The sequence below is a fragment of the Nakamurella sp. GG22 genome (assembly GCF_052976845.2).
Genome location: NZ_JBRIIO020000038.1, coordinates 1 through 46889 on the forward strand (window position 1 = coordinate 1; position 46889 = coordinate 46889).

Sequence of the window (46889 nt, forward strand, 5' to 3'; positions counted from 1 at the left end):
ATGTGTACGACGTCTGCGTGGTCGCTCTGGTCACTTTTCCGGGTGTCCCGTCCGTGGTGACGGGAAGCCAGAACACTGTGACAGGTGTTTTCACGCTGCACGTCGGCGATTTCCGCGAGGGCCAACGATGACGCCACAGCTGGAGAGTCGTCAGCGTCTCGACTTGCCGCTTGGCACGGACGGCGAACAAGGATCCGTCACTCCGCTGGTCATCGGCATGATGGTCTGCCTTCTCCTGCTCACCGGGGGTGTGACAGCGGCAGGGTCGGCATTCTTGGCCGGGCAGCGGCTACAGCGACTCTGTGACGGGGCCGTTGCCGCGGCGGTCGGCAGCGTCGATCCACGCCGGGCATCGGCCGAGTCGGTGTCCCTGTCCGGTCCGGTGGCGGCTGCGAACGAGTACCTCGGCCTGAGAGCTCCAGACGTCGGTGCAGTCGTCACCGTGGGCGCGGACACCGTGTCGGCTCGCTGCAGCAACGAGGCACCGATCACCTTCGGCGCGTTGTTCGGATCGCCGACGTTGAGCCGCACCGTGACGTCCACGAGCCGGCCGGTGTTGAGACAGAACGCGTCAGCTCAGTCGGTGATTCAACAGGAGAGGGACATCCAAATATGACGCTGCGTACCTATGTTCGGCTCTTCGGCTGTGGGATGGCCCTTCTTTTAGCCGTGGGTGGCTGCACGTCGACAGACGCGGCCACCAGCATTCCAACAAGTACTGAGGCCACGCCCAGCGCATCGGTGCAGGAACTATCGACTGCCGCCCTGGGAAGCGCTTCTGGAACGGAAGCGATGCGAAGCAGCGAAGGTGGCCAACCGACGGCTGACGTAACAATACCGTCGACGTCATTCGCTCAATCCACGACACATTCCGGCGGCGACACGTCGGCAAGTGTTGCGGTCGCGCCTACCGCGCCGTCTGATTTGCGAAGTCCGTCGAATCAAGAGGAACTCGATCGCGCCGCGATTGAAGCTCAGTGGGGCAGTTTCTGGAGAATCTACAATGGGATCGTTCGGATTCCCGAAGAGAATCGACTGCAAGCCCTAGACCAGGTGAGCGTGGACCCCATTAAGTCCCGAATCCTCAATGCAGCAAAACAGTTCGATCGTGACGGGCTCGACTACTATGGAGTAGTCGTGCAGCACCCATATTGGGTCACATCAGTCAACGGCGACGACTTCGCAGTAATGCGCGACTGTCAGGACCAGAGTCAATACGGTTCGGTGTACGTTAAAACCCAGGTCAAGCGGAGCGTCGGGGTGGCGGAAAATAACCTGCAGGCCGGATTTGTCCGAGGCATAGACGGGCGGTGGAGGGTTCAGAAATTTGACCACCTCGGTGATGTTCCATGCTGACACGGCTTTTTTCTTTCGCGCTCGCCGCGAATCTTTTGCTCAGCGTATTAGCGCCGCCACAGAAGCCGAGCGTCCCACCTTCAGGCGTTAAGGTGGACGAAGCGAACGGCGCAAGTGATGGAGTTAGTGACACCGTCATCCTTACTGTTAACGCGCCCGGTGACTTCGACGCACCGCGATCTGACTCACCACCCGTCAGCCCGAAGGACCACGAAGGATCTTCTGAGGGTGACCCCCTTTCGGGGCTCGGCCAGAAACAGCATGATGAATGGTGTGGCTGGTCGCCCCTCCCAACCGCCGTAAGTGCTAAGGACCCCTTGTGGGGTGGATATGACCCGACCACCGGAGAACTATTGTTTCAGAGCTGTAGCGTTCTCTTTCCGGGTGCGCCGGACGCTCCTGGAAATCTGTCAGGACGACAAGTCAACATCCAGTTCTTCCCAAACGCGGCCATCGTCGCCCCACCACCCCCGCCAGACCCCGCCGTGCTTGCCCAGCAGGCTGTAGGGGAGTTGACCATCCCCGAGCCAAAGATCGGCGCAGGACCGGACCGCACCAAACTTGCGGTGAACCTTTGGACCTGGCTGTGGACGGACCATCCCAACGACGTCGCCTCAACCGTCACAGCGGGCGGAGTGTCGGTGACCGCCACCGCCGCCCTAGCCAGCACAACCTGGACGCTCGGCGAGCCCGCCGCCGGTGGTGAGGGCTTCAACCCTGGCGCGCCCGCCACCATCACGTGCACTGGGTCCGGCACTGCGCCGCCAGCCGACTTTGATTGGAAGGCGGAACCTCCCTGCGGATATCAGTTTCACTGGCGTTCAACGAAGGAGCGCACCGGCGGCACCGGCACCTGGCCCATCACCGCGACGTCCACCTGGGACGTCACATGGCAGTCGAACACCGGTGTCACCGGTGCAACGACGCTCGCCGCGACCTCCAACGACGCGTTCGACGTCGGCGAGTACCGCACTGTTCTGGTTCAGCAACCTGGCGGCTGAAGTCTCACCCGGTAGCTGAACCCGAAATCAGGGCACCAGCACGCCAACAGCCCGCGGCTCGACCGTGCAGGTCAGCGGCAGCGGCGCGATGAATTCACCGTCCGCATAACCGGAAACGTCCGGGGCCGAGACGGAAAGTGCGGAACAGCTGAAGGTCTCGACTTCAGGTCGCTCCACGTGCGTGCCGGAATACACCCGATGGAACAACCGGACCAGCTTCGCCCGGCTCAGCCGCCTGATCACCGTGACGTCGAACAACCCGTCATCCATCCTCGCCGCCGGGCAGATCCTCATGCCGCCGCCGTAGGTGGAACCATTGCCGACCGCGACCAGCATCGCCTCGACCTCCCGCCGCACACCGTCGACCTCCAGCACGAACGGCAGCGGCTTGAACGCGGCAAACTCCGCGACGATCGCTGCGTGATAGCGGGTGCGCCCGCGCGGCCACTGCATCGAAGTCATCCGGTCGCTGACCCGAGAGTCGAACCCGGACGCCAGCACCGTCCCGAACCAGCGGTCCGCCGCCCTCCCCAGGTCGGTCGGCAGCACCCGACCACCAGTCACGGCAGCCACCGCGGACGGCACATCGCCGAGCGGAATACCGACCGCTCGGCAGAAGTCGTTGCCCGAGCCTGCCGGAATCATCCCGAGCGGCGTCGTCGTCCCCGCGACCGCTTGCAGCGCCGTGTGCACGATGCCGTCCCCACCGCACGCGATCAGCGCATTGCATCCATCAGCCATCGCCGTGCGGGCGAGATCCGCCGACTGCTCAGCGGACGTACCCGACAACCGACGAACCGTCACCCCGGCCTCGCGCAGCAGTCCGGCAGCCAGTTCCCCGGCGCGGCGTCCCCGGCCTCGACCGGCCACCGGGTTGATCAGCAGCGCCACATCGGCGATCCGGGACCGCGACGACTCCTGAAACGCAGGCGACGCCGGTTCGGCCACCGCGCCACCTCCCGGATCCGGACGGAAGTCCGGCAGCGGCGGCCGGACCCGTGCCGGGAGTGTAGGTCGCCCGGTAGCACTCGGCCGGACAAACGGGACAAGGTGTCATCCCGATTAGGCGCAGTCGGCGGAGTCACGAGCCCTGCAACAGCAGGGAAGCAAACCCTCAGACAGCACAACGCCCGCAGGGCCTCGGGAGCGGCACCTGCGGGCGAAGTGCGCGGTTCGAAAACCTGGCGCGAACAACTTGGAGCGAACTAAGAAATCAGACGGAGACCTCGGCGCCGACCCGCGCATTGACAACCACGTTCGGGATGATCACCACGGGGCAGGCAGCGCGGCGTACGCACTCCGCCGACACCGAGTGCCGCAGGATGTCCTGCACACCGCTGCGGTGGTTACGGCCGATTACCAACAGCTCGGAATGCTGCGACTGGTCGAGCAGCACCTTCGTCGGCGAGCCCTTGACGCTGCGGCAGATGATCTCCGGCGTCACGCCTGCTGCCCGCACACCGGACGCGATCGCGGCGTCGAGCATGCAGTCGGAAGCTGTCTTCTCTTCGTTCGCCGTCATCCGACCTTTGTCGCGCGCGGGGATGTAGTCCCACGCATGGACAACGGTGAGCACGGTTCCGCGCAGTGCGGCTTCCCGGATGGCCCATTCCAGGGCGCCCTGGCTGACCGCCGTGCCTTCGATCCCGACCACAATTCCCTTGTCACCGTGACTGCTCATGACTTCTCCTCTATGCAATGGGCTCCGCCATGAGCCCTCGCGATACCCGACGGTAAGCCGGGCTCAAAGGTCGATGGCAGGGTCTAAAGACCCAGGCCACGGTGTGTTTCGGCCCTCACCGAGAGCCCGTGGGCGGTCCACTGCGAAGCAATCCGAACCGGCGTCGGCGCGATCCCGCGTAGGCTTATCCCTTGTGAATCTCGACGACGCAGCGGCAGTAAAGGCCCTTGACACGACTCTGACCAGCATCGAGAAGGTCATGGATGTCGACAAACTCCGGGCCAGCATCGCCGACCTGTCCGAGGCGGCGAGCGCGCCGGACCTCTGGAACGACCAGGACAACGCGCAAAAGGTCACCAGCAAGCTGTCCCACGCGCAGTCCGAGATCCGGCACATGGAGGAACTCCGGCAGCGGCTGGACGATCTCGCGGTGCTGTTCGAGCTCGGCGACGAGGACGCGGACACCCTGGTCGAGGCTCAGCAGGAGCTCGTCTCGCTGCAGAAGGAGATCGACGCTCAGGAGGTCCGCACCCTGCTGTCCGGCGAATACGACGAGCGCGAGGCGCTGGTGACGATTCGCTCGGAGGCCGGCGGGGTGGATGCCGCCGACTTCGCCGAGATGCTGATGCGGATGTACCTGCGCTGGTCCGAGCGTCACGGCTACCCCACCGAGGTCTACGACACGTCCTACGCCGAGGAGGCCGGCATCAAGTCGGCCACCTTCCAGGTCAAGGCCCCCTACGCCTACGGCACCCTGTCCGTTGAGCAGGGCACCCACCGGCTCGTCCGGATCTCACCGTTCGACAACCAGGGACGCCGGCAGACCTCCTTCGCCGGGGTCGAGGTGGCGCCTGTGGTGGAGACCAGCGACCACGTCGAGATCGATGAGAAGGAGCTGCGGGTCGACGTCTACCGCTCCTCAGGACCCGGCGGTCAGGGTGTCAACACGACCGACTCGGCCGTCCGGATCACGCACATCCCCACCGGCATCGTGGTGTCCTGCCAGAACGAGCGGTCGCAGATCCAGAACCGGGCGTCGGCGATGACGGTGCTGCAGGCCAAGCTCCTCGCCCGCCGCCGCGAGGAGGAGAAGGCGACCATGGACGCGCTGAAGGACGCCGGCAACTCCTGGGGCAACCAGATGCGCTCCTACGTGCTGCACCCGTACCAGATGGTCAAAGACCTCCGGACGAACTACGAGGTCGGCAACCCGTCCGCGGTGTTCGACGGTGAGATCGACGAGTTCATCGAGGCGGGCATCCGCTGGCGGCGCTCCGCCGAGGCCGCGACCGCCTGAGTCCCACAGGACCGAGAGCTCAGATCGGCCCTGACATCCGGCCCAACCCGTCGGCCAGTTCGTCCTCCTCGTAGGCCAGATGCGAGCGCAGCAGATCGCTCAGTTGCCTTGCCAGCGCCTCAATCCGGGACAACCCGTCGCCCCCAGGCCCTGCGTCGTCGGCCCGCCGGACGAGGTCGACCAGCGCCCGGTCGAAGTTGTCGAGCACCCCGGCGATGACGACATGTTCGGCCTCGAGCCGGTCAAGCACGGCCTGCAACGACGGCTCGGCCACCGCAAGCGTCGGGAACAGGTAGGCGTCCTCGACGGAGTGGTGCATGGTGACCAGCCGGCAGTAGGACGCGCAGAAAGCGCCAAGCGCCCATTGGTTCTGCCGCATCGTGGTCGTGTTGATCAGCGTCCGGGCGTCGCCGGGCGTCATCACGCCGCTGGCAACCTCCTGCACGGCAGCCTCGATCTGACCCAGCTCGGTGCGGAGGTGATCATGGATGGAAACCAGGTCGCGATGGTTGACCGCGCCGCGGAACCCACCGGACCTAGCGGCCGCGGCCGATGGATCGGTCGCCGGTGCGCTCGGCCGCTCGGCGACGGGCAGACCGCCGGCGCTCCCCCAGTTGCCGTCACGCTCCGACATGGTGGCCCCACAAAGCGGTCCCGACCGGTCCAGCTGCCATCGACACCAGCACACCGTAGGCCGCCGACACCCGGCGTCGGGACCGACCCCGTCAAGATCATCGGACCCGCTGTCAGGAACCCAGCCGTCGGGAGAAACCGCGCCGTCAGGGAACTTGGGTCAGTGCCGGCGGATTCCACCGCCCGTCCAGCGCTTCGGGCCGCGGCGCGTAGAGCCGCATGCAGAGGCTGAACGGTTTGGCCGGGGCGGGCAGCCAGTTCGCTGCCTTGCCGGCCGGCTCGTCGTGCTGTACCAGGAGTCGACGGAACCGTCCGCATTCGGCACCAGTGGGTCGCGATCACCCAGAGCGAACCGGTTGACCGGGTTGGCGACCTGGTAGCCCTCCTGGTCGTACTGCGTGACCGACCAGAACGCGTCGACGGGCGGCAGATCGTCGGCGCTGAAATGCAGGACGTACCGCCGGTCTCCGCTGGCCGGCTCGCCGTTCGCGTCCACGACCTGCAGGGGGTAAACCGCGTCTTCGGACGAGTTCGCGCCGAGGCCCACGTCATCCGGGCGGCGGCGGCGAGCACGTGCCGCGGTCGTTCCTCCAGTCGCCGTTCTCCCGAATGCTGCGCCACCGCCAGCGCCTGCCGGGCGAGATCAGTGGCCCGGGCCAGGTCGCCGGCGCGCAGCGCGACACGTGCCATGGCGTAAAGCCCCTCGACCTCGCCTGCCGAATCCCCCTTATGGCGTGCCCGCTCGATCTCTGTCACGGCCGCGCGCAGCACCTCGGCGTCATCGCCGCTGCGGAACAACGCGCGCAACCCGTCGTCCGTGCTCACGTTGTCACCGTCCTTTGCTGCAGGCCACCCGTCAGGTGGCGGTCATCCACTCTCCCAGCTTCCGCGCGCACCGAAATCGGAACCGGCCGTGCAGAATACGGTTCGACGTCTCGGAATGGAGATGTTTCGGGGACGACTTCCGTTCCGCGGTGATGGTGGACAACGGACGGGAGCTGACCGTGAGCGCGCGTAGCACGCGGCTTCAACTGTGGTGGGACAACGCCTTCTGGGTCATTCCGCTCACCGGTGTGGTGGCGGCTGTCCTCGTCGACGCCCTCGTCGACAATGCCGACGAGGCATTCGCCGATTCCATTGATGACGTCGCGCTGCTGTCGCCGTCTTCGGCCGCGACGCTGTTGGCGGCCGTCGGCGGCGGGATGATCACCTTCACGGGATTCGTGTTCTCCGTCGTATTGCTCATCATCCAGTTCGGGTCATCGACGTATTCGCCGCGGACGGTGTCGTACTTCCTGAGATCTCGCGTGACGCAATCGGTTCTGGCGGTGTTCGTGGGAACGAGCACGTACGCGTTCCTGGCGTTGATCTCCATCGGATCGGCGGGCCGGGATTCGTACGTCCCCATATTCGGGGTGTTCGCCTGCCTGCTCTTCCTGCTCGCCAGCCTCGTGGCGTTCCTCGTGCTGATCCAAAGCGTCGCGGGGCGGATCAGGGTTGATGCCCTGCTGTCCAGGATGGGCACGGTCGCTCGACGCGCCGTGACCCGACGACTGCCGGGCGACCCGGAAACGGTCACCGTCCTCGATGTGGTCCCGGAGGTGCTCAGCGGTGCGACGGTCGTCCGGCACGGGGGTGTGCCCGGCCAGGTCGTGGCCATCGATGCCGCACGCGCGGCGCGGTTGGCCGCGCAATCCGGGACCGAGGTGGTCTTCACGGTCCGCGTGGGTGATGGGATCGCAACCGGGGCATCGGTCGCCGCGGCTGACGCGACCCTCGACGAGCGGTTCGATCGGTGCGTTCTCGTCCACCGGGAACGATCACTGAAATACGACCCGCTGTACGCCCTTCGGATCCTCACCGACGTCGGCCTTCGCGCACTGTCCTCGGCCATCAACGACCCGACGACGGCCGTCCGGGCATTGGACGAAGTCGAGGGAGTATTGCGGGCCGCCGCGCCGATGCCGCTCGGCCCGATGCGGACCCGGGCCGGCGCGGGCAGTGTCGTCGTGCCATCCGCGACCTGGAGCGACATCGTCGACCTGGCGATCTGGGAGGTCCTGGAGGCGGGTCTGGATGCACCGCAGGTGACGCGCAGGCTCAGTTCGCTGATCGGCGACCTGCTCGAGGATCTGCCGGCCGACCGCCACCCACTGCTGCTGCGGTACCGCGATCGGCTGCGGACAGAGGTCGCCGCGTCCGTCGGTGCCGAGGACGCCGCATCACGGCTCAGGCCCGACCGGCAGGGTCTCGGCGGCGGGCGGTGAATCAGGGGTGAATCGGACTGTAAATCAGACAGCGAATCAGCCAGCGACTCAGGGCGTGACGACGAACCGTTCGCCCGCACCGTCTTTCGTCTGAACCCACGCCTGCTCGATGCGCGACAACGGCAGTTCGACGTGCTCGACCGCCAAGGCACCGCCGACCGCGTGCGACAGGATGGCGCCCAACGCATCCGCCCGTTGGCGCGGTGTCAGGGCGTTGTTGGTATAGCCGAGGATCTCGATGCTCTTTCCGCGGAGCACAGCCGACGAGAATTCGGCCATGTCCCCGGAGGCGCCACCAAGGTTGACCAGTCGGCCACCGGGCCCGAGGGTGCGGGACGCGGCGGTGGCGGTCTTGCCGAACACCGGGTCGATGACAATGTCGACATCTCCGCCGGCCGACCGGGCGATGTCCCGGGCGAGGCGGTCCACGTCGTGGGTGGATGCGACGACGTCGTCCGCGCCGGCTCTGCGGGCCCTGGCTTCGGAGGGTCCGGGCCGGCAGACCGCCACCACCCGAGAGGCACCGAGCAGTCGCGCGGCGCCGACGGCGACCTGCCCGACGGCGCCGCCTGCGCCGAGCACGACCACCCGCTCACCCGGACGGAACCGGCCGCGCCAGGTGAGCGACATCCAGGCAGCGACGGCCGACAGCCCCAGAGCGGCGATCGCCACGTCCGGAAGGTCGGCGGTCACCGGCACGAGATCGTCCTCCGCGACAACGCATCGCGCTGCCAGGCTGCCGTTCCCCGGCGCCATGCCGGCTGATGTCGCGAACCACACGCGAGTGCCGGGATCAAGCGTCGGGGACGTCTCGACGACGCCAACGCCCTGGACGCCCGGCACGTAGGGGACGGCGGGACGCCCGAAGTAGGACGTGCCGGTGGCACACAGCAGATCGAGCGGAACGATCGGCGCCGCCGTCACCCGAACGACGCTGTGTCCATCGGCCGCCGCAGGGTCCGGGCTCTCGCCCAGCGTCGGCGGTTCACCGAGGGTGTGCACGACGGCAGCGCGCATGGCGACCTTCCCTTGGGCTACGTGCTGATGTCCGGATACGGCCTGGTGACGTGATCCAGCGCCCGTCCGTAGGCCCGCTGATACTCGAGGGGACCGTGGTCGCGCTCGAACATGGCAATGAACAACGTCAGGGTCAGGAACGGGTGTGCACCCATCTGGAAAAGCGTTACGTGGTCGTGTGCGGCGAGGGCTTGCCGCTCCGCGTCGGTGAACGCCAGCCAGGTCGTTCTCTCGGCGTCGGTGCAGTTCAGCAACTTGCCCGCGATCTCGGCCTCCCACCATTCAACGGTGCCCGCCGGATCGGAGCGGTAACGCTCGACCAGATCGGGATCGCGGTCCACCGTGTACAGGAACTTGTCCAGCAGGTACTTGCTCACTGTGCACCTCCGTTCGGATACCAAGTAAAATAGGCCTCCATGGTGTGGAACAGGTCGACAGTTTCGATGTAGTCGGCTTTCACGCCGTCACCGGCAACACCCATCATCAGCATGAAATCCATGAAGCCGTGGGTCGCGTTTCCCGGCTCGTGCAGGCTGTCCAGGGTCACTTCGGCCAGGCAGCCTTCGATGTCGCCGCTGCCGATCCATTCGACGGCCTTGCGGTCGAAGTGCGGATCGGGGCCGTGTTCGCCGAATTGGCGGGGACCTCCCAGCTCCAGGGACAAATGCCCGGTGCCGATGATCGCCACCCGCTGGTCGCTGTCCCACGATTCGACCAGTTCGCGGATCGTCCTGCCCAGCTGGACGAACCGCCGCGGTTGGGGCAGCGGCGGCGCGAAGATGTTGGTGTAGATCGGCACGATCGGCAGGTCCGCCTCGGGGCGCAGCGCAATGATCGGGCAGGTGACGCTGTGATCGATGCGGAGCTCATTGCTGAAGGCGAGGTCGAAGTCGGCGTCCAGGCCCTTGCGCAGGATGTGCGCGGCCAGGTCCTCCTGCCCCCGCAGCGTGAAGCGTGGCAGGCCGAATTCGCGTTCCTCGTTGTACCAGTTGGCATCGAAGAAGGGCGCCTTGCCGACCAGGAACTGGGGCATGTTGTCCAGCCACAGCTGATGGAAATGGTCACTGCCGATCATCACCAGAACACCGGGATTCGCCCGGGTCAGGGTTTCCTTGAAAGCGGCCATCTTGGTGATCCACTCCTCGGCGAACGGGGGCCGCTCGTCGGGTGGCAGCTGGCTGGTCTTGTAGTAAAAGGGGTGGTGTGTGGCCGCGATGACGGCTGCGATCTCAGCCATGGGAATGCGTCGACTTGTCGGCGTAATCTGTGTAGGTATAGGGATTGTCGAGGACCTTCGACTCCGGGATGTCCGGATTCATCCCGGCCAGCCACTCCGCGTCGCCCAGTTCTCCGCGCAGGTAATCGACCGTCTCACCGACGGCTGTCCGCGCCTTTTCCAGGGATATACCGACCAACTCGCCGTCGTATTTCACCACCCGGCCATTCACCAGGACCGTGTGGACGTCACCTCGTTGCGCTTGGAAGACGACGTGACCGTACGGGTGGAGGATCGGGAACATCGCCGGAGAGCGGTCGTTCTTGATGAGCACCACGTCGGCGCGCTTGCCCGGCTCGAGGCTGCCGATGATCGAGTCGAGGCCGAGTGCGCGAGCGCCGCCCCGGGTGGCGTATTCGACGACGTCGCCGGAGCGCAGGCCTACGTGGGTGACGGTGTCGCCGGTGGCATGCGCCTCGTGGTGTTCCCTGGCCCGATCCGCCGAGAGTGTGGACCGCATGGCGGAGAACCCGTCGGCGCTCCACCAGACACTCGTGTCCACCGAGAGCGAGATGCCGATGCCGTGTCGGCGGAGCGCCCACGTCGACGGGTATCCCTGCCCGCAGCTTGCTTCCGACTCCGCGGACACCGATGCCATGCCGCCGGTCGCGGCGATCCGCTGGTAGGAGTCGTCGCTCAGCGTCGCCGCATGCACGTAGACGTTGCCGGGCGTCATGAAGCCGTGCTCGTGCATCAGCCGGATGCCGTTGTCGTTGGTCGCGCCCCACACCCCGGCATGGGTGGTCACCGGGGCGCCGAGCTCGCGGGCGACCTCAAAGGCGGCGCGCTCCTGGAACTGCGGGTCGCCGGTGACGTCGAAGGCCATCTGGAATCCCAGCATCTCCGAGCGCGGCATCCGCCGATCCACGAAGGACCGGAAATCCGGCCGGGCCGACCATTCCCATGGGGCGGCATGGATGTTGCCGTAACCGAACACGAAGCGGCCCGGCACCTCCTCGAGGGCATCGACGGCAGCTTCGGCGTGGTCGACGGTCGCCAGGCCGTGCGACCAGTCCACCGACGTGGTGACCCCTGCGTCCACTGCCTCGATGGCGCTGAGCAGGTTGCCCGCGTAGTAGTCCTGAGGCCGGAACTTGCGGCCGTGCTCGAGGTAGTTCCACACGAAGTACTGGGTGAGCGTCCAGTCCGAGCCGTAGCCACGCATCGCGGTCTGCCACATGTGCCGGTGGGTGTCGACCATCCCGGGCATCAGGATCCCGCCCGTGGCGTCCACCTCGACCGTGCCCTCGGGGACCTCGAGACCGTTGCCGACCGCGACGATGTCGGTGCCGACGACGAGGACGTCACCGCCTTCGATGATCGTTCGCTGACCGTCCATGGTCAGCACCAGACCGTTACGGAAGACGACGCCGGGAGCTGCGGCGACCTCATCCGACGTGGCCTGCATGGGGTGGTCGACGGAAGCCATCGGTGTTCCTTTCCTTGGTGGGAGGAGTGACGGTCATGCTCCGCCTGCTCCTGCCCTCAGCGACCCCATTTCGATCATCACCCGGAACGATCGCCGGGGCCAGCCGAACCCGCTGACAATCTGGAGTACCGTCCACTGGCATCCAGGCCGGCGGACCTCGTACCGCGGCACTGCACTCAAACATCTCCGGACCGAGAGGGTGGGACACATGGTGGGCGGACCGCAACCACCTACCCCGACACAGCCCATCTGCCTGACCTTCGACAACGGTCCCGAACCTGACGTCACCCCGTTCGTGCTCGAAACCCTCGCCAGGCGCGGCATTCTCACCACGTTCTTCACGATCGGCGAAAAACTGCGGGATCCAGCTCGCCGCAACCTCGCGGCACGTGCCCGCGCGGAAGGTCATGGGGTCGGCAACCACACACTCACCCACGGCGTGCCACTGGGCCGCCGCGGCGGCGCGGAAGCGGTCCATGAGATCGCCGAGTGCGATGCCCTGCTCGGCCCGCTGCGAGAACCGGAGAAGCTGTTCCGGCCGAACGGCGGGGGCGGCAGGCTCGGCCCGCATCTGCTGAACGCCTCTGCCGCGCGATATCTGCAGGACGGCGCGCACACCGTCGTGCTGTGGAATGCCGTCCCCCGCGACTACGAGGATCCCGACGGCTGGCCCGACCGGGCCATCGAGATGCACGCCGCCGCCACAGCGCCGGTCACGATGGTGTTGCACGACCTGCCGAACGGCGCGATGCGACACCTTGATCGGGTGCTGGGGATGTGGCAGGACCAGGGCGTCACCTTCCTACCCACGCCGCCCGATGCCTGCGTGCCGATGCACGCCGGCCGCCTGGCCCCGAATTTCAACGACTTCGTGTCGCCCGATCCGGGTCCGTAGGCGAGAGTCCCAGCTGTACACCGCAACTCACCCGGGTAGGTGCCGACCGGGTCGACGACAAACGGACGCCGGAGGTCGGAAATGAGGATCATCGGGTACCGCATCGAATCCAAGCCAGTGAACGTCGGGTCGCTCTCCGACGACGGCGACAGCGTGACCCCGTTGGGCACGCTCGAACAGTTCTGGACCGACCCCGCCGGCTACCTGTCCCGGCCCGCCACCGCCGATGCCATCGGCACGTTCTCGGTGCAACTGGTGCCACCGGTTCTGCCGCAGGCACGGGTGATCTGCATCGGGTTGAACTACGTCGAGCACGTCGCGGAGGGCAGTTACCGGGACCAGCAGATGCCGGAGTATCCGACCCTGTTCGCCCGATGGACCCGGTCGTTGACCGTCGACGGCGCCCAGGTGCCCGTCCCCGCAGACGAGGACGGTGTGGACTGGGAGGGCGAAGTCGTTGCCTGGGTCGGCGCCCGGCTGGTCGACGCCACCTCCGAGGAGGCCCTCGCGGCTGTTGTCGGCTACTCCACCTTTAACGACCTGACCTCCCGCCGTGCGCAGAAGCTCACGTCGCAATGGATTCTCGGGAAGAACGGTGACAACTCCGGGCCACTCGGGCCGATGGTCCCCGCCGCGGAGGTCGGCGACCTGCGCGACGGTTTACGGGTGCGGACCCGGGTGAACGGCACGACCGTTCAGGACGGCACCACCGATCAGATGGTGTACACGGTCGGCGACACGCTGGCTCTGATCTCCCGCACCTTCACCATCGAACCCGGGGACCTGTTGGCCACCGGAACTCCCTCCGGGGTCGGCTACGCCCGAACTCCCCCGTGGCTGCTGCACCCCGGTGACGTCGTCGAGGTCGAGGTCGACCGGCTGGGCGTCCTCCGGAACACCATCGTCGACAACCAGTATCGAAGGACCTCGGTCGCAGTGGTGCGGTAAAGGTTCATCCGTCCGGTTCGTCCTTCTTGGTTAGATTTTTCCGGGCGAACAGGAACGGCTTGCCGTCAGCCGTGCGGCATCGTGCCGCCGTGGTGTGATCACGCGCCCCTTAGATGGGGGTGCCAAGTGTCCACCGACACCCAGCCGTTGATCGCGATCGGGCTGTTCGTCGTCTACACGGTCCTCGTTGCTGTGCTGTGGCGGATCAACCATGTGCGCTACGACGCGCTCGTCAAATCCCGCGGCTCGATCCTGCGCGGCATCGTCGTGCCGATCGGGCTCGGAGCGGCCTTGTTGATTGCGGCGACCACAGTGCTCGGCTGGTGGCCGGCCGTGCTCTCGGAGACAGTCCGCTCCGGGCCGGGTTGGGCATTGATCGTGCCGGCGCTGTTCGCCGTCGCAGCACTGATCAGCCGGACGTCGATCGACTTCCGCTCACCGCAGGCGCGACTGCTCCCAGTGCTGGCGGTCGGCACGGTGCTCGTCGGTGTCGCCGAGGAGTTGCTGTGCCGCGGCTTGTTGATCGTCGGTCCGCGAGAGGGCGGCTGGACCGAGGTGGCCGTGTTCCTCGTCTCGACGACGCTGTTCGCACTCTTGCACGGCATCAACATGTTCTTCGGACAGCCAGCGGGCACCACGGCCGTACAGATCGCCGTCGCGTTCCTGGCCGGCACGACGCTGTACATCACCAGGATGACCACCGGCAGTCTGCTCGTGTGCATGGTTCTGCACGCACTGTGGGACTTCGCCCTCCTGGGCACCGTTGCCACCGGAGGGAAGTCCCGACCCGCGGCCGGACTGCTGGCCAACGGCACCTTCTTGCTCGGGCTGGTCACCGTGTGGTTCGTCCTCGCCGACTGATGCCGCGGCCGCTGGGTTTTGGTAGAGGGTGAGCACCCATCGAGCGGCTCGACGTCACTTGCGGCGACATTGAAAACGGCCCCCGGACTGAATCCGAGGGCCGTTTTCGTTGAGTAGCGGGGGCAGGATTCGAACCTGCGACCTCTGGGTTATGAGCCCAGCGAGCTACCGAGCTGCTCCACCCCGCGTTGTTGTGGTGACACCACTGTAACAAGCTGATGTCACCACAACCAAATCGGTTACGCCACAAGGGATGTGACGTGAACGACAGGGGATCGAGACCCGCGCCGCCCGATCTGGGCCGAACGAAATGCTACCCGCCGGCTGACGGCACCGGCGCCAGGCTGGCGCTGTTACCTGCGTTGGCCTGGTCCGCCAACGTCAGGTAAGCCTTGACTGCATCCTCCAACTGTTGGGTTGCCGCACCGATCTGGGCGAGGTCGCCGGACTTCTTGGCGTTGTCCAAATTGGTCGTAGCCGTGTCCATGGCTGCCACCGCCGCCGCGAGATCAGCCGGCGGAGCTGCCGTGGCGGTGGTGGGTGGGTTCGCGCCGGATGGAGTCGGCGTCGGCGAGGGGTTGCCCGTCGTACTGCCGTCCGCCGTGATCTGAACCGGCGCGTTGTCGGCCGCCTGGGTCAACGCCTGCTGAAGCGTGCTGCCCACACCGACCCGCCCTGCGTACCAGACAAGCACCCGGTTGAGTTGCGGGAACGACGTCGACGACGCCTGACCCTGGATGTAGAACGGCTCGACGTACAACAGCCCGTCGTTGACCGGCAGCGTCAGCAGGTTGCCGAAGATCACCCGCGCACCGCCCTGCTGGGTGGACAACGTGACGAGGCTGCTCACCTCCGACGTCGTTCGGAACAGTTGCTGAACCTGTGTCGGACCAGGTGTCTGGGTTGACGTGGGTAGTCGGAGCACCGTGAGCTGGCCGTAATTGTTCGGGTCCGACGACGCCGACACGTACGCGCTCATGAACTCCCGCTGGAACCCGGTCAGCACGCTCGTCAGCTCGAAGTTCGAGGTGTCGGAGCCGGGCAGCTTGACCTGCAGGTAGTACGGCGGTTGCGGCGCCTGGATGGCCTCGCTGACCGTCGGGTCGTTCGGCACGCGCCAGAAACCGGAGCTCTGGAAGAAGTCGACCGGATCGTCGACGTGGTAGCGCACCAGCAGCGATCGTTGGACCTCGAACAGATCCTGCGGATACCGGAAGTGCGCCTGCAGGTCCGGCGACACGTCGCTGGCCGGTTTCACCAGACCCGGGAACACGCCCTCCCAGGCCTTCAGCACCGGATCCGGCGTGTCCGCCTTCACCTCGTAGAGCGTCACCGTGCCGTCATACGCGTCGACGGTCGCCTTGACCGAGTTGCGGATGTAGCTGACCTGGGTGTTGGCCTGGCCGGTCGCTCCGCGGGCCGCCAGCGAGTTGTTGGTGGCGTCCGACAGCGTCACAGCCTGGGCGTACGGATAGTTCGTCGCCGTGGTGTACGCATCAACAATCCAGACGATCCGACCGTCGACCACGGCCGGATAGGCCTTGGTGTCGGTGGTCAGGAACGGCGCCGCCTTCTGCACCCGGGTCAGCGGGTCGCGGTAGTACATGATCTTGGACTCGGCGTTGATCTCGGAGGAGAACAGGAAGTTCGCCTCGCCGTACTCCGTCGCGAAAACGGCCCGCTGGAACAGGTTCCCGACCGAGACGCCGCCCTTGCCGCTGTAGGTGTAGCGGGTTGTCTCGGTGTCGTACTCGCGGGCGACGCCGCCCTCGGCGGCACCCACGATGGCGTAATCGGTGGTCAGCTGGCCGTAGTAGGTCCGCGGCTGCGCCACCGGGATCGGATTGTTCTCCCGGCCGATGGCGGCGATGTCGGACACGTTGTAATCCGGGTAGCCGTTGTTGACCGTGTTCGCCGGCGCGGCGACGAAACCGTCGCCATGGGTGAACACCATGTGCTCGTTGATCCAGTTCTTCTGCGCGTCGTTGAGGCCGTCGGCGTTCAGCTCACGGGCCGCGACCACATAGTCCTGGGTCTTGCCGTTGACCGTGTAGCGGTCCATCGCCAGCTGGTCCGGGAAGCCGTAGAAGTTCCGCAGCTGCTGCTGCTGGGTGAACGTCGGCGACAGCACGTTCGGGTCCAGCAGCCGGGCGTTCGGCAGGGTGTCGGTGTCGCTGATGATGTCCCGCGGATCGCCGGCGAGCACGCCGGGATAGTCGACGTAATTGATCTGGTCGTCGCGGATCTGGTACGCGGTGCGGGTCGCGTCGATGTTGCGGGCGATGTACTCCGGCTCCCGGTTGATGCCGTTCGGGTTGACGACGACCTGCTGCAGCACGAGCGGCCACACGCCACCGATCAGCACGCTGGACAGCACCAAAAGGCCCAGCGCGATCGCCGGCAGCTTGATGGAGCGGGTGAAGGCGCCGACGACGAAACCGATCGCGCAGATCGCGGCGATCAGCATCAGGATGAGTTTGGCCGGCAGCACCGCGTTGATGTCGGTGTAGGAGGCGCCGGTGAAGGTGCCGCCGCGGTTGGAGAACAGCAGTTCGTAGCGGTCGTACCAGTACTGCACGGCCTTGAGCAGAACGAAGGCCGCGACCAGCAGAGAGAGCTGCAGGGTGGCCTGCGGGGTGATCTTCCGGCCGGGGCCACTGAGCCGGAGGCCGCCGAAGAGGTACTGCACGACGGCGACGGCGATGAAGCAGATCGCGATGATGACGAAGAGCCAGCCGAGCACCATCTGGATCATCGGCAGGGTGAAGACGTAGAAGCCGACGTCATTGCCGAACTCGGGGTCAGTGGTGCCGAAATCTCCGCCGTTGAGCCACAGCTGGACGGTGGCCCAGTTGGACTGCGCGGACAACCCGCAGATCAGCGCCACCAGACCGGAAATGGTGAACAGGAACAACTTCGGCCGGGTGCTGACGATCGTCCGGTACGGGGCCAACGGGTCGATCTCGTTGCTAGGAACGAAAACCGGCCGGGACCGGTACGCGACATATAGCGAGCCGAAGACGAGCCCGCCGCCGACGACCGCCGCGATCAGGAAAAGGATGATGCGGCTGACCGCCTGGGTGGTGAAGACCTCTCGGAACCCGACCTCGCCGAACCAGAGCCAGTCGACATAGATCCCGACGAACTGGAACCACAGGATCGCAAGAACCGCGAGGCTGACCAGCGCGATCAGCACCCGCTTGGCGCGTCGGGACATGGTGGGCAAACCAACGGGGGGCCGCATGGCCACTGGTGAACTCCTCGGGTCGAAACTTCGGTGCAGAACCAGCGCGCGCAGTGCACACACCGCATCGCGGACGCTCTCGTGGGACCCTCAGCCTGACCGCAGCCTGACCGGCTCCCGCCCACTCAACTGTAGGCACCGCTCAGAGGTTCCCTGGCCGAAAGGTCGACCGAAACGGGATCGTTGTACTGCTGTGCCGCCGAAGTGGACCATCCGGACCGGCGAGAGGTCTGTGAGCCGCGTGCGAAGATCATCCGCGTGAGCACGCCGGATTGGTGGGAGGACCCCGACCTCGCGGTCGCCGTTGCCGAGGTCGAGGAGTTCGCGGCTTCCGCCGGCTGGGATGCCGCGCCGCAGCTGTTCGCGCTGGTCGCCACCGCCGACCTGATGGCCGCTCAGCCCGACCTCGCTCCGTCGTTGGGTGCGGCCGTGTACACGCCGATCGCGCAGGAATCGCTCCCGGAGGGCGAACTTTCGGAGGCCCTCGCCCAGATCTCCTGGCCGGCCGAGGTCGCCGGCTGCGTCCTGGTCCAGGAGATCGTGGTGCTGCCGCCCGACGCCGGCGCCGACCTCTCCGACGATCCCGCGGAGGCCGCCGACCAGGCGGCCAGGCACCCGGCGCGGGCCGAGGCGCGACTCGTCGCCGGTGTGCTGCGGGACGCGAAGGGCGGCGCCTGCCTGATGCGGATGCGGGGCGAGCACGATGACGCACCGCTGCGCGGCGGGGACCTGGCACCCAACCTGATCGCGGCGCTGCACCTGACGTTCGAGGACTGAGCGCCACGGCGCAGGTCGGGTCAGCAGCCCGCCGGGGTCCCGCCCGCCTTCAGCGTCTCCAGTGCGTCGACCGCCTCGTCGACCGTGCCGACCTTGACGAGTTGGAGGCCTTCGGGCACCTCCGTCACCGCCTCGGCGCAGTTGTCGGCCGGGACCAGGAAGACGGTCGCCCCTGCTTCTCTCGCGGTGATCAGCTTGAGCAGCACCCCACCGATCGGGCCGACCTTTCCGTCGGCGTCCACCGTGCCCGTGCCGGCGACGAACCGGCCGCCGGTCAGGTCGTCATCGGTGAGCTTGTCGATGATGCCGAGGGTGAACATCAGTCCGGCCGACGGACCGCCGATGCGTTCGAGGGCGATCGAGGTGGTGAACGGCGCCACCGGCCGTTCCACCGCGCCCACCCCGAGGAAGCCCTGCGGACCGACCGACTCGTTGCTGCCCAGGGTCACCTTCGCCGTGACCTCCTTCTCGTCACGGAGCACCTTCACTGCCACCACCTGGCCGGGCGAGGTGTCCTTCAGCGCGGCCTGCAGGGAAGCGAAATCGGTGACCGGGGTGCCGTCGATCGCGATGATGCGGTCTTGTGGCTGCAGCACGCCGGCACTCGGCGAGTCGTCGGCGATCTCCCCCACGTACGTGACGCTCGGATAGTCGAGGAACCGCAGCGAGGCGATCTCGGCGGCCGATTGGGAGTCGCGGAACGCCTGCGCGTCCTGCTCCTTCACCTCGTCGACCGTCTTGTCCGGCGGGAAGTAGTCCTCCCTGGGGGCGAGCGCATACCGTCCGGTCGCCCACAGGCCGAGTGCCTCGAAGAGCGGGACGTTGTCGGTGATCGAGATCGTGGTCATGTTGAGGTGACCGTCGGACGTTTCGTCCCTGCTCGCCGAGGCCGGGATGTCCTCACCGCTGAACGTGATCACCTCGGTGCCGTCAACCGCGCCGAGGGTGTCGTAGGTCACGCCCGGTCCCACGGCGACGTACGGGATCGGTATCACCGCTGCGGCCACCACGAGCACCGCGGTCAGGGATGACCCGACCAGCACGGTGCGGCCGCGCAGCGTCATGCGCGAGAACCAGGACATGGGTCCCGAGCGTAGGGGGTACCCCCATGGGAGGACCGCCGCGAAAGCCGGGGCGTCCGATGTGAACCGTTCGCCGTGGGCGATCAGGCGCCGGCTGAGTCCCTACGGTGGGGTGTTGTTCAGTACCGTGGCCCTATGACGAATCTGCCGTTCGGCTTCAACCCTCCAGGTGACGACGACCCTGAGGGCAAGCCCGGTCAGGGCCCCGGACCAGGTGGTTTCGACCTCAATCAACTCGGATCGATGCTCTCGCAGCTCGGCCAGATGATGTCGCAGGCCGGAGCATCCGGAGCGTCCAGCGGCCCGGTCAACTACGAGCTCGCCCGGCAGCTGGCCACCTCGCAGCTGCCCGCGTCGCACCCCGCGTCCTCCATCGACGTGGCCAAGGTGGCCGACGCCATCAAGCTCGCCGAGGTGTGGCTCGACGGCGCCACCTCGATGCCCGCCGGCGCCCGCACGTCGACCGCCTGGACGCCGCGGCAGTGGGTCGATGCGACGATGCCGATGTGGGAGAAGCTCTGCTCCCCCATCGCCGAACAAGTCTCCCGGGCGTGGATCGACGGCCTCCCCGACCAGGCCAAGGCGCAGGCCGGTCCGCTGCTGGCGATGATGGGGTCGATGGGCGGCATGGCCTTCGGATCGCAGATCGGCCAGGGCCTCGCCCAGTTGGCCAACGAGGTGCTGACGTCGACCGATGTCGGCCTGCCACTCGGTCCCGACGGCACCGCCGCGCTGCTGCCGCGGTCGATCGCCGAGTTCGGATCGGGCCTCGACCTGCCCGAGGACCAGGTGCGGCTCTACCTGGCCGTCCGCGAGGCCGCGCACCACCGGCTGTACGCCGGCACGCCGTGGCTCAAGGCCAGGGTGATCTCGCTGATCACGGATTACGCGAAGGCGATCTCCGTCGACTTCTCCGCCGTCGAGCAGCTCGCGTCCTCGCTGGACCCGTCGGATCCCTCGAGCATCGAGGCCGCACTCGGCCAGGGCATGTTCGAGCCGAAGATCACCCCGGGCCAGGAAGCCGCGATGGCTCAGCTGGAGACGCTGCTCGCCCTCGTCGAGGGCTGGGTGGACACCGTCGTCGCCGATGCGGTCGGCGACCGACTGCCGGGCGGACCGGCGCTCCGGGAGACGCTGCGACGCCGCCGGGCCACCGGTGGTCCCGCCGAGCAGACCTTCGCCACCCTGATCGGGCTGGAGTTGCGGCCGCGCCGACTGCGGGTGGCGGCCGACCTGTGGCGAGAGGTCACCGCGTCACGCGGGATCGAGGGCCGGGACGCGCTGTGGGCGCACCCCGATCTGCTGCCGTCGCTCGCCGACCTGGACGACCCTGCCGGGTTCATCGCCCGGGACAAGGAGTTCACCGCGCTGCTCGAGGGCCTCGGCGACATCGAGACGGAGCTGCTCGGTGCACCCGGTCCGAGCGATGCCGAGTCCCCCACCGACCCGGCCAAGCCCGACATCACCAAGCCCGGGACCAAGCCCGACACCAAGCCCGATGACGAAGGACCGGCACCGCGAGCGGTGTGAGTCCTACCGAGTGACCAACGGTCGGCGGCCCCTGACGAGTTCAGGGGCCGCCGGCCGAGGTGCTGTCAGCCGCTCAGACGGCGCTCGACGGGCTCCACAGGTTGATGCCGGAATCCACGGCGTGCCCCTCGATCACATTCAACTCGTCAGTGTCGAAGGCCAGGTTCTCGATCGCCGCCACGTTGTCCTCCAGCTGCTGCACGGACGATGCGCCGACCAGCACGGACGTCACCCGCTCGTCCCGCAGCGCCCAGGACAGCGCCATCTGGGCGAGCGACTGACCGCGACCCTTGGCGATCTCGTTGAGCGCCCTGATGTGCTCCAGCGCCTCGTCGGTCAGCAGGTCCTTGGACAGCGACCCGCCGCGGGACGCCCGGGAATCCGCGGGAATCCCGTCGAGGTACCGGTCGGTGAGCATGCCCTGCGCGAGCGGGGAGAACGCGATGCAGCCGACCCCCAGCTCGCCCAGGGTGTCCAGCAGGGCGTCCTCGATCCAGCGGTTGAGCATCGAGTACGACGGCTGGTGGATCAGCAGCGGTGTGCCCATCTCGGCAAGGATCGCGGCGGCCCGCCTGGTTCGCTCCGGCGAGTACGACGAGATCCCGGCGTAGAGGGCGCGGCCGGACGCCACCGCGGTGTGCAGCGCCCCCATCGTCTCCTCGAGCGGGGTGTCCGGGTCGGCGCGGTGCGAGTAGAAGATGTCGACGTAGTCCAGGCCCATCCTGGCCAGCGACGCGTCGAGGGAGGCCAGCAGGTACTTGCGCGACCCCAGGTCCCCGTACGGGCCCGGCCACATGTCGTAGCCGGCCTTGGTGGAGATCACCAGCTCGTCGCGGTAGGGCTTGAAGTCCTCGGCCATCAGCCGGCCGAAGTTGGTCTCGGCCGATCCATAGGGCGGGCCGTAGTTGTTGGCCAGGTCGAAGTGCGTCACGCCGAGGTCGAACGCACGCCGCAGGACGGCGCGCTGGCGGTCCAGCGGGTCGACGTCACCGAAGTTCTGCCACAAACCGAGGGACACCGCAGGCAGGTGCAACCCGCTCCGTCCGGAGCGGCGGTAGGGCATGGATTCGTATCGTTTCGGCTCTGCGAGGTAGACCATCGCGCCAGTTTGCCAGCACCCGATCGAGCGGTGCAGACCCGCGGGGCGCCAATGCCCGCGGGTCCCGGGACGAATCGCCCAGTCGAACATTAAGCCCGTGGCTGAGCGAGGAATCCGCGTTTCCACGCTCAGCGACGGGTACGGTGAGCGCCGGTCCGGTCGAAGGATCACTGGCCACGGGCTGTGAAACGCGGTCCCGGAGTGCACCCGCGCCCGGGCCCCACGAGGAAAGGAAGGCCAATGGCCGAGACCTACAACGGTTACTGCGTCAAGTGCAAGGAGAAGCGGGACTTCGAGGGTGAAGTTGCCGAGACCAACGGTCGCAGGATGGCCAAGGGCATCTGTCCGGTCTGCGGAACGAAGATGAACCGGATCCTCGGCAAGGCCTGACCCACCACTGACACCCCCCGTCCGCGGGCAACCGTCTGCGGATAACCGCCTGTGGACAACCCACGGGCGGGAGGGGCTCGGTGCTGCACCCTGTTCCCGGGGTGATCAGCATCGTGACGCACACAGAATCGGCGCGGACAGTGCCGGGTCAGGTGGACCTGTCCCGGCGGTACGCGCTCCCGTTCGGCACCAGGGTTCTCGAGCGGGAACCCGGCAGTGTGCAGATCGGCACGGACGCGCCTCGCTGCGTCGTGGTGCGCAATGCTCCCGACGGCGCGCTGCGGATCCTGTCCTCGATGGACGGATCGACGGCGCTCCGTGACGTGCTGGCCGGCCAGCGGGCCGACCCGGACGACTGGCGGCGGCTACTCGACCAACTCCTGGTGGCCGGTGTGCTGGTTCCCAGCGAGGCCGCGAGGGGCCCTGCAGCGCTGACGGTCGGCGCGCACCTGGCCGATGAGCGTGCCGCACTCACCCACCGCCACGGCCACGCCGCCGCCAGCCGCATCCTGCAGGCCAGGGATGACGCGCTGGTCGTCATTCGTGGGACCGCAGCCGCGACGCAGCCCATCACCGCGCATCTCGCCGCGGCCGGGGTCGGGCACCTGCACCACGAGCGCGCGGCGCCCGGCGAGTGGTTGCCGGCCCCGGTGGGCCAGGACCTCGCCGATGGGACGGCGGGCGACCGAGCGCCGGAGTTCACCGCGGAGCTCCGTGCGCGATACCCGACCCTGCGGGTGCACACGCCTGCGGCGCACCAACATCCGACACTCGTGGTCATGGTGGGCGGCACCGCGCCCGACCTTGCCGTTGCGGCCGGGTATTCGCGGGACAGCATTCCGCACCTCTGCGTGGCGACGGGGATGGCGCGCACCGTCGTCGGGCCGCTCGTCCTCCCCGGGCGTTCCAGTTGCCTGTCCTGCGTGCACCGCCACCGGACGGCCGCCGACCCCGCCTGGCCGACGCTGGCCAGTCAGCTCACCGGCGCACCGCAGCAGGTTCCGGTCTTCCTGCTGACGGCCGCGGCCTGTCTCGCCGTCGGGCAGGTACTCGAGCACGTGGACGGCATCTGCCGGCCGAGCACCGTCGACGGCACTCTCGAATGGCGTCAGGGCGACCCGACGGCGCGCCGGCGGAGTTGGTCACAGCACCCCGAATGTGGCTGCCGCACAGTGGCTCTGCGGTAACCGGCCGCTCGGGAAGTTCAGGTCGCGGGCGGCACGGGCGCGCGATCGGCCCGGCCGGGGCCGGACTTTGTCACAATGGTGCAGTGTCCGACATCCCCAGAGGTGCCCTGAGCCGAACGGCTCGGCTGGCAAGCCTGCCGCTGTCCGCAGCCGGCCGGGCGACATTGGGTCTTGGGCAACGTCTCGCCGGCCGCGACCGGGACGAGATCTCCACCGAATTGCAGCGCCGCACGGCCGAGCAGGTTTTCGAGGTGCTCGGCACCCTCAAGGGCGGTGCGATGAAATTCGGCCAGGCGCTGAGCGTCTACGAGGCCGCCATTCCCGACGAGTACGCCGCCCCGTACCGGGAGGCGCTGACCAAGCTGCAGAACGCCGCGCCGCCCATGCCGCCGGCCACCGTGCACCGGCTGATGGCCCAGCAGTTCGGCACCGGTTGGACCACCCGCTTCCAGGAATTCGACGACACGGCGGCCGCGGCCGCGAGCATCGGCCAGGTGCACCGCGGGGTGTGGCGGGACGGCCGCGAGGTGGCCGTGAAACTGCAGTACCCGGGCGCCGACGCCGCTCTGCGGGCCGATCTGGACCAGCTGTTCCGGGTATCGCCGCTGATCGGTGTCGTCATTCCCGGCCTGCAGATCCGGCCGCTGCTGGCCGAATTGCGTGACCGGATCCTGGAGGAGCTGGATTACGCGCAGGAGGCCGACAATCAGCGTGCGTTCGCCGCCGCCTATGCCGGCACCGATGGTTTCCTGGTTCCACGGGTGGTCGCCAGCGCACCGAAGGTGATCATCTCGGAATGGGTCGACGGCACCTCGCTGAGCAAGATCATCACCGGGGGGACGACCGAGCAGCGCAACCGCGCGGGTTCGCTGCTGACCGAGTTGCACTTCGCCGCCCCCGAGATGGTCGGGTTGCTGCACGCCGACCCGCACCCGGGCAATTACATGCTCACCGACGACGGCCGGCTGGCCGTCATCGATTTCGGGTCCGTGGCACGGCTGCCCGACGGCGCCCCGCCGATCATCGGGCGGGTCACCCGGCTCGCATTGGACGGCCGGGCCGACGACGTCCTCGAGGCGCTGCGCGCGGAAGGGTTCGTGCCCGCCGATTACCACCCCGACCCGCAGCAGCTGATGGAATATGTCGTGCCGTTCATCGAACCGTTGCGCCACGAGACATTTCACTTCACCCGCAGCTGGATGCAGGAGCAGGCAGCCCGGATGTCGAACTTCTCCAGCGAGGAGTCGAAGATGGCCCGCCGGCTCAACCTCCCGCCGTCATACCTGTTGATCCACCGGGTGACGTTCGGGTCCATCGGGGTGCTCTGCCAGCTGGACGCGCGGGCGCCGTTCCGGGAAATGGTCGATCGCTACCTCCCCGGCTTCTCCGACGACGACTGAGCTTTCAACCGGCCGGTCCGGGTGCCCGGTGGGTCACCACCATTCCTGATCGAGGCGGGACTCGATCCCGCGCAGATTCTGCCGGGCACAACGGTCGCAGATCCAGACCGGTCCCCTGCGCGGGTCGCGTTCCCTGACCCAGGTGATCGGCGCCGCGGCCACGGTCGTGCCGCACATCGAACAGCTCGCCGGCCCGGACGGGTCGGGATGCAGGGACGGGCCGGCCATCCCGGCACGATATCCCGCCGGCTGTCGTGGTCCAGGGACGCCGGGGCCCCCGATCCGCACTCGGATCGGGGGCTCGGTTCTGCGCTCGATGGGTGCGCCTGTCGACTGCAGCGTGGTCAGCTGCGAGATGGTCAGGCGCTGTGATCAGGCGCAAGTGGGTCGCGCTCTCGGGATTCAGTGGTCGATCGCTCCGGTCGCTGTCGCGTCAGGAGCGAGCAGCCTTGGCCGCCCGGTCCAGCGCGCGGGCGCGCCGGACGCGGCGGGTCATTTCTGCGTCCCGCTGGATCTCGCGCATTCGGTCGCGAGCGAGATCTTCGATCATGGAACTCATGTCATTCCTCCGTGGAAGGAGCACTCCGGTCACCCGTTGTGCAGAAAGGTTGGTGGACTTGAAGTTTCGCGAGTTCAGCTGCGAGGCAACGTCTCTCGGAAACCGGATGGTGGGGGCCGACCGGCCGGGCCGGTCGACCCTGGTACGGGTGAGGGAGCGGTTGAATCTGCTCCTGGCCGAACCGGGCCCGCGGGACCCGGTCATGCTGCGATCTTCCGCGGCCGTCCCCGTGGTCGCTTGCGGGCGATCACGACTCCGTGGTCGAAGATTTCGCCACCCCAGACACCCCAGGGCTCGCCCCGGTCGAGGGCCGCGGCCAGGCACTGTTCGCGGATCGGGCAGTCGGCGCAGAGCGCCTTGGCCTTCTCCAGTTCGTCGGGACGTTCGGCGAAGAACAGATCCGGGTCACCGGTGTGGCAGGGCAGATTGTCGATGAAGGTGGTCTCTGGTAGGTCGAGCAGTTGCATCACGGGTGTCTCTTCTCCGTGAGAGGAATGGATGGTGAACAGAAGCTGGATCGGCCCCGCCTGGGGTTCGGAGTCCGGTGACGGTGCTGGAGATACACAACGGCCGCGAATTCGTCCCTTTGGGCGAATCGCGGCCGGAGGCGAGCGGCTGACGGGCCGTCAGGCCTGTAGCTGCACTCCGGACCGCGAAGGGGCCATACGGTCGCCGAAGACGACGATGAGCCCCGTACGCGGACGCGCCATCACGGCGTCGGCGCCATGCCACGCGGGATCCGCGACGCCGGCACCGAGCCAACCGCTGGTGTTCTTCAGATTGGACATTCGGCACCTCCTCTGCGTCCGAACCCCGCCTGGGCGGAGGGGCTGCGCGGCGGGCGTTCTCGCCTGCCGCGATTCTGTATGGCTTCCGATCTCAGCTGCTGAGCTCACCCTGCCGACCTGGTGAGGGCCGCTCGGGTGTCGCACCAACCGCCGATGACATTAGGGCGGGTGTGGATCGCCGCGCAACAGAATTAACGGAGAAAGTCGGGAAACTTTGGAAGAACCCGTCGTGACCACCCGAACGGCGGAATCCGCACGCTCATCGGGTGCTCCCGACGATGCCGAGAACGTCCTTGCCGTAGGCATCGAGCTTCGCCCGGCCTATCCCCGGAATGGAGAGCAATCCTGCGTTGTCCGTCGGCCGGCGCTCGGCGATCGCGAGCAGGGTCGCGTCGGAGAACACCACGAACGCCGGAACCGACGCCTCGGTCGACCTGGCTTTCCGCCAGCTGCGCAACGCGTCGACCAGATCAGGGTCGGCCGCCGACGGGCAATCCGCGCACCGGCCGACCTTCACCTGTGCGGGGGCGAGCAGCCGGGCGCCGCACACCCGGCAACGTCCCGGTGCACCGTGCTTGCCCGGCGTCGCCGAATCCGGTGCGATGCCGGTCAGGAACCGGCTGCGGCGCCGGGTCTTGCGGCCGCCCTGCGTCCGGGACAAAGCCCAGGACAGCGCCAACCTCGTCCGCGCCCTCGTGACGCCGACGTAGAACAGCCGGCGCTCCTCCTCGATCTCGTCGGGGGTCTCGGCATGCTGGATGGGCAAGGTTCCGTCGGTGAGCCCGACCAGGAAGACCGCGTCCCACTCCAGCCCCTTGGCGGCATGCAGCGACGCAAGGGTCACCCCCTCGACGGTCGGGGCATGCTGGGCCTCGGCGCGCTGGTCGAGTTCGGCAGCCAGAGTGCCCAGCGTTGCGGCGGGGTCGACGTCGGCGAGTTCTTCGGCCACCGTCACGATGGCCGTCAGCGAATCCCACTTGTCGCGCAGCGCGCCGGCGGCAGGTGGTTGCTCGCTCAGCCCGATGGTGCCGAGCAGCCCGCGCACCGTGGGGACCAGTGGCAGGCCGGTGCCCGGTCGACCGTCAGCGGCCGGGTCGAGGGCGGTGCCGGGCGCACCGGCGCCTGCATCAGCACCAGCATCAGCGCCCGCATCGGCCTGGCTGCGCGCCGCGTTGCGCAGCAGCGCCAGCGCCTGACGCACCTCGGCCCTGGCGAAGAACCGTTCGCCGCCGCGGACCACGTACGGAACGCCCCGCGCGGTCAGCGCGGCCTCGTACACCTCCGACTGGGCGTTGATCCGATACAGCACGGCGATACCGGAAGCAGGTTGACCGCCCTCGATCAGCGCTGCGGCGGCAGCGGCGACCGAGGTCGCCTCGGTCTGCTCGTCCGGGTGCTCGGTGAAGGTGCTCTCGGGCCCGTCGGGGAGTGCGGCCACGAGTCGCAGCCGGTACTTCGCGGACTGTCCGCTGGAGCCGGCGATGATCCGGTTCGCCAGCGAGACCACCTGCGGCGTTGACCGGTAGTCGCGTTCCAGGCGGACGACCGTCGAGTTCGGGAACCGCCGCTCGAATCCCAGCAGGTATCCCGGTGATGCCCCGGCGAAGGAGTAGATCGTCTGGTTGGCGTCGCCGACCACCGTCAGCTGGTCCCGGCCGCCCAACCAGGCGTCCAGCGTTCGCTGCTGCAGCGGGGTGACGTCCTGATACTCGTCAACGACGAAACACCGGTAGCGGGAGCGGAACTCCCGGGCCACCGCCTCGTCGTCCTCGAGCACGGCGCAGGTGTGCAGCAGCAGGTCGTCGAAGTCGAGCTGTTCGGCCTCCTGCTTGACCGCCTCGTAACCGGCGAAGACCTTGGCCACCGTCTCCGCCGGCAGCGGGGTGTCCCGCTGGTGCTTGGCGACCGCGGCGAGATAGTCGTTCGGACCGGCGAGAGTCGCCTTGCTCCACTCGATCTCGCCGGCCAGGTCACGCAGGGTGGCGGCGTCGGTGCCGGCGTTGGCCCGCCGGGCGGCGATGGCGACCAGTCGGAGTTTGTGTTCCAGGACCGGCCAGAGCGGGCCGCCGACCGACCGGGGCCAGAAGTACCGCAGTTGCTTGAGCGCGGCGGAGTGAAACGTCCTGGCCTGCACGCCCGGCACGCCGAGCGAGCGCAGGCGCAGCCGCATCTCACCGGCGGCCCTGGTGGTGAAAGTGACCGCGAGCACCTCGGATGAGGCGTGGCTGCCGGTGCCGACCAGGTGCGCGATGCGGTGCGTGATGGTGCGGGTCTTGCCCGTGCCGGCGCCCGCCAGCACGCACACCGGGCCCGACGGGGCCAGCACCGCGGCTCGTTGACCTTCGTCCAGCCCGGCCAGTGCGTCCTTCATCACCGGAGCATTTTCGCACAGGTGTCCCGACCGCCGGGCGCAATGAGGACAACTCCGCGCGGCCCCGGTCCACCGGCTCGGGGCGTCAACTCCGGGCTGCCCAGCCCTCGATCATCCGGCGGGCGATCGAGACCTGACCGGGCAGGATGACGGCGGGATCGGCGTCGGTGCTGCCGGTCAGCCACGCGTCCTTGGCCCCGGGATTATCGGCCTCGGCGGCCAGCACCGCGCGGATCTCGTCGCGGTGGTACCAACGGGCCTCCTCGATCTCGCCGTCCCGCGGCACCATCGGCGCGCCCCGCTCGGCGCGCGCCTCGAAGCCGATCATCAGCGACCGCGGGAACGGCCACGGCTGGGACCCGAGATAGCCGACCCCGTTGACGTACAGGCCGACCTCCTCCAGTACCTCGCGCACCACCGTGCCCTCGAGCGACTCCCCCGCCTCCACGAACCCGGCGAGCACCGACACCCGGCCGGCCGGCCAGATCGGTTGCCGGGCAAGGACGATCGAGTCGATTCCGTCGTGGACCAGCACGATGACGGCGGGGTCGGTCCGCGGGAACTCCTGGTGATCGTTCGGGCAGATCCGGGACCAGCCGGCCGGCGTCGGGGTGTTCGGCTCACCGCAGCGCGGGCAGTGCCCGGCCGCCGCGTGCCAGCTCAGCAACGCGGTGGCGGTGGTCAGCAGGCCGGCGTCGGCGTCCGGTAGCAGCGCTCCCCACTCCCGAAGCCCGCCGCCCTCGTCGACATCGCCCGGCACCGCCCAGTGGTCGACCTCCCCTACCGCGCCCAGCAGCACCGCATCGACCGGTGGCACGTCGCCGACGGAAAGGGCCGCGCGGGTGTCCAGCCTCGCGGTGCCCGGGTCGATCGCCGCCCGGCCGCGCCGATCGACGGTGAGGACCCTGGCCCGCGGCCACTCCCGCTCGATCCGGGCGGGTTCGCGCAGATCCTCGGAGCGGTCGGCGTTCCCGCGCGAGAGCAGCGGCGTGTCGATCCGGAAGCTCGGCGTCAGCGCCGGTGCGGTGGCGGGGATCGCCTCGTACCGGGTGCTCACGCGAAGTCCACGTCGCCGAGTCCGCGCAACTGCGACTCGAGGACGCCGACGTCACCGACGACCACACCGGTGAACCGGGCCGGGGCGAGCATGTCGGCGGCGGCAGCGGCGACCTCGTCGACCGTCACCGCCGCCAGCGCCACCGGATGGTGCTTCAGCCAGGACTCGTCCAGCCCGGTGCCGGCCAGCATCGACAGCGTCGAGGCCAGCCCGGACTGGGTCGACAGTGACGTGGCCAGGGTGCCGAGTGCGTAGTTGCGCGCGGACTCCACCTCGTCGGCGGTCGGTGCGACCAGGCTGATCCTGCCGAGCTCGTAACGGGCCTCCAGCAGTGCGGGCGCGGTCGACGGCGTGGTGGTGTCGAACGCTATCGATACCGCCGCCGACTGCGGCCAGAACTCCAGCGACGACCGCGCACTGTAGGTGTAGCCCTTGTCCTCGCGGATGTTCTCGACGAGGCGGGACGAGAAGTAGCCCCCGTACACGAGATTCGCCAGCTGATGAGCCGGGTAGCTGGGGTCGTGCCGGGTGACCGCCGCACCCGACAGCCGGATCTGGGATTGCACGGCGCCCGGTCGGTGGTGCGCGAGCAGGGTGTCACCGACGACCGCGGGCGGCGGCTTCAGACCGCGGGCGGTGACCGCCGGATCGGCGGTCCAGCCGGCCAGCGCGGCGCCGGCGATGTCGACGGCCCTGGTCGGGCTCAGATCGCCGACCAGCACCAGGGTCGAACCGCGCGGGACCAGACTGCGTTCGTGCAACCGGCGCAACACCGCGGGACCGACGGCGGCCACCAGTTCGGGCTCGGGCGTGTCCCAGGCGGCGGGATGTTCCCCGAAGCGTCGCTCCTGCAGGAAACGGTGCGCCACCGATGACGGCTGGGTGGCGGAGATCGCCAGGTGCTCGACCAGCCGCTCGCGCTCACCGACCACGTCGGACCTGCGGTAGGCCGCGTCGGTCAGGCAGTCCGCCAGCACCGCCAGCAGCACGGGCAGGCCGGTGGAGAGCACCGAACCGGTGATCATCAGCCGCTGCGGGTCGACCGAGGCGTCGAGATGGCCACCGACCAGGGCGAGTTCCGCGTCGACCTGCTCGCGGTCCCGGGATCCGGTGCCGAGCAGCATCGTCGCGGCGAGCATCTCCGCCCGCGCCGCGTGTACCCGGCTGGTCCCGCCGAACGGGACCCGCAGCCGCACCTCGACCAGCGGGCTGCGCGGCTTGCGGGCCGCGATCACCGTCAGGCCGCTGTCCAGTTCGGCGCGTTGCAGGGATGGAGCCCTGATCTTCCCGGTCAGGCTCATCGGCGGCACCGGCCGGGCTCCGATCGCGGTGCGGCCGATCTCTTCCGCGGTGCGGGGGCTCATCAGCGGTCCCCCGCCGGGACGACGCGGAGCACTGCGCAGCGTCCGGGGTCCAGGGATCTGGCGGCCGCCGCGACGTCGTCGGCCGTCACCGCGTTGAGCAGATCGGGCAGCTCGCCGAGCAGTTCCGCGCGGCCGTGCAGCAGTTCCAGTGAACCCAGCGAGCGGGTGCGGCTGGCCACGCTGTCGTTGTCGCGGTACAGGGCCGAGGCGAACCGTGCGCGGGCACGCTGCATCTCGAGCTCTCCGGGCCCCTTCGCGCCGAGCAGTGCGATCTGCTCGGCGGCGGCGTCGATCACGGTGGACGCCGGAACGTCGGACGGATGCAGCGCACCGAGCACGAAGACATCGGGATCACGGGAGTCCAGCGGACCGCCCAGCAACCCGGGACTCGCCCAGATGTCCGTCGCCAGCGAGCGTTTCGCCACCAGGGAGCTCTGCAGGCGGGAGGACTCGCCCTCGGTCAGCAGGCCGGCGAGAACGACGAAGGACAGGTATCCGGGCAGGTCCGCGACGGGGTCGGGGAGCCGCCAGCCGACCGCCAGGGCCGGCGTCGGGGCGTGCTGGTCGATCACCTCACCCTCGAGGACGGAGATCGGCCACGGCTCGTCGAAGGACGGCCGGACCGGTGCCGGCCGGAACGGGATGTCACCGAAATGCTGCGTCACGAGCTCGGCGGCGAGGTCGACGTCGACATCGCCGCACACCGTCAGGACCGCGTTGGCCGGGCTGTAGTAGGTCTCGAAGAATTCGGCACAATCGGCGACGGTGGCCGCCTGCAGGTCGACGAAGTCGCCATATCCGTTGTGCGCATTGGCGAACGAGTCGAACAGGATCGCCGGAAGCTGAATCCAGGGAAAGCCGCCGTACGGCCGGTTGAGGACATTCAGCCGGATCTCTTCGCTCACCACGTCGACCTGATTGGTGAGGTTCTCGGCGGTGATCTTGGGGGCGCGCATCCGGTCGGCCTCGAGGAACAGCGCCCGTTCCAGCGCACCGGCGGGCACGACCTCGAAGTAGTCGGTGTAGTCGGTGTGCGTGGAGCCGTTGAAGACGCCGCCGGAGGATTGCACGAGACGGAAGTGCTCGAGCTTGGGCAGCGACTCGCTGCCCTGGAACATCAGGTGCTCGAAGAGGTGCGCAAAACCGGTGCGGCCTTCGGGTTCCGACCGGAAGCCGACGTCGTAGTGGACGGAGACGCCGACGACGCCGGCGCCCCGGTCCGGCGCGAACACCACCCGCAGGCCGTTGTCCAGTTTGCGGCGCTCGACGGGGTAGTCGGCACGCGGAATCCGCTGAACCGATCTGCGGGCGCGGGGGGCGGGTACCGAAGGGGTCGGCCTGGTGGCAGTGGGCACGCGCCCCACCCTAACCGCGCTGCCGACGGCCGACGGCCGCGCGGCTTGGTGAGGCGGACGGCGTTCGCCGAGGGCGTCAGCTGGAAACGCTGCGGTGGGTGAACAACTCGTCGTGCAGGCTCGCGGCAAGTGTCGACGAGAAGGGGAAGTTCAGCTCGACGCCGGCCCGGCGGCGGCCTGCCACCGCGAGGGCGGCGACGCGATCCCCGGCCTCTTCGTCCGGACGATCCCCCGCGCCGGCGGGACGGGCGGACGCCGACTCGACGACCGGCTCGGGCTCGGGATCCGCTGCCGGATCACCTGCTGTGTCTATGGTTTCGTGGTCCATCAGATGGCGCGCGGTCCCCACGGCGCGGTGCCGCGGCCGCCGCCTGCTGTCGATCCAGACCGCGAGGCCGGCGCCGAGCGCGAGCAGCGCAGCGATCGCGACACCGAGCGGCAACAGACCTGCCCCTGCTGCCGGTGCGGTACCGGCGAGAACAACCCGCGCCGGATCGGTGGAGGCGAACTGCACCGACAGTTGTTGCCCCTCTTGATACCCACAGGCGTCGAGAGTGGCGCGGACGAGGCCGGCCGACAACGGCGAGGCCGGATCCAGGACGTCGACCAGCGTCGTGCCCGTCCCGTCCGAACACGCGAGCGACGAGACGACGACCGCCGAGGCGGTCACCGGATCCTGGCTGTCCGCGACTCGTCCCCGGTCACCCAGCAGTGCCCCCGCCCCGAGGACGATCAGCACGACGACGGTCCAGACGACAACGGCCACCGGCACCCGCGAACGGGCCGCCCCCCTGGCATGTCTCCCCATACACGCATGATGGCATAAAGGGCAACATCGGGACGCCCGTTTTAACAAGCATGGAACATCGGGCGCGTCGCGGCATGACGGTGGGTCACCGCCTTCACTCGACCGTTGCCCCTTCCGTGCTGCTGCGGCGGATGAGTGTCAGTTGTCGAATCCGAGTTTGCGCAGCTGTCGCGGATCGCGTTGCCAATCTTTCGCGACCGCCACATGCAGATCGAGATACACCCTCGTCCCGAGCAGTGGCTCGATCTGCAGCCGGGCTCGTCTCCCCACATCGGCGAGTCGGGAACCCTTGTGCCCCAACACGATCGCCTTCTGCGAGTCGCGCTCGACGAAGATCGTGACGAACACCCGGGTCAGGTCAGATCTGGATGCGGCGTCGGACCCGGGCGGCACGATTTCGGTGACCAACGCCGCCAGGGAATGCGGCAATTCCTCGCGTACCCCGTCAAGAGCCGCTTCCCGCACCAACTCGGCAATCCGGGTGTCCATCGGCTCGTCGGTGACCTCGGCGTCGGGATACAGCCGACCGCTCGACGGCAGTCGCGCGATGAGCAGGTCGGCCAGCAATTCGACCTGGTCGCCGGCCACCGCGGACACCGGCACGATCTCGGCGAAATCCGCGAGGGCGGATACAGCCAGCAATTGCTCGGCGATTCGCTGCCGGGACACCTTGTCGGTCTTGGTCAGGATGCCGATCACCGGGGTGCCGGCGGCCTGCTCCTTCAACTCCGCCGCGATCCGGCGGTCACCGGGCCCCACCGCCTCGTCGGCGGGCAGGCAGAAGCCGACGACATCGACGTCGGACCACACGGTCCGGACCAGGTCGCCCAGCCGCTCACCGAGCAGTGTCCGCGGCCGGTGCATGCCCGGTGTGTCGACGATGACCAGCTGCGCATCGGGCCGGGTCAGGATCCCCCGCACCGCACGCCGGGTGGTCTGCGGTTTGTCCGAGGTGATGGCGATCTTCTCGCCGACCATGGCATTGAGCAGCGTCGACTTGCCCGCATTGGGCCGCCCGACGAAGCACGCGAATCCGGATCGGTGGTCAGCGCTCACCGCGCGGTCCTCGAACGGACGGTGCCGTCCACCGCCGCGAGCACCGCGACCGGGGTCCCGAGGTCGGCGGCCGCGGCGAGGGAATCGGGGTCCAGCTGCTCAGCATCGCCCACGACGGCCACCGCTTCGAGCCCGGTGGCACCGGACGACACGGCGGCGGCGACCGCGGCCTGCACGGCCGTCAGCCGCAGCGAGGGCAGGGCGACCGAGGCGGCCGCGTACGTCCGGCCGTCGTCGTCGCGGACGGCGGCACCCTCCGCCGCGCCGGCCCGGGCGCGTGCACCCCGGGCGAGGGTGACCAGCTTGGCGTCCTCCGCGTCGAGTTCCGGCACGGCGTCCTGCTGGTGTTGGCTGGTCATCTGCTGACAGTCCGATCCTCGATGGTGGGCGGCGTGCGAGGTTCGGCCGGGCTGTCGAGCTGAGGGTTGTCGAGCTGACGGGTGGATCCCGAGCCATTGGTGACAACGGGATCCGCTGCGGGGGCCTTCGGAGACTGTTTCCCGGCCTTGTTCGCTGCGCCGTCCGGACCCCCGGCCTTGGCGCCGTCGGCAGCCTCCCGGTCGGCTCTGTCCGCCGCCGCCTTGTCTCTGTCTGCCGCCGCCTTGTCTCTGTCTCTCGCCGCCTTCTGTGCGCGGCGGGCCTTCTCGGCCCGCGCCGCGGCCTTGGCAGCCTTCTTCGCGGCGTCGGCCTTCTCCGACTTCTGCCGCTTCTCGGCCTCGGCCCTCTCGGATTTCTCCCGGCGTTCGGCTCTTTCCGCCTTCTCCTCGCGGTCGGCCCGGTCGGCCCGCTCGGCACGGTCCGCCTCACGTTCGGCGGCCTCCTGCGCGGCCTCCTCGCCGAGCTCCTCGGCGGTGAGCCGGCGGACCAGCAGGGTCTGCACCCGTGGCCTACCTCGACGGTCCAGGCCCGGTTCGCCGAGCAGGTGCAGGTCGTTGATCGTCGCCTCCGAGCCGGGCAACGGCACCCGACCCAGGAGCTGCGCGAGCAACCCGCCGACGGTGTCGACGTCGTCGTCGGGGAGTTCGACGTCGAACAGCTCGCCGAGGTCCTCGACCGAGAGGCGGGCCGAGACGCGGTACCGGCCGTCCGGCAGCGGTTCGATCGGGGCGGGGGTGTCGGCGTCGTACTCGTCGGTGATCTCGCCGACGATCTCCTCCAGCAGGTCCTCGATGGTGACGATCCCGGCCAGCCCGCCGTACTCGTCGACGACGAGGGCGAAATGGGTGCGGTCGCGTTGCATCTCGCGCAGCAGGGCGTCGACGTTCTTGCTCTCCGGGACGAACACCGGCACCCGCATCAGCTCGGTCAGCGGCGGGCCGCTCTCGCCGGGGGCGAGTGACAGTGCCCGGGCGATCATGTCCTTGATGTAGACGACACCGACGACGTCGTCGACGTCCTCACCGACCACCGGGATCCGCGAGAAGCCGGATCTGGTGGCCAGATGCAGTGCCTGCAGCAGGCTCTTGTCGCGCTCGATCCAGACCACCTCGGTGCGCGGAACCATCACCTCGCGGACGATGGTGTCGCCGAGATCGAAGACGCTCTGCAGCATCTCGCGTTCGGTTTCCTCGACAACCCCGCTGCTGCCGGCGATGTCGACGAGCTCGCGCAGTTCGACGTCCGACGAGAACGGGCCCTCCCGGAATCCGCGACCGGGGGTGATGGCGTTGCCGATCAGGATCAGCAGCGAGGCCACCGGCGACAGCACCTTCGCCAGGCCCCTCGTCGGCCCGGCCAGCGCAAGCCCCACGGTGTACGGGTGTTGGCGGCCGAGCGTCCTGGGCAGCACCCCGATGGCGACGTAGGTGATCACGACGATCACCACCACCAGCATCAGCCCGACCCACAGCTGGAATCCCCAGATACTCAGCGCCACCTTGGCGGCCATCACCGTCGCGGTGATCTCTGCTGCGGTCCGCAACAGCAGCAACAGGTTGGTGTACCGGGGCCTGTCCTCGGTGATCCGGTGCAGCGAGGCGGCGCCCCGCCTGCCCTCGCGGTCCAGCTCCTCGACGCGCGCGGGTGAGACCGTCGTGATTGCCGCGTCCGCTGCTGCCAGCACGCCCGCGATGGGGACGAGTGCGGCGGCAAGGACGAGCAACAGCACATCCATGCTGTCCACCTGCGGATCAGCCCCGCCCGCTCGACTCGGTACCGGGCTCCGACCGGACGTCGGCCAGCCCGACGGTGTCCAGCACGGCCGCGTCGACGGCGGCGAGCCTCGCCTGCCGGGCCACCGCGACCCGGTGATCACGCCAGGTGTCGAGCAATTCGTTCTGCAGCCGGAACATCTCGCGTTCGTCGGCCGGCTCGGCGTGGTCGTAGCCGAGCAGGTGCAGCACGCCGTGCACGGTCAGCAGGTGCAGCTCGTCGTCGAGCGAGTGACCGGCCTGCTCGGCCTGGCTCCCTGCGACGGCCGGGCAGAGCACCACGTCGCCGAGCAGTGCCGGTCCGGGACCGGCCTCGTCGGGACGCCGGGCAGTGTCCAGTTCGTCCATCGGAAAGCTCATGACATCGGTCGGGCCGGGCTCGTCCATCCACTTGACGTGCAGTTCGGTCATCGCCTCGACGTCGACCAGCAGGATCGACAGTTCGGCGAGTGCGTTGATCCGCATCCGGTCCAGGACGTACCGCGCGACCGACACCATCGCGAGCTCGTCCACGGCAACGCCGGATTCGTTCGCGACCTCGATGGTCATCGACCGGACTCCCTGTGGTGCCCGCCGGGCGGCCTGCCCAGCCGGCGCTGCTGCCGATCCGGTGCGGTGTGACCGGTGCCGTCCGCGGAGTTCTCGGCGTCCCACCGTTCGTAGGCGTCGACGATCCGGCCGACCAACCGGTGCCGGACGACATCGGTCGAGGTGAGCACAGAGAACAGCACGTCGTCGACGTCGTCCAGGATTTCTCTGACCACCTGCAATCCCGAGCGCTGACCGCCGGGGAGGTCCACCTGCGTGACGTCACCGGTGACGACGATCTTCGAGCCGAATCCGAGCCGGGTCAGGAACATCTTCATCTGCTCGGGCGTGGTGTTCTGCGCCTCGTCGAGAATGATGAACGCGTCATTCAGCGTCCGGCCACGCATGTACGCGAGCGGCGCGACCTCGATCGTCCCGGCGGCCATCAGCCGCGGGATCGATTCCGGGTCCAGCATGTCGTGCAGCGCGTCGTACAGCGGACGCAGGTAGGGATCGATCTTGTCGGACAGGGTCCCGGGCAGGAAGCCGAGCCGCTCACCGGCCTCGACTGCCGGCCGGGTGAGGATGATCCTGGTCACCTGCTTGGCCTGCAGTGCCTGCACGGCCTTCGCCATCGCAAGGTACGTCTTGCCGGTACCGGCCGGCCCGATCCCGAAAACGATGGTGTGCTGGTCGATCCCGTCGACGTAGCGCTTCTGGTTCAGCGTCTTCGGGCGGATCGTCCGGCCGCGGCGGGAGATGATGTTCAGCCCGAGGACCTGGGACGGAGAATCGGTCGCGCCGTCCGGATTCGCCAGCATTCCGATGGTCCGCCGGACGGCATCGGGAGTGATGACCGAGCCCGATTCCTGCAGCGCCAGCAATTCACGCAACGTGCGCTCGGCAAAAGCGACGTCCTCGGCACTGCCGCGCAACGTGATCCGATTACCGCGAACATGGATATCGGCGGCGAGATGTTCCTCCAGCAGCCGGAGCAACGAGTCCCGCGACCCCAGCAGGCCCATCATCTGGCGTTCGTCGGCGACGACGAGGGTCGATTCGCCGACAGTTCGCTCGCTGGTCCGGGCAGACAGCTCGGCCGCGCTCGGCACCGTGTTGGCGGTGCTGACCTGGCTGTTTGCCACCCTGGACGGGTCGGAGGAACTGACGGGGGTCAGGTTGTCGACGGTGGGGTGATCACCGCGGGGAAGGTCGGACCGCGCTGCGGCCGACGGGGAATCCGGCACCTGTTGCACTGCCTACTTTCGCTGGTTGTCTGCCGCCGATTGCCTGACGGGTGCGTACCCATTGATTCTACCGTCGGCAACGGTGCAGCAGACCAGCTCATTCCGGCGCGGCCGGGCCGTGGGTCAGCCTGCCTCGCTGAATTTCCTGCCGCCCAGCAGGTGCAGGTGGGCGTGGAACACCGTCTGCCCCGCCCCCGCACCGGTGTTGGAGAGCAGGCGGTACCCCGATTCCCCGATGCCCTCGGCCTGGGCGACCGCCTTGGCGGTGAGCACCAGCGCAGCGAGCGCGTGCGGGTCGTCCCCGGCCACCTCGGCGGCGTTGTCGTAATGGTTCGTGGGCACCAACAGGATGTGCACCGGCGCCTGCGGATGGATGTCGCGGAAGGCGACCACGTGGTCGTCCCGATGCACCTCGTCAGCCGGGATCTCCCCGGTGACGATCTTGCAGAACAGGCAGTCGTCGCGCGTGTACGGCATGCCGGTCAACCTATCGTCGCGCCACGAGCCGGCGCTGTCTGACCTGGCCACTCAGCGAGGGTGAGTAGTACCAGGGTCGACCCCGAACGGAATCAGGGTGTCCCCGGATAGATAGCTGGACTATCGGATAGTGTTACTATCTGCTCGTGCGGATGAAAGAACTGAGCGAGACCAGTGGGGTCCCGATCCCCACCATCAAGTTCTATTTGCGAGAACGGCTCCTCCCGGCCGGAGACCGCACCCATCCCAATCAAGCGGAGTATTCCGAAGACCACCTCCGACGTATCCGGCTCGTCCGGGCACTGATCGACATCGGCGGAATGAGCGTCGCGTCCGCCCGTGCCGTCACCGCCGTGCTCGACCTCCCGGGTCGGAGCGTGCACAGCGTGCTCGGTCTGGTCCAGCAGGCCATGGCCGTGCCTGCCGTGGCGACGGACGACGACCAGTTCAGCGCTGCCCGGAAGACCATCGACGACCTCGTTGACAGGCTCGGCTGGCAGGTCTCTAGCACAAACCCCGGACGGGACGGTGCCGCTGCCGTCCTGACCACCCTTGCATCGCTCGATCAACCAACCCTCGTGGGAATTCTCGAGCCCTACGCGAGGGCGGCCGAGATCGCGGCCGCGGCCGACCTCGCCGCGGTTGCGCAGTCCGGTGCGACGGGGAGGGCGGACGCCATGGTCGAGACCGCCGTCATCGGCATGGTCGTCGGCGAGACCCTCACCCTGCAGCTGCGCCGGATGGCACAGGAAAACGCTTCAGTGCAACGACTGTCGTCACGACACGAAAGCCGCCCCACTTCTTCGCCGACTCCCACGGAGCAACGTCATGGTCATTGACAGCCCACCCCGAACGGCCGCCGCCCCGGCGTCCGGCGTTCGCGCCCACCGCCCGCTGTTCATGCTCGCGACTGCGATGGCGGTGCTGGCTGCGGTGGCAGCCGTCGGCCTGATCGTCGACGATCGGACGATCACCGGCCTGCCGTTATGGGCAAAGCCGCTGAAGTTCGCGTTGTCGGTGGGCATCTACGGCGTCACGTTCAGCTGGCTGATCGGTCAGCTGCGCCGCGGCCGTCGGGTCGCGTGGTGGGCCGGGACGATTGCAGCCGTGCTTCTGGGCGTGGAGATGGTGATCATCGTCGGTCAGGCGCTGCGCACCATGACAAGTCACTTCAACGTCGGCACCGCTTTGGACAGTGCGATGTTCAGTGTGATGGGCACGTCGATCGCGGTCGTCTGGGCGGCAACGCTGGTCATCAGTGTCGTGCTGTTCGCCAGCCCCGGGCCCGACCCGGCTCGGAACCTGGCGATACGGGCCGGTGCGTTGATCTCCGTGGCCGGCATGGCGTTGGGCTTTCTGATGACCATCCCGACCGCGGCCCAATTGCAGGACTTCCAGGGCATCGCCGGCGCCCACACCGTCGGCCTGCCCGACGGCGGACCGGGCTTGCCGTTGCTGGGTTGGAGCACCGTCGGCGGTGACCTGCGCATCCCACACTTCGTCGGAATGCATGCGCTGCAATTACTTCCGGTGTTGTTGATAGTGCTCGAGCTGGGATCGCGGCGGGTTGCGGTCCTGCGCGACAGCACGCTGCGCGCTCAGCTGGTCGGTCTGGCCGCGGTCGGGTATGCCGCAGTCGTTGCTCTCGTCACCTGGCAGGCGCTGCGCGGTCAATCGATCGTGCGGCCGGACCTGCTGACCGGAATGGCGTTCGGCGCCGTCATCGTGGCGGTGGCGGTCCCAGCCGGTGCAGTGCTCATCCGGGCGTCACGGGAAGTCCGGACGGTCGGGACTGTGACCCGATGACCGAGGCGTTGTTCGGGCTGACATTCGCGGTGGCGGCGCCCTTCTGGGCGTTGATGATCCTGCTGCCGAGCTGGCGGTGGACGCAGCGCATCTCAGCCTCGCCGCTCATCGCACTGCCGCCGCTGGTCATCTACCTGATGGTGATGATCCCCATCTTCCCGGAGTTCTGGGCCGCGGTCAGCTCTCCCGATCTGGACGTGCTCCGGCAGGTGTTGAGCACCTCGCACGGCGCGGCGGCGGTCTGGGCGCAGCTGATCGCGTTCGACCTGTTCATCGGCCGCTGGATGTACCGGGACAGTCGCGCACGTGGCATCAGTCCGTGGCTGATCAGCCCGATCCTGCTGTTGACGATCTTCCTGTCACCGATCGGTCTGCTCGCCTACTTCGCCGTCCGGGCCATTGCCGTCGTGCGACAGGGCGACTCACGGTCGGCGTGGACCGACGCGCCCGTCGTTCGGGAGCCGATCGCTCGCTGAGGCATCCGGGCCGTCAGACAGCCGGCCTGTCACATCTGGCGCGCGGCCGGTGTCACATGTTTCGAACGGCCCGGCGCGGTGCCGGGTCCGCGAAGGAGAGGCACCACACGCGATGAGCGACACCTACCTGGTCACCGGGGGAACCGGGACCCTCGGCCGGCCGCTGGTCGACCGGCTGCGCACCACCGGCGGCGACGTCAGGATCCTGAGCAGGCGGCCCGGCCACGGCCACGTCGTCGGGGACCTGCGGACCGGCGAGGGCATCGACGGCGCGGTCGCCGGGGCGGACGTCATCCTGCACGCCGCCACCGGGGCGCGCGGCGACGCCGACCTGACCCGCAGGCTGATCGACGCCACCCGGAGCGCCGGCGGCGACCCGCACCTGATCTACATCTCGATCGTCGGCATCGACCACATCCCGCTGTCCTACTACCGGTCCAAGCTCGCGTCCGAGGCGCTGATCGAAGCGTCCGGCCTGCGGTGGACGATCCTGCGGGCGACGCAGTTCCACGACCTGATCGCCGGGATGAGCCGCGTCCTGGCGCACAGCCCGGTGTTCCCGGTGCTGGCGTCCACCAGCTTCCAGCCGATCGACGTGCGCGACGTGAGCGAGCGCCTGGTGGAACTCGCCGGCGGTCCGGCCCTTCAGCACGTCCCGGACATGGGTGGTCCCGAGGTCCTGTCGATGCGCGAGCTCGCCGCGGCCTGGTTGGCGGCGGCATCCAAGCGACGGGCGGTGCTGTCGATCAAGGCTCCGGGCAGGATCGCCGCGGCGTTGCGGCAAGGCTGGAACGTGACTCCCGATCATCGCGACGGGCGCATCACATTCGGGGAGTACCTCCGCGATCGCACCCCCGCGGGCCAGTCATGACGGCGCGCCGAGCGGTCCGGGTCCTGCTCGTGGTGCTCGCCGTGGTGCAGGGCACGGTCGGCGGCTGGGCGTTGTTCGCGCCGGAGAGCTTTTACCGCGACTTCCCGGGCGGCGGTCGCGGTTGGGTGGCGCTCCTCCCGGAGTACAACGAGCACCTGACCAGGGACGTCGGCGCGCTGAGCCTGTCCCTGACGCTGGTCCTCGTCGCGGCCGCCGTCACCATGGAGCGAACGCTGGTCCAGGTGGCGCTGGCGGCGACGGCGGTCTACGCCGTTCCGCACACCTTGTTCCACGCCCTGCATCTCGAGGGTTTCCCGGGGCCGGACGCAGTCGCCCAGACGGCCGTCACGATCGCCCAGGTGGTGCTGGTGGTGGTGGCGCTGCTGCTCAGCACCTGGCTGCCGCGGCGAACTGTGATGGAACAGGGACACCGCGAGGAGCGGGTGGCTCAGACCATCCGCAGGACCTGATCGCGGCAGGCCGCCCAGGCCGGATGCCCGACGTCGATCAACTCGAAATGGCCGATGCCGGGCAGCTGGATCAACCGGGCCGGATCACCGGCCCGCAGCGCCGCCTCGACGTAACGCTCCGACTGCCGCAGTGGCACGGTGTCGTCGGCGTCGCCGTGCACACAGACCACCCTCGCACCGTCACCGACCTGGGCCAGCGGGGACGCGTGGTGGTAGCGCTGCGGCAGCGAGCGCGCCTCCCCTTCCATCAGGGCGATGACGGCGCCCTCCCCGAGGCGTTCGTCCGCGGCGGCCACCAGATCCAGCAGACCGGCCTGGGTCACCGCGCCGACGACAGGCACGTGCGATTCCCCCGGACCAACGGATCCGGCCGTTCCAGCGCGGAGCGACCCACGGTGGGCCAGCCAGGCGGCGAGGTGCCCGCCCGCGGAATGGCCGACGGCGGCAACCCGATCGAGCTCGAGCCGGCCGTCCGCCGCGTGTTGGCCGGGCCCGGCCAACGAGTCGACAGCTCGGGCGACGTCGGCGAGCGTGGTCGGCCAGCCGCCGCCCTCGCCCACCCTGCGGTACTCGATCACGGCGGCGGCCACCCCGAATCGGGTCAGATCGCGGCCGAGCGGCTCCGCCAGTTCCTTGCCGTATGCCGCGCGCCAGTAACCGCCGTGGATGACGACGGCGACCGAGAGGTGGTTGCCGGTCGGCAGGTACAGCTGCACCGTCTGGCTGGGATGCGGTCCGTAGGCGTAGTCGACGGTGTCGATCTTCATCGGCCGGGCCGCATCAGCACGTGCACCGCACCGCTCGATGGAAGACCGCCGGTCATGTCCACCTACCGGTCAGCACACCCAGCGCGCCGAGCGCGACGGCCCCGGCGGTCGACGTCCGCAGCACCTGCGGGCCCAGCCGAACGGGCACGCCACCGGCCGCGGTGAACATCGTCAGTTCCTCCTCGGTCAGGCCGCCTTCGGGCCCGACAATGAGTACCACGTCACCGCTGCCGGGGATCGCCACGGTCCGCAACGGGGCGGCTGCCGCGTCATGCAGGATGAGGGCAGCATCACTCGCGCGGACCAGCTCGGCGACCGTCCCCGTCGGGGCCAGGTCGGCGACCGGCGGCACGAACGGCCGGCGGGACTGTTTCGCCGCCTCCCGGGCGGCCGCCCGCCAGCGTTCGGCACCCTTGGCCGCCTGCTCCGCCGACTTCCAGCGCGCCACGCACCGCTGCGCCGCCCATGGCATCACCCGGTCGACGCCGGCCTCGGTGGCCAGCTCGACGGCAAGTTCCCCGCGGTCGCCCTTGGGCAACGCCTGGACCAGGGTGACCCGCACGGCGGGCGGCTCGACGACCGTCGGCGGTCCGACCTCGACTGTCAGCTCGGCACGCCGCACCTCGGTCACGACCGCATCCGCGATCACTCCGGTGCCGTCCGTCAGCACCAGGCTCTCGCCCGAGCGCAGCCGTTTCACGGTGGCGGCATGCCGGCCCTCCGGACCGGTCAGCAGGTAGGGCCCGGCCGGCGGCACCCGATCGACCAGGAAGTACGGCCAGCTGCCGGGTTCGCGATGAGCCTGCCCGCTGTCGGATCCTTTTCGGCCGGCGTCGCTGTCGGTGGGCCCGTCGTTCACTTCCCGACGAAGGAATCGCGGATGCGGGAGAAGAATCCCCCGTTGTGCGCGCGGGCCGCGAGTTCCGGCTGCTCCTCGCCGCGCAGTGCGGCGAGTTCACGCAGGAGTTCGGCCTGCCTGCCGTCCACCTTGGTCGGCGTCACCACCTCGATGTGGACGTGCAGGTTCCCGATCCCGGTGCCCCGCAGCCGAGGCATGCCCTGCCCGCGCAGGGTCAGCACGGTGGCCGACTGGGTGCCCGGATGGATGTCGAGATCCTCGACACCGTGCAGGGTTTGCAGGCCCATAGAGGTGCCGAGCGCGGCCGCCGTCATCGGCACGTGGACCGTGCAGTGCAGGTCGATGCCGTCCCGGGTGAACCGCTCGTGCTGCAACTCCTGGACCTCGACGTAAAGGTCGCCGGGGGCGCCGCCGCCGGGGCCGACCTCGCCCTGGCCGGCCAACCGGACCCGGATACCGTCGCCGACGCCTGCCGGGATGTTGGCCCGCACCGTCCGACGTGCACGGACCCTGCCCTCGCCGCTGCACTGCCGGCAGGGCTCGGGGATCACCTCGCCGAACCCGCGGCAGACCGGGCACGGCCGGGACGTCACGACCTGACCGAGCAGCGACCGCTGGATCTGCTGGATCTCGCCGGACCCCTTGCACATGTCGCAGGTCGCGGGGCTGGTGCCCTCGGCGCACCCGGAGCCGTGGCAGACCGAGCACAGCGTTGCGGTGTCGACCGCGAGATCCTTCGCCACACCGGTCGCGCACTCCTCGAGCGTGAGCTCGACCGGGATCAGCGCGTCGTCGCCCTGCCGCACCCGCGAACGCGGACCGCGGGAACGTGCACCGCCGCCTCCGCCGCCGAAGAAGGCGTCCATGATGTCGCCCAGGCCCATGCCGCCGAACGGATCGCCCATCCCGCCGGGCGCGCCCTGCCCGCCGCCGCCACCGCCGAGCGGGTCGCCGCCGAGGTCGACCACCTGCCGCTTGGCCGGGTCCGACAGGACCTCGTACGCCGCGGTGACGTCCTTGAATTTCTGCTGAGCGGCCGGATCGGGATTGACGTCGGGATGCAACTCCCGCGCCAGCTTGCGGTAGGCCCGCTTGATCTCGTCCGCGGACGCGCCCTTGGCCACGCCCAGCAGGCCGTAATAGTCCCGTGCCACCCTCTGCACCAGTTGCCTTCCCGCGGGCTATCACCCGCACCTGCTCCATCCACCCGCCGCGCGGGTGACGTCATGCCATTCGGTCTGTGCTGCCGTTCAGTGCTGCCGCAGTCGTTCGGCAGCTGTCATCTCGTACTGCCGCACTTCAGTGTTCGCCCTTGCGGAGCGATCTGGAAATCAGCGGCCGGCGACGATCTCGCCGACATAGCGTGCAACAGCACGGACGGCGGCCATCGTTCCCGGATAGTCCATTCGGGTCGGGCCCACGACCGCCAACCCACCCATCAGTGTGGTTCCGCTGCCGTACCCCGCCGAAACCAGCGCGGACGTCGAGAGGTTGATGTCGGCGTTCTCCCGGCCGATCGACACCATCACCGCGTCCGGCGTCTCCAGCGCCGCGAGCAGCTTGAGCAACGTCACCTGCTCGTCGAGCGCTTCCAGGACGCCGTGCAGGCTGGCCGGTTGATCGGCCCAGGCGCCCGTCGCGTGTGACGTACCGGACAGCACCAGCCGCTCCTCCGGGTGCTCGACCAGTGCGTCGAGCAGCACGCTGACCGACGGCACCACGACGTGCCGGACGGCCGGATCGGCCATCGCGGCCAGCGAGCTGACGGCCGTCGCGGCGTCCGCCAGCCGGCGGCCGGAGATTTGACTGGCCAGCAGCGAGCGCAGCGTGGTCAGCGCGTCATCGGTGATGTCGTCCTCGAGCTCGACCAGCCGCTGCTCGACCCGGCCGGTGTCGGTGATCACCACGAGCAGAAGGCGACGCCGGTCCAGCGCCACCGCTTCGACGTGCCGGACCAGCGAGCGGGACAGAGTCGGGTACTGGACCACCGCCACCTGGCGGGTCAGCTGGGCCAGTAGGCGCACCGAGCGACGCAGCACGTCCTCGAGGTCGACCGCCTCGGACAGGAAGGCCTGGATCGCCTTTCGCTCGCCCGAGGACATGGGCTTGACCTGCGAGAGCCGGTCGACGAACAGCCGGTAGCCCTTGTCTGTCGGGATCCGGCCCGCCGAGGTGTGCGGCTGGGCGATATAGCCCTCGTCCTCGAGCACCGCCATGTCGTTGCGGATGGTGGCCGGCGAGACACCGAGCTGGTGTCGATCGACCAGTGACTTCGACCCGACCGGTTCGCGCGTCGCGACGTAGTCGGAGACGATCGCGCGGAGAACCTCGAAACGCCTGTCGTCCGCCGTCATGATCACCTCCAGTTTTCGGATACTCCCACGGTGTGCCGCCCGCCTGCTCGCGGGAAACGGCGCGCGATGTGGTGGCTGGCACTCGCACTGCCCGCCTGCCAAGTGTAATCGTCGCGGCGCCGATGCCGTCGGCGTCCGAACGCGCCCTGTGGTGAC

46 protein-coding genes, 1 tRNA gene and 2 pseudogenes are annotated in these 46889 nt (G+C 68.6%); 18 read left to right on the forward strand and 31 right to left on the reverse strand.

Annotated elements, in window-relative coordinates; all coding sequences use genetic code 11:
- Positions 1-127: 127 nt before the first annotated feature.
- Genes ACVBEQ_RS24715 through ACVBEQ_RS24725 form a run of 3 tightly spaced genes read left to right on the forward strand, consistent with a single transcriptional unit; the run spans position 128 to position 2357 of the window.
- Entirely contained in the window at positions 128-616 is a 489-nt protein-coding gene (locus ACVBEQ_RS24715; protein WP_447156058.1) for a Tad domain-containing protein, read from the forward strand.
- Positions 613-1356 (forward strand): hypothetical protein, encoded by a 744-nt coding sequence (locus tag ACVBEQ_RS24720; protein ID WP_447156059.1) that lies wholly within the window; start codon positions 613-615, stop codon positions 1354-1356. Before ACVBEQ_RS24715 ends, ACVBEQ_RS24720 begins: the two co-directional genes overlap by 4 nt.
- Positions 1350-2357 carry an immunoglobulin domain-containing family protein gene (locus ACVBEQ_RS24725; protein ID WP_447156060.1) on the forward strand — a complete coding sequence of 336 codons (1008 nt, stop codon included), beginning with the start codon at positions 1350-1352 and terminating at the stop codon, positions 2355-2357. The genes ACVBEQ_RS24720 and ACVBEQ_RS24725 overlap by 7 nt, the downstream gene beginning before the upstream one ends.
- A gap of 27 nt (positions 2358-2384) precedes the next feature.
- Here the strand turns inward: ACVBEQ_RS24725 and ACVBEQ_RS24730 are convergent, their stop codons facing one another.
- Together ACVBEQ_RS24730 and ACVBEQ_RS24735 are read right to left on the reverse strand one after the other, a co-directional pair.
- A complete protein-coding gene (locus tag ACVBEQ_RS24730) occupies positions 2385-3305 on the reverse strand; it encodes a diacylglycerol kinase (protein ID WP_447156061.1) in 921 nt (306 codons plus the stop codon).
- A gap of 265 nt (positions 3306-3570) precedes the next feature.
- The gene (locus tag ACVBEQ_RS24735) at positions 3571-4038 is read right to left on the reverse strand and encodes a universal stress protein (protein ID WP_447156062.1); all 468 of its coding nucleotides are present in this window, start codon (positions 4036-4038) and stop codon (positions 3571-3573) included.
- Between the two features lie 193 nt (positions 4039-4231).
- Between ACVBEQ_RS24735 and prfB the strand changes: the two genes are divergently transcribed.
- Entirely contained in the window at positions 4232-5335 is a 1104-nt protein-coding gene (gene prfB, locus ACVBEQ_RS24740) for a peptide chain release factor 2 (protein ID WP_447156063.1), read from the forward strand.
- A 19-nt stretch (positions 5336-5354) separates the two neighbouring features.
- On the opposite strand, the gene ACVBEQ_RS24745 is transcribed toward prfB, so the two are convergent.
- Positions 5355-5969: a hemerythrin domain-containing protein gene (locus tag ACVBEQ_RS24745; protein ID WP_447156064.1), complete on the reverse strand. Its 615-nt coding sequence runs from the start codon at positions 5967-5969 to the stop codon at positions 5355-5357.
- A 145-nt stretch (positions 5970-6114) separates the two neighbouring features.
- Positions 6115-6515 (reverse strand): annotated as a pseudogene (locus tag ACVBEQ_RS24750) (DUF1214 domain-containing protein).
- Positions 6516-6972: 457 nt separating this feature from the next.
- Here ACVBEQ_RS24750 and ACVBEQ_RS24755 point away from each other — a divergent pair.
- Complete coding sequence (locus tag ACVBEQ_RS24755; protein WP_447156065.1) at positions 6973-8235, forward strand: DUF2254 domain-containing protein; 1263 nt, start codon at positions 6973-6975, stop codon at positions 8233-8235.
- A gap of 48 nt (positions 8236-8283) precedes the next feature.
- Here the strand turns inward: ACVBEQ_RS24755 and ACVBEQ_RS24760 are convergent, their stop codons facing one another.
- Genes ACVBEQ_RS24760 through ACVBEQ_RS24775 form a run of 4 tightly spaced genes read right to left on the reverse strand, consistent with a single transcriptional unit; the run spans position 8284 to position 11957 of the window.
- Positions 8284-9252 (reverse strand): quinone oxidoreductase family protein, encoded by a 969-nt coding sequence (locus tag ACVBEQ_RS24760; protein ID WP_447156066.1) that lies wholly within the window; start codon positions 9250-9252, stop codon positions 8284-8286.
- Positions 9253-9269: 17 nt separating this feature from the next.
- Entirely contained in the window at positions 9270-9629 is a 360-nt protein-coding gene (locus ACVBEQ_RS24765) for a hypothetical protein (protein ID WP_447156067.1), read from the reverse strand.
- Positions 9626-10489: a DODA-type extradiol aromatic ring-opening family dioxygenase gene (locus ACVBEQ_RS24770; RefSeq protein ID WP_447156068.1), complete on the reverse strand. Its 864-nt coding sequence runs from the start codon at positions 10487-10489 to the stop codon at positions 9626-9628. Before ACVBEQ_RS24770 ends, ACVBEQ_RS24765 begins: the two co-directional genes overlap by 4 nt.
- A complete protein-coding gene (locus ACVBEQ_RS24775) occupies positions 10482-11957 on the reverse strand; it encodes an amidohydrolase family protein (protein WP_447156069.1) in 1476 nt (491 codons plus the stop codon). Before ACVBEQ_RS24775 ends, ACVBEQ_RS24770 begins: the two co-directional genes overlap by 8 nt.
- Positions 11958-12165: 208 nt before the next feature.
- Between ACVBEQ_RS24775 and ACVBEQ_RS24780 the strand changes: the two genes are divergently transcribed.
- From ACVBEQ_RS24780 to ACVBEQ_RS24790, 3 genes are all read left to right on the forward strand, one after another.
- On the forward strand, positions 12166-12852 hold the full coding sequence (locus tag ACVBEQ_RS24780) for a polysaccharide deacetylase family protein (protein WP_447156070.1): 687 nt from the start codon (positions 12166-12168) through the stop codon (positions 12850-12852).
- 81 nt (positions 12853-12933) lie between these two features.
- On the forward strand, positions 12934-13800 hold the full coding sequence (locus ACVBEQ_RS24785; protein ID WP_447156071.1) for a fumarylacetoacetate hydrolase family protein: 867 nt from the start codon (positions 12934-12936) through the stop codon (positions 13798-13800).
- 126 nt (positions 13801-13926) lie between these two features.
- The gene (locus ACVBEQ_RS24790; RefSeq protein WP_447156072.1) at positions 13927-14661 is read left to right on the forward strand and encodes a CPBP family intramembrane glutamic endopeptidase; all 735 of its coding nucleotides are present in this window, start codon (positions 13927-13929) and stop codon (positions 14659-14661) included.
- A 114-nt stretch (positions 14662-14775) separates the two neighbouring features.
- Here the strand turns inward: ACVBEQ_RS24790 and ACVBEQ_RS24795 are convergent.
- Together ACVBEQ_RS24795 and ACVBEQ_RS24800 are read right to left on the reverse strand one after the other, a co-directional pair.
- Positions 14776-14849: transfer RNA gene (locus ACVBEQ_RS24795), tRNA-Met, on the reverse strand.
- Positions 14850-14974: 125 nt separating this feature from the next.
- Positions 14975-17911 carry a UPF0182 family membrane protein gene (locus tag ACVBEQ_RS24800; RefSeq protein WP_447156073.1) on the reverse strand — a complete coding sequence of 979 codons (2937 nt, stop codon included), beginning with the start codon at positions 17909-17911 and terminating at the stop codon, positions 14975-14977.
- Positions 17912-18163: 252 nt separating this feature from the next.
- Here ACVBEQ_RS24800 and ACVBEQ_RS24805 point away from each other — a divergent pair, with 252 nt between their 5' ends.
- Positions 18164-18682: a PPA1309 family protein gene (locus ACVBEQ_RS24805; protein WP_447156074.1), complete on the forward strand. Its 519-nt coding sequence runs from the start codon at positions 18164-18166 to the stop codon at positions 18680-18682.
- A 20-nt stretch (positions 18683-18702) separates the two neighbouring features.
- On the opposite strand, the gene ACVBEQ_RS24810 is transcribed toward ACVBEQ_RS24805, so the two are convergent.
- On the reverse strand, positions 18703-19764 hold the full coding sequence (locus tag ACVBEQ_RS24810) for a YlbL family protein (protein WP_447156075.1): 1062 nt from the start codon (positions 19762-19764) through the stop codon (positions 18703-18705).
- Positions 19765-19899: 135 nt separating this feature from the next.
- Between ACVBEQ_RS24810 and ACVBEQ_RS24815 the strand changes: the two genes are divergently transcribed.
- The gene (locus ACVBEQ_RS24815; RefSeq protein WP_447156076.1) at positions 19900-21294 is read left to right on the forward strand and encodes a zinc-dependent metalloprotease; all 1395 of its coding nucleotides are present in this window, start codon (positions 19900-19902) and stop codon (positions 21292-21294) included.
- Positions 21295-21367: 73 nt separating this feature from the next.
- Here ACVBEQ_RS24815 and mgrA read toward each other — a convergent pair whose 3' ends face one another.
- On the reverse strand, positions 21368-22393 hold the full coding sequence (mgrA, locus tag ACVBEQ_RS24820) for an L-glyceraldehyde 3-phosphate reductase (RefSeq protein WP_447156077.1): 1026 nt from the start codon (positions 22391-22393) through the stop codon (positions 21368-21370).
- Positions 22394-22633: 240 nt separating this feature from the next.
- Between mgrA and ACVBEQ_RS24825 the strand changes: the two genes are divergently transcribed.
- The 3 genes from ACVBEQ_RS24825 to ACVBEQ_RS24835 all read left to right on the forward strand — a co-directional run bounded on the left by ACVBEQ_RS24825 (position 22634) and on the right by ACVBEQ_RS24835 (position 25370).
- Entirely contained in the window at positions 22634-22783 is a 150-nt protein-coding gene (locus tag ACVBEQ_RS24825; RefSeq protein WP_447156078.1) for a DUF5679 domain-containing protein, read from the forward strand.
- Between the two features lie 113 nt (positions 22784-22896).
- Positions 22897-23970: a hypothetical protein gene (locus ACVBEQ_RS24830; protein ID WP_447156079.1), complete on the forward strand. Its 1074-nt coding sequence runs from the start codon at positions 22897-22899 to the stop codon at positions 23968-23970.
- Between the two features lie 83 nt (positions 23971-24053).
- Positions 24054-25370, forward strand: coding sequence for an ABC1 kinase family protein (locus ACVBEQ_RS24835; protein ID WP_447156080.1), 1317 nt, complete (start codon positions 24054-24056; stop codon positions 25368-25370).
- Between the two features lie 33 nt (positions 25371-25403).
- On the opposite strand, the gene ACVBEQ_RS24840 is transcribed toward ACVBEQ_RS24835, so the two are convergent.
- The 15 genes and pseudogenes from ACVBEQ_RS24840 to ACVBEQ_RS24910 form a co-directional block, all read right to left on the reverse strand.
- Positions 25404-25598, reverse strand: a complete 195-nt coding sequence (locus tag ACVBEQ_RS24840; protein WP_447156081.1) for a hypothetical protein — start codon at positions 25596-25598, stop codon at positions 25404-25406.
- A gap of 205 nt (positions 25599-25803) precedes the next feature.
- Entirely contained in the window at positions 25804-25929 is a 126-nt protein-coding gene (locus ACVBEQ_RS24845; protein WP_447156082.1) for a hypothetical protein, read from the reverse strand.
- A gap of 200 nt (positions 25930-26129) precedes the next feature.
- Entirely contained in the window at positions 26130-26396 is a 267-nt protein-coding gene (locus tag ACVBEQ_RS24850; RefSeq protein WP_447156099.1) for a WhiB family transcriptional regulator, read from the reverse strand.
- 159 nt (positions 26397-26555) lie between these two features.
- Positions 26556-26717, reverse strand: a complete 162-nt coding sequence (locus ACVBEQ_RS24855; RefSeq protein WP_447156083.1) for a hypothetical protein — start codon at positions 26715-26717, stop codon at positions 26556-26558.
- Positions 26718-26976: 259 nt separating this feature from the next.
- Entirely contained in the window at positions 26977-29088 is a 2112-nt protein-coding gene (locus tag ACVBEQ_RS24860) for an ATP-dependent DNA helicase UvrD2 (RefSeq protein ID WP_447156084.1), read from the reverse strand.
- A gap of 85 nt (positions 29089-29173) precedes the next feature.
- Positions 29174-30145 carry an NAD(+) diphosphatase gene (gene nudC / locus ACVBEQ_RS24865; protein ID WP_447156085.1) on the reverse strand — a complete coding sequence of 324 codons (972 nt, stop codon included), beginning with the start codon at positions 30143-30145 and terminating at the stop codon, positions 29174-29176.
- Positions 30142-31509 carry a M16 family metallopeptidase gene (locus ACVBEQ_RS24870; protein ID WP_447156086.1) on the reverse strand — a complete coding sequence of 456 codons (1368 nt, stop codon included), beginning with the start codon at positions 31507-31509 and terminating at the stop codon, positions 30142-30144. The genes nudC and ACVBEQ_RS24870 overlap by 4 nt, the downstream gene beginning before the upstream one ends.
- Positions 31509-32798 carry a M16 family metallopeptidase gene (locus ACVBEQ_RS24875; protein ID WP_447156100.1) on the reverse strand — a complete coding sequence of 430 codons (1290 nt, stop codon included), beginning with the start codon at positions 32796-32798 and terminating at the stop codon, positions 31509-31511. Before ACVBEQ_RS24875 ends, ACVBEQ_RS24870 begins: the two co-directional genes overlap by 1 nt.
- A 142-nt stretch (positions 32799-32940) precedes the next feature.
- Positions 32941-33672, reverse strand: a complete 732-nt coding sequence (locus ACVBEQ_RS24880) for a hypothetical protein (RefSeq protein ID WP_447156087.1) — start codon at positions 33670-33672, stop codon at positions 32941-32943.
- Between the two features lie 138 nt (positions 33673-33810).
- Positions 33811-34728: a GTPase Era gene (era, locus tag ACVBEQ_RS24885; protein WP_447156088.1), complete on the reverse strand. Its 918-nt coding sequence runs from the start codon at positions 34726-34728 to the stop codon at positions 33811-33813.
- Positions 34725-35087: a cytidine deaminase gene (locus ACVBEQ_RS24890; RefSeq protein ID WP_447156089.1), complete on the reverse strand. Its 363-nt coding sequence runs from the start codon at positions 35085-35087 to the stop codon at positions 34725-34727. The genes era and ACVBEQ_RS24890 overlap by 4 nt, the downstream gene beginning before the upstream one ends.
- A 410-nt stretch (positions 35088-35497) precedes the next feature.
- Positions 35498-36841: pseudogene (locus tag ACVBEQ_RS24895) on the reverse strand (hemolysin family protein); the annotation flags it as partial.
- Positions 36842-36857: 16 nt separating this feature from the next.
- Positions 36858-37427: an rRNA maturation RNase YbeY gene (gene ybeY, locus ACVBEQ_RS24900; protein WP_447156090.1), complete on the reverse strand. Its 570-nt coding sequence runs from the start codon at positions 37425-37427 to the stop codon at positions 36858-36860.
- On the reverse strand, positions 37424-38434 hold the full coding sequence (locus ACVBEQ_RS24905) for a PhoH family protein (RefSeq protein WP_447156101.1): 1011 nt from the start codon (positions 38432-38434) through the stop codon (positions 37424-37426). Before ACVBEQ_RS24905 ends, ybeY begins: the two co-directional genes overlap by 4 nt.
- Before the next feature lie 342 nt (positions 38435-38776).
- Positions 38777-39130, reverse strand: a complete 354-nt coding sequence (locus tag ACVBEQ_RS24910) for a histidine triad nucleotide-binding protein (protein ID WP_447156091.1) — start codon at positions 39128-39130, stop codon at positions 38777-38779.
- Positions 39131-39282: 152 nt separating this feature from the next.
- Between ACVBEQ_RS24910 and ACVBEQ_RS24915 the strand changes: the two genes are divergently transcribed.
- The 5 genes from ACVBEQ_RS24915 to ACVBEQ_RS24935 all read left to right on the forward strand — a co-directional run bounded on the left by ACVBEQ_RS24915 (position 39283) and on the right by ACVBEQ_RS24935 (position 42753).
- The gene (locus tag ACVBEQ_RS24915; protein ID WP_447156092.1) at positions 39283-39969 is read left to right on the forward strand and encodes a MerR family transcriptional regulator; all 687 of its coding nucleotides are present in this window, start codon (positions 39283-39285) and stop codon (positions 39967-39969) included.
- Positions 39959-40936, forward strand: a complete 978-nt coding sequence (locus ACVBEQ_RS24920; RefSeq protein ID WP_447156093.1) for a hypothetical protein — start codon at positions 39959-39961, stop codon at positions 40934-40936. Before ACVBEQ_RS24915 ends, ACVBEQ_RS24920 begins: the two co-directional genes overlap by 11 nt.
- On the forward strand, positions 40933-41412 hold the full coding sequence (locus ACVBEQ_RS24925; RefSeq protein ID WP_447156094.1) for an ABA4-like family protein: 480 nt from the start codon (positions 40933-40935) through the stop codon (positions 41410-41412). The genes ACVBEQ_RS24920 and ACVBEQ_RS24925 overlap by 4 nt, the downstream gene beginning before the upstream one ends.
- 112 nt (positions 41413-41524) lie before the next feature.
- Positions 41525-42283, forward strand: a complete 759-nt coding sequence (locus tag ACVBEQ_RS24930) for an SDR family oxidoreductase (protein ID WP_447156095.1) — start codon at positions 41525-41527, stop codon at positions 42281-42283.
- Entirely contained in the window at positions 42280-42753 is a 474-nt protein-coding gene (locus ACVBEQ_RS24935) for a hypothetical protein (protein ID WP_447156096.1), read from the forward strand. Before ACVBEQ_RS24930 ends, ACVBEQ_RS24935 begins: the two co-directional genes overlap by 4 nt.
- On the opposite strand, the gene ACVBEQ_RS24940 is transcribed toward ACVBEQ_RS24935, so the two are convergent.
- The 4 genes from ACVBEQ_RS24940 to hrcA form a co-directional block, all read right to left on the reverse strand.
- Positions 42732-43520: an alpha/beta hydrolase gene (locus tag ACVBEQ_RS24940; RefSeq protein ID WP_447156097.1), complete on the reverse strand. Its 789-nt coding sequence runs from the start codon at positions 43518-43520 to the stop codon at positions 42732-42734. The genes ACVBEQ_RS24935 and ACVBEQ_RS24940 overlap by 22 nt on opposite strands.
- A 52-nt stretch (positions 43521-43572) precedes the next feature.
- Positions 43573-44379, reverse strand: a complete 807-nt coding sequence (locus ACVBEQ_RS24945; RefSeq protein WP_447156098.1) for a 16S rRNA (uracil(1498)-N(3))-methyltransferase — start codon at positions 44377-44379, stop codon at positions 43573-43575.
- Complete coding sequence (gene dnaJ, locus ACVBEQ_RS24950) at positions 44376-45533, reverse strand: molecular chaperone DnaJ (RefSeq protein ID WP_447156102.1); 1158 nt, start codon at positions 45531-45533, stop codon at positions 44376-44378. The genes ACVBEQ_RS24945 and dnaJ overlap by 4 nt, the downstream gene beginning before the upstream one ends.
- Positions 45534-45710: 177 nt before the next feature.
- Positions 45711-46736, reverse strand: a complete 1026-nt coding sequence (gene hrcA, locus ACVBEQ_RS24955; protein WP_447156103.1) for a heat-inducible transcriptional repressor HrcA — start codon at positions 46734-46736, stop codon at positions 45711-45713.
- Positions 46737-46889 lie beyond the last annotated feature (153 nt).

Excerpts from the sequence above, each read along its gene's own strand:
- ACVBEQ_RS24715 (WP_447156058.1), top strand. The coding sequence starts at position 128 with ATGACGCCACAGCTGGAGAGTCGTCAGCGTCTCGACTTGCCGCTTGGC.
- ACVBEQ_RS24720 (WP_447156059.1), top strand. The coding sequence starts at position 613 with ATGACGCTGCGTACCTATGTTCGGCTCTTCGGCTGTGGGATGGCCCTT.
- ACVBEQ_RS24725 (WP_447156060.1), top strand. The coding sequence starts at position 1,350 with ATGCTGACACGGCTTTTTTCTTTCGCGCTCGCCGCGAATCTTTTGCTC.
- ACVBEQ_RS24735 (WP_447156062.1), bottom strand. The coding sequence starts at position 4,038 with ATGAGCAGTCACGGTGACAAGGGAATTGTGGTCGGGATCGAAGGCACG.
- ACVBEQ_RS24745 (WP_447156064.1), bottom strand. The coding sequence starts at position 5,969 with ATGTCGGAGCGTGACGGCAACTGGGGGAGCGCCGGCGGTCTGCCCGTC.
- ACVBEQ_RS24760 (WP_447156066.1), bottom strand. The coding sequence starts at position 9,252 with ATGCGCGCTGCCGTCGTGCACACCCTCGGTGAACCGCCGACGCTGGGC.
- ACVBEQ_RS24770 (WP_447156068.1), bottom strand. The coding sequence starts at position 10,489 with ATGGCTGAGATCGCAGCCGTCATCGCGGCCACACACCACCCCTTTTAC.
- ACVBEQ_RS24775 (WP_447156069.1), bottom strand. The coding sequence starts at position 11,957 with ATGGCTTCCGTCGACCACCCCATGCAGGCCACGTCGGATGAGGTCGCC.
- ACVBEQ_RS24780 (WP_447156070.1), top strand. The coding sequence starts at position 12,166 with ATGGTGGGCGGACCGCAACCACCTACCCCGACACAGCCCATCTGCCTG.
- ACVBEQ_RS24785 (WP_447156071.1), top strand. The coding sequence starts at position 12,934 with ATGAGGATCATCGGGTACCGCATCGAATCCAAGCCAGTGAACGTCGGG.
- ACVBEQ_RS24810 (WP_447156075.1), bottom strand. The coding sequence starts at position 19,764 with ATGTCCTGGTTCTCGCGCATGACGCTGCGCGGCCGCACCGTGCTGGTC.
- ACVBEQ_RS24815 (WP_447156076.1), top strand. The coding sequence starts at position 19,900 with ATGACGAATCTGCCGTTCGGCTTCAACCCTCCAGGTGACGACGACCCT.
- mgrA (WP_447156077.1), bottom strand. The coding sequence starts at position 22,393 with ATGGTCTACCTCGCAGAGCCGAAACGATACGAATCCATGCCCTACCGC.
- ACVBEQ_RS24825 (WP_447156078.1), top strand. The coding sequence starts at position 22,634 with ATGGCCGAGACCTACAACGGTTACTGCGTCAAGTGCAAGGAGAAGCGG.
- ACVBEQ_RS24840 (WP_447156081.1), bottom strand. The coding sequence starts at position 25,598 with ATGGCCGGCCCGTCCCTGCATCCCGACCCGTCCGGGCCGGCGAGCTGT.
- ACVBEQ_RS24845 (WP_447156082.1), bottom strand. The coding sequence starts at position 25,929 with ATGAGTTCCATGATCGAAGATCTCGCTCGCGACCGAATGCGCGAGATC.
- ACVBEQ_RS24850 (WP_447156099.1), bottom strand. The coding sequence starts at position 26,396 with ATGCAACTGCTCGACCTACCAGAGACCACCTTCATCGACAATCTGCCC.
- ACVBEQ_RS24855 (WP_447156083.1), bottom strand. The coding sequence starts at position 26,717 with ATGTCCAATCTGAAGAACACCAGCGGTTGGCTCGGTGCCGGCGTCGCG.
- ACVBEQ_RS24860 (WP_447156084.1), bottom strand. The coding sequence starts at position 29,088 with ATGAAGGACGCACTGGCCGGGCTGGACGAAGGTCAACGAGCCGCGGTG.
- ACVBEQ_RS24870 (WP_447156086.1), bottom strand. The coding sequence starts at position 31,509 with ATGAGCCCCCGCACCGCGGAAGAGATCGGCCGCACCGCGATCGGAGCC.
- ACVBEQ_RS24880 (WP_447156087.1), bottom strand. The coding sequence starts at position 33,672 with ATGGGGAGACATGCCAGGGGGGCGGCCCGTTCGCGGGTGCCGGTGGCC.
- ACVBEQ_RS24890 (WP_447156089.1), bottom strand. The coding sequence starts at position 35,087 with ATGACCAGCCAACACCAGCAGGACGCCGTGCCGGAACTCGACGCGGAG.
- ybeY (WP_447156090.1), bottom strand. The coding sequence starts at position 37,427 with ATGACCATCGAGGTCGCGAACGAATCCGGCGTTGCCGTGGACGAGCTC.
- ACVBEQ_RS24905 (WP_447156101.1), bottom strand. The coding sequence starts at position 38,434 with ATGATGGGCCTGCTGGGGTCGCGGGACTCGTTGCTCCGGCTGCTGGAG.
- ACVBEQ_RS24910 (WP_447156091.1), bottom strand. The coding sequence starts at position 39,130 with ATGCCGTACACGCGCGACGACTGCCTGTTCTGCAAGATCGTCACCGGG.
- ACVBEQ_RS24915 (WP_447156092.1), top strand. The coding sequence starts at position 39,283 with ATGAAAGAACTGAGCGAGACCAGTGGGGTCCCGATCCCCACCATCAAG.
- ACVBEQ_RS24920 (WP_447156093.1), top strand. The coding sequence starts at position 39,959 with ATGGTCATTGACAGCCCACCCCGAACGGCCGCCGCCCCGGCGTCCGGC.
- ACVBEQ_RS24925 (WP_447156094.1), top strand. The coding sequence starts at position 40,933 with ATGACCGAGGCGTTGTTCGGGCTGACATTCGCGGTGGCGGCGCCCTTC.
- ACVBEQ_RS24930 (WP_447156095.1), top strand. The coding sequence starts at position 41,525 with ATGAGCGACACCTACCTGGTCACCGGGGGAACCGGGACCCTCGGCCGG.
- ACVBEQ_RS24935 (WP_447156096.1), top strand. The coding sequence starts at position 42,280 with ATGACGGCGCGCCGAGCGGTCCGGGTCCTGCTCGTGGTGCTCGCCGTG.
- ACVBEQ_RS24940 (WP_447156097.1), bottom strand. The coding sequence starts at position 43,520 with ATGAAGATCGACACCGTCGACTACGCCTACGGACCGCATCCCAGCCAG.